We start from the raw sequence: 57671 nt of genomic DNA, 5'->3' as shown, positions 1-57671 counted from the left end.
CAAAGAGTGGGTATCAAGGTAACGTCGATACCGGTAAAAAGGTCAAAGACGGCGAGAACGTTTATACGACGATCGACAGCAAGCTTCAGACCATTTTGGAGACAAAAATGTCCGCGGTCGCGGATCAGGTTAATCCGAAGTCGATGACGGCAACCCTGATGAATGCTAAAACGGGTGCAATTCTAGCAACGACCCAACGCCCAACGTTTAACTCGCAAACCAAGAGTGGGTTGAGTAAGATGTGGCGTAACTTGCTCGTCGAGGATACCTATGAACCCGGTTCAACGATGAAAGTCTTTACGATGTCAGCAGCCATTGACAGTGGTAATTACAACCCTAACGTGACGGTTCCCACTGGGACTTATCGAATTGATAACAAGATTGTTCCCGATTGGAATACGAGTGGTTGGGGCAACATCACATATGCCAAGGGATTTGCTTTATCTAGTAACGTTGCGATGGCGCACTTGGAACAAACGATGGGTGCCAAAACTTGGCTAAAGTACATTAAGCGCTTCGGCCTGCGTTCGAGCACGAATAGTGGTTTAGCGAATGAGCAAACGGGCTCAATTCAGTTTACTTATCCGATTGAACAAGCGGATACTTCGTTTGGGCAGGGGGTTCAGGTCACGGCGATGCAAATGCTGCGCGGATTTACGGCCGTTGCAAATGGTGGTAAAATGCTACAGCCATACTTTGTTTCCAAAGTGACGAATCCGAACACCAACAAGACGGTCTTTAAAGCAAAACCCAAAGTTGTCGGGCAACCGATTTCTGCCAAAACGGCTTCTCAAGTATTGGGACACATGCAAGACGTTGTGTATAAGTCTTACGGGCTTGGGGGCGCATATAAAATCAAGGGTTATCGGATCGCAGCGAAGACCGGGACGGCCCAAGTCAGCAACGGGAGTACCTACGCAACGGGCGATGATTCTTACCTGTATTCCGTTGTTGGGATGGCACCGGCTAAAAATCCCAAATACATTATGTATATCACCATGAAGCAGCCAACACTCGGGAGTACGACGGCAACTGATGAAATGGCAAGTATTTTCAAGACCGTTATGCAACGGGCACTTGAGGAACAAAAAGCCAGTGAGTCAAAGACGGCAACAATCAAGATGGCTGATTTGACGGGTAAAAGTACGACGACCGCTGCCAAAGATGCAAAGCAAAGCGGCATTAAACCGGTTGTCGTAGGTAAGGGTAAGCGGATTGTGAAACAGTCCATTTCGTCTGGTACCGTCCTTTCTAGCGGTCAGCGAGTCGTCCTTGTGACTAACGGACAGATGTATATGCCTGATTTGACGAGTTGGTCGACCAGTGAAGTCGCTGACTTTGCCAGTCTAACGGGGCTGAAGTTGACGACTAGCGGTACGGGCTACGTGAAGGCCCAGAGTATTTCGGCTGGTAATCCGATCGACGCTAAGGAAAGTTTGAGCGTGACGTTAAAGTAATTAATTAAGTTTTAGAATGGAGAATTGTTGTGAGTTTATTATCATGGGTAGCGGCCCTAATTAGTGGGTTTATCATCGTGTTTGCGTTAATGCCGTCTTTAATTCGTTATTTCCGCGCGCGTAAAGAGGGCCAAATGATTCGCGAAGAGGGCCCTAAATGGCACGAAAAGAAATCTGGGACCCCAACGATGGGCGGGTTGTTATTTATTATCGCCATCTTGGTCACGACCTTGTGGGTTGGTTTTTGGCAAGGCTTGTTACAACCAACGACCTGGATTCTAATGTTCATCTTAGTGCTTTACGGGGCGCTAGGATTCTGGGATGACAGTATTAAGTTATGGCGGAAGCAAAATGAAGGGCTAAAAGCATGGCAAAAGTTGCTTGGGCAAATCGTTGGTGCGGTCGTCTTTACACTTGTTTACCAGAATGAACATTTGACGATGGGCCTAAGAATTCCCGGTGTCGGTGATTGGTCGCTAGGTATTTGGTACATGATTTTCGTCATTATTTGGCTCGTTGGGTTTTCCAACGCCGTCAACTTGACGGATGGCTTAGATGGGCTAGTTGCTGGTCAAGCAACGATTGCTTTTGGTGCGTACGCGATTATCGCGTGGGCCCAACAACAATATAACGTCGCGTTATTCTGTATTGCAGTGGTTGGTTCCTTGCTAGGTTTCTTTGTCTACAACCACAAACCCGCAAAGATCTTCATGGGTGATATGGGTTCGTTAGCCTTAGGTGGTGCGCTAGCTGCCGTTTCCATCTTGGTCCATCACGAATTGTCACTACTTATTATCGGGATTATTTTCGTTATCGAAACGGCTTCGGTTATGTTACAAGTTGCTTCATTCAAGTTAACGGGAAAACGGATCTTCTTAATGAGTCCAATTCACCATCATTTTGAAATGAAGGGTTGGAGTGAGTGGAAAATCGACATCGTATTCTGGTCGATTGGTTTAGTGGCTGCCATTATCAGTGTGGCAACAATCATTTAATGACTAACTTTGGGCGTATCAATGGCGGATTTACAAACCGATGATACGCCTATTGGCATTTAGTCCACTGAATATTAAAATAAATATATTGTGTCTATCAATAAATTAGGGAGATCTTGGTATATGAAGTCGGTTGAACAGTATCGCAACCAAAAAGTTTTGGTTTTAGGACTTGCAAAGAGTGGGGTCAACGCTGCTCGCTTGTTGCACAAGCTAGGGGCATTTGTCACGGTCAATGACAAGAAGGATTTTGATAATAATCCAGACGCACAGGAGCTGTTAAGCGAAGGCATCAAGGTCATTACGGGGGGACACCCGCTATCTTTATTGGATGAAGATTTTAAGGTGGTCGTCAAAAATCCAGGCATTCCGTATTCAAATCCGATTGTGAGCGGGGCGCTTGAAAAGCACATTCCCGTTATCACTGAAGTTGAATTAGCAGCCCAAATTTTGGAAGGCGAACTGATCGGGGTTACCGGGACGAACGGTAAGACCACGACAACGACGTTAATTACCATGATGTTGAACCAACGAAACAATGCCGGCAAGGCTTACGTCGCTGGTAATATCGGGGTTCCGGCCTCAACCGTCGCTCAAAAAGCGCAAGCCGCCGATACGATGGTAACGGAACTCTCAAGTTTCATGCTTTGTGGGATTGATACGTTACGTCCCCACATTGCCGTTATTACGAATATTTATTCAACCCACTTGGACTGGCATGGAAATCGCGACAATTATGTTAAGGCGAAGATGCGCATTACAATGAATCAAACGGCTGATGATTATTTAGTCATCAACTGGGACAGTCAAGAATGGCGTGACCTCAGTAAGCAGTCTAAGGCACAAGTTGTACCATTTTCACGTCAGGGCAATAGTAAGGCTGGCGCCTATGAAGAAAACGGCAAGTTGTACTTTAAAGATGAATACATTATGGATGCAAAGGCCATCAAGATTCCGGGAGACCATAACGTTGAAAACGCCTTAGCAGCCATTACGGTTGCTAAGTTGCAAGGGGTCGCAACGAGTGGCATTGTCCAAGTCTTGAAGACGTTTTCTGGCGTTCGTCACCGGACTCAGTACGTTGAAACTTATGAAGGTCGCCAGTTCTACAATGACTCTAAGGCGACGAACATCGTTTCAACGGAAATGGCGTTGAAAGGCTTTGACCAACCCGTTGTCTTATTGGCTGGTGGTTTGGACCGGGGCAATACGTTTGAAAAGCTTGCACCCGCGTTAAAGGACCATGTTAAGACCCTCATCGTGTTTGGTGAGACGGCGCAAAAGATGGCGGATGCCGGAAAACTTGCCGGCATCGACGACATTGAATTTACTGAAAACTGTGAAACGGCGGTTCCAGTAGCTTGGAAGCGGAGTAATTCAGGCGACATTATTATGTTGTCACCCGCTTGTGCCAGCTGGGATCAGTACCCGAACTTTGAAGTGCGGGGCGACCGGTTTATTAAAGCAATTGAGAAGTTAACTGGAAAGGCGGAAGAAAACTAATGCGACTAATGATTTCTGGCGGCGGTACCGGGGGCCACATTTACCCGGCATTAGCCTTGATCGAAGCGCTAAAGGCACACGATAAACACGCCGAAGTTCTCTACGTGGGGACTCATCGGGGCCTTGAAAGTCGAATTGTCCCAGAACGCGGCATCGCGTTTAAGACTATTAAGATTCAAGGCTTCAAGCGGTCGTTATCCCCACAAAACTTCAAGACGGTTTACCTGTTCTTAAAGAGTGTGGTCACGGCTCGCAAGTACATCAAGGCATTCAAGCCGGACGTCGTGGTTGGGACCGGTGGCTACGTGAGTGGTGCGGTCGTTTTCGCGGCCAGCCAGATGCACATCCCCACGGTGATTCACGAACAGAACTCCGTTGTGGGTGTGACCAACAAGTTTTTGAGCCACTTCGTGAATAAGATTGCCATTTCGTTTGAGAGTGCGCGGTCACAGTTCCCAGAAAAGAAGGTCGTCATGACCGGGAACCCCCGTGCGCAACAAGTGGCTAACATTCAAAAAACTGCGGCTTTGCAAGCATACGGACTAAAAGACGACGTTCCCACGGTCTTGATCTTTGGGGGAAGTCGGGGGGCAGCTCGAATCAACGCTGCCACTGCGTCCGCGGTACCAGAGCTTAATAAACGGGACTATCAGACGCTCTTTGTGACTGGTCAAGTGCACTATGACAAAATCATGGATAGTCTCTCAAAGACAACGTTAGCACCCAATGTTAAGATTGAACCGTACATCAAAAATATGCCAGCAATCCTGCCGGAAATCGCCGTGATTTTAGGCCGGGCGGGCGCAACGAGTATTGCTGAAATTACGGCGCTAGGAATTCCATCAATCTTGGTGCCTAGTCCTTACGTGACGAATGATCATCAAACGAAGAACGCACAGAGTTTAGTTAACGCTGGGGCGGCTGAACTAGTTAAAGAAGCCGATTTAACGGCAACGAGCCTGCTCAAAGCGGTCGATGGTTTAATGCTTAATGCCGACCATCGTGAAGATATGGCTAATAATGCGAAGAAGCTCGGAATGCCCGATGCAGCTGATCAGTTATTGAAAGTCCTCGAATCCGTGGTCAAGTAAAAAACGTAACCTTATGAAGATGAAAGGGTGGGTGTGATGGCCATTTTTAAGCGAGCACCTAAGGACAAAAGGCCGGAACAACTAACCCCTTGGGAACGCTATCAGCGACGCGCTGAACAAAATGAGGCCCAGTCAAAGAAAAGCCATTTTAGTAGGTGGGGTAAACAACTGCGGATCGGTGATAAGTTACCAAAGTTAAAAACCCAGCGCCGCCGCTTAGTGGTTAAACGTGCGGCGCTACTCATTAGTTTGTTTTTAATGGGCATCGTGATTGCAGGGTATTTTATTTCACCACTTAGTCACGTCCAACAAGTCAAGGTGTCAGGAACGGATGGGTTGACGGTAAAGCAGGTGACGCGGGCCACGAAAATTCAGCCAGGGGTTTCAATTTGGGCTGTGATTGGTCATGACCAGCGTACGAGTCACCAAGCGAAACAACAAAATCCGCAGATTGGCAAAGTCACGACTAAGTTGGTTGGCTTAAACCAGATTCACATCAAAGTTAATGAAATTCGGGTTGCCGGTTACTTGGTAGACGGCAATCATTATCAACGGGTCTTGGAAAATGGGTTGATTTTAAAGACGAGTTATTTGCAACCTGGCGGTGGTTCACCCATTTACGCGAACTTTAAGAGTGGGGCCCGGCTTGAAAAAATGATTGCCCAGTACGCAAAGTTACCTTCGGCAGTTAAACATGCAATCTCAGAAATTAAGTTTGCACCGACAACGTCCAATCCGCAGCGCATCCATTTATACATGAATGATGGGAACGAAGTCTATGCGACAATCTCAACGTTTGCAAGCAAGATGACGTATTATCCGGGTATCGTCGCAAAGATGAAAACTAAGGGAATTATTAACTTAGAAGTCGGCGCGTATTCGTATTCATTCAAGAAGTAGAATATTCTTCGAGAATGGTGGATGTGCTCTTTTTAAAAGCGCTTAGGATATGGTAAACTAGGGGTTAACTAGGTATGTAACTAAAATCTATAAAAATTTATATTTATGTAAAAGTACTAGGAGGTTCCTCTATTATGGATAATTCAGGAATTTATGTCGGACTTGATATAGGAACCACCTCAATAAAAGTCATTGTTGCTGAACGTGTAAAGGGACAAATGAACGTTATTGGTGTGGGTAGCGAACGTTCTAATGGTTTAAGTCGCGGTGTCATTGTTGATATTGACAAGGCCGCCAGTGCGATTCAATCGGCAGTACGCCAAGCTGAAGAAAAAGCAAGTATCGAAATAAAAAAGGTGATTGCGGGCGTTCCCGCTAACCTGGTAAAGATTGAACGTTGTCGCGGCATGATTGCCGTGGCTGATGAATCAAAAGAAATCAATAATGAGGATGTCCAAAACGTGGCTGCAGCGGCGCTAGTACAGAGCTTGCCACCGGAGCGCGAAGTGTTGGACGTGATTCCAGATGAGTTTGTCGTGGACGGCTTTGACGGAATTAAGGACCCCCGGGGAATGGTCGGTGTGCGTTTAGAGATGCACGGGACCCTCTTTACCGGACCTAAGACCATTATTCACAACACGCGCAAAGCCATCGAAAAAGCGGGACTGCAGATTGAACAAATCGTGATTGCACCGTTGGCGTTGAGCTCACTCGTGTTAAATGATGGTGAACAGGACTTCGGGTCGATTATTATTGATATGGGTGGCGGCCAGACTACGGCGGCGGTCATTCATGATCATCAGTTAAAGTATACTTATGTTGATCAAGAAGGCGGCCAGTATATCACTAAAGATATTTCGGTCGTTTTGAATACTTCGATTGAAAATGCAGAGAAGCTTAAACGGGACTACGGCTATGCCGATGCTCAGCAAGCCGCTGATGATGAGGAGTTCCCAGTTGACGTTGTCGGTCAAAGTACCCCAACGCAGATTAGCGAGCAATACTTAGCAGAAATCATTGAAGCCCGACTTGACCAAGTCTTTGGAAAAGTCAAACAACACTTGGATGAAATCCGAGCGTTAGAATTGCCGGGCGGCATTGTTTTAACTGGTGGCGTTGCAGCGATTCCTGGTGTGACAGAATTGGCTAGTCAACTCTTTGGTACCCGGGTTCGGGTCTTTACACCGAACCAGATGGGCTTAAGACATCCGTCGTTTGATGAGGCGTTAGCCGTCATCAAATACCAAGCGGCCTTAAGCGAAGTCGCGTTACTCGTAAAGAGTGCGTTAACGGGTGATACACGGGCAAGCGTTGCGCATGACTTCTCAGAAGTCGTCGATCCAATTGCTAGTGCACCCCGGACGAGTACTGAAAAAACGACCCAAACAACCAAACAACAACCTGAACAAAAACAGGACAATCCAGATCGGAAGGGTGCTCTTGACCACATTAAGGGCTTTTTCAACCACTTCTTTGATTAATTAGGATAGGAATGACGGAGGAAAAATAATGGAATTTTCTTTAGATTCAACCCAGAATTCAGGGGCAAATATTAAAGTCATCGGTGTCGGTGGCGGTGGTGGCAACGCTGTTAATCGGATGATTGCTGAAGACGTCAAGGGTGTCGAATTTATCGTCGCCAATACCGATGTACAAGCATTACAAACTTCTAATGCGGAAACCAAGATTCAATTAGGACCGAAACTGACCCGTGGGTTGGGTGCCGGTTCTAACCCGGACGTTGGTTCAAAAGCCGCGCAAGAAAGCGAAGAAGCTTTAACGGAAGCCTTACAGGGCGCTGACATGGTCTTTGTCACCGCTGGTATGGGTGGCGGTACCGGTAACGGGGCTGCACCCGTGGTTGCTAAAATTGCGAAGGATTCAGGCGCTTTGACGGTGGGGGTCGTAACCCGGCCATTCACGTTTGAAGGACCTCGACGGGCGCGGAATGCAGCTGAGGGGATTGCGCAGATGAAGGACAACGTTGATACGTTGATCGTCATTGCGAACAACCGTTTATTGGAAATCGTTGATAAGAAGACACCAATGATGGAAGCCTTCCAAGAAGCCGATAACGTTTTACGTCAAGGGGTTCAAGGAATTTCTGACCTGATCACATCACCAGGTTACGTTAACTTGGACTTTGCTGACGTGAAGACCGTGATGCAAAACCAAGGTTCTGCTTTAATGGGAATTGGTTCTGCCAGCGGCGAAAACCGGACCGCCGATGCAACCAAGCAAGCCATTTCGTCACCATTGTTGGAAGTTTCCATCGATGGGGCCGAACAAGTCTTGCTCAACATCACTGGTGGCCCAGACATGTCACTTTATGAAGCCCAAGCTGCTTCAGACATTGTGTCACAAGCGGCAACGACTGATGTTAACATCATCTTCGGGACTTCAATCGACGAAAGCTTAGGCGACGAAGTTCGGGTCACCGTTATTGCGACCGGGATTGATCAAAAACAAAAAGAAATTCAAATGGGAACCACTTCCAGCCGGACTGAAACGAGTCAACAACGGGGTGGCATGTTCTCTAGCACTAGTGAACAAAAGCCAGCCAGTGAAGCTGTTAACATGGCACAAAGCCAAGCACCAGCGAATAGTAACGATCCGTTCGGCAACTGGGACATTCGTCGCGAACCAAGCAGTTCACGACCAGTAAATAACAACAACAATGGTTCCGAATTTAAAAACGTTGAGAAGGCTGACTTTGACGTCTTTAACGACAATGGTCAGACTGATGATAACAACAATGATGATAATGGGGACTCATTAGATACACCGCCATTCTTCAAACGGCGGCGTAAGTAAGACACTGAAGGGAGCGATCATAGATGGCCGGACGATTTAGTTTTAGTAACTTTTTTGGCGTCGGTGATGATCAATTAGATGACCAGCCGGTACAGCCTAGTCAGGCTGCGCCGCAAGCGTCAACCAATCAAGCAGCCAATACCCGGACCGCGCCAAAAGTCGTACCCATGCAAGGTGGTAAGTCGGTGAATAGTAAGATTGCGTTATTTGAACCGAAAATTTATTCAGACGTTAAAGAAATTGCGAGTCAACTACTCAAAAATCAAGCGGTAATCGTAAATTTTGATCACGTTGATGATCAAATGGCCCGCCGCATTGTTGATTTTTTGACCGGAACGGTTTACGCCATTAACGGTGAAATTGAACGCATCGGGGATGAAATTTTTCTTTGTATTCCAGAAAATTATGAAGTTTCTGGCAGTACGACGAGTCAATTCAATCCCAACAGTTTGTAAGGAGTGAGCGTACTGGTACTAAACATCATTAGCAGGTTATTTCAGCTCTACCAGGTAGCCATCGCCGTTTTTATTTTAATGTCCTGGTTTCCTGGCGCTTATAACACAAAAATTGGACAATTTTTAGGGCGGATCTGTGATCCATTTCTGAGCATCTTCCGGCGGTTTATTCCTGCCATTGCGGGAATCGACTTCTCCCCAATCATTGCCTTGGTCGTCTTACAGTTTGCTGAAAACGGCTTGCTTTACCTGTTACAAATGTTCGGAATCTATTAATTAAAAGTATAACGAGGATAGTATCGTGAATGAAAATTTAAAACAACATTTTCGCGATAGTGAAGCCCCATTTATTGAACAGGTCACTGGGTGGCTGCGCCAAGCAGCCGACCAGTACCGACCAATTTTAACTGCGTTTTTAAACCCGCGCCAAGTGTACATTGCTCAGACAATGGTTAACCAGTTAGACGACGTTCGAATGCGGGCCTTTGGCGGCTATCCGGGTGCGGAGTTGCAACGGATTTTATTTTATCCAAGCTACTACCAACCCGAAGAAGCCGACTTTCAAATTACCCTGTATAACATCGTCTATCCGGTAAAATTTGCGACGTTAAAGCACGGTCAAGTTCTAGGGACCCTGGCAAATTCCGGGGTCGAACGCGACGTGTTTGGCGACATTGTTTCGGACGGTGACGATTGGCAATTCTTCTGCGAAAATGAAATGGCACAGTATTTTGATGATCAGATCGATCATTTTGGAAAAACGAAGGTGCACTTAACGGCGATACCGTTAGCGAATGCCTTAGTTCCTGAAAATGACTGGGAGAGTGTCACAACAACGGTCAGTTCACTGCGGGCGGATAGTGTGGTCAAGGCGGCCTTTAACCTTTCACGGCACCATGCCAAGGAGCTGATCGAGGGGAAGCAGGTTCGCTTGAACTGGGCGGATTTACCAAAAGCCGACTACGAGTTAGCGTTGCTAGATATGCTGAGCGTGACCCACTACGGGCGGGTCCGGTTAGCGGAAATTGGCGGCGAAACAAAAAAGGATCGGTTACGGATAACGTTAAATATTATTCATAGCAAATAGATATTGGAGGAAATTTAGCATGGTGTTAAGTCCTGATGACATTCATAACAAAGAGTTTTCCACGAAGCTTCGTGGTTACAATATTGACGAGGTAAACGATTTTCTTGAACGGATTATCAAGGATTATCAAATTACCTTAAAACAAAATAAGGACCTCCAGGAACGTTTAGACGCTAGTGAAGGTAAACTTAAGTATTTCAATGAATTGAAGGATTCTTTGAACCAGTCGATCTTGGTTGCGCAGGAAGCTGCTGACAAAGTCAAGACGAATTCGAAGAAGGAAGCTGACATCATTACCCGTGAAGCACAGAAGCAAGCTTCAGATATTGTTAGTGAAGCCACGGACAAGTCTAACCAGATGATCGATGAGGCTTCACAGAAGGCTAAGCGCCTTTCTGTTGAAACTGATGACCTGAAGAAACAGACCCGGGTCTTCCGTCAACGCCTCCAAGTTATGCTAGAATCGCAGTTAGAAGTAGTTAAGAGCAAGGATTGGGATCAATTACTTAGCGAAACGAATACCGCTGATTACGCTGAAATTCAACACGTTTTAAAAGAAGATAGTCTTGACAATCAGAGTAATGCGAGTGTAAACTCAGAAGCAACCGTTGAAATTACGGAAGCAACTAGTGGTGAAACGCCAGTTGCTGACGGAGGCGACCAAGCCCAACAACAAACGGTGGTTGTTTTCCCAGATGACGATAACGACGGCCAAGCCTAGTTAAGTCATATCAGTTAAATTTTTGAAGAGAACAGTAAACAACTTAGTGAAACGCCCAGAGAGTTGCCGATAATGGAAAGGCAATCGTCCCTCACTAGGTTGCAGATCATCTCTGAATGTCACGTTGAACCAAGTAAGCGTGGCCGGTTCATGACCGTTAATCCATGCTAAGAGAGAATCTAAACAATTCTAAAATTGGGTGGTACCACGATAACTTCGTCCCTTGCAGGGCGGAGTTTTTTTGTGCCGTTAATTTTAAAATTGATTTGGTAAAAATTATTTAAGGAGTGATCAAATGCGCGTTAAAGATACGTTAAACCTCGGTAAAACCAAGTTTAAAATGCGTGGTAATTTACCAGTTAAAGAAGTCGAGCGCCAAGACGTTTGGACTGAAAACAAAGTTTATGAACAACGTCAAAAATTGAATGAAGGTAAGCCGAGCTTTATTTTACACGATGGCCCTCCTTACGCTAACGGTGATATTCACATGGGTCATGCCCTAAATAAGATCACCAAGGACTTTATCGTTCGTTACAAGTCAATGAACGGTTTCCGCGCACCGTACGTTCCTGGTTGGGATACACACGGTTTGCCAATTGAACAGAAATTAAAACAGGCCGGTTATGACCGTAAAAAGATGACCACCAACGAATTCCGCGAACTTTGTCGCGAATACGCGTTGAAACAAGTGGATCGCCAACGTGAAGAATTTAAACGCTTAGGTGTTGCTGGCGAATGGGACAACCCATATTTGACTTTGAAGCCAGAATTCGAAGCCGCTCAAATTCGTGTCTTCGGTGCATTTGCTAAACAAAACCTGATCTACCGCGGTAAGAAGCCAGTGTACTGGTCATGGTCATCCGAATCTGCTTTGGCTGAAGCCGAAGTTGAATACCACGACATTACGTCACCATCCGCATTTTTCGCTGAAAAGGTTACTGACGGCAAGGGTGTCTTAGATGACGATACTTACATGGTTGTCTGGACCACGACACCATGGACGATTCCTGCTTCTGAAGGGATTACGATTGATGCTAAGTTCGACTACGCGGTTGTTCAACCCGCTGGTGAAAGCCGCAAGTTTGTTTTGGCGGCTGAATTAGTTGACGAAAACGCTGAACGCTTCGGTTGGGAAGACGTTAAAGTCTTGAAGACCGTTAAAGGGGCCGATTTAGACCGGGTCATTTGTGAACATCCATTTGATGCCAGTCGGAAATTAGTCACGATGTTAGGCGATTTCGTTACCCTCGACTCTGGGACTGGGCTAGTGCATACGGCGCCTGGTTATGGGGAAGATGACTACCGGATCGGTATGAAGTACGATTTGCCAGTCTTTGCACCAGTTGACAATAAGGGTTACTTAACGGCTGAAGCCGGTGCTGACTTTGCTGGTGTCTTCTACGATGACGCCAACCAAATTGCGTTGGATAAGTTAAAGGATGCCGGGTTACTCTTAAAGTACATGCCTTACGAACATAGCTACCCATTTGACTGGCGGACTAAGAAGCCAATCATCTTCCGGGCAACGCCACAATGGTTTGCTTCCGTTGGGGACGTGCGCGATAAGATTTTGAAATCGATGGATGACGTCGAATTCTTCCCAGAATGGGGTAAGAAGCGCCTTTACAATATGATTCGTGACCGTGGTGACTGGGTCATTTCACGGCAACGGGTCTGGGGCGTGCCGCTACCAATCTTTTACGCTGAAGATGGCACTGCCATTATGGAACAAGAAACGATCAACCACGTTGCTGACTTGATTAAGCAATACGGTTCGAATGTTTGGTTTGAACGTGATGCCAAGGACTTATTACCAGAAGGCTATACTAATGAACATTCTCCTCATGGTGAATTTACCAAGGAAGATGACATTATGGACGTTTGGTTTGATTCCGGTTCATCACACCAAGGTGTCTTGGCTGAACGGCCATACCTTGATTACCCAGCGGATTTATACTTGGAAGGTTCAGACCAATACCGTGGCTGGTTCAACTCTAGTTTGATTACCAGTGTCGTTGTTTCTGGACACGCACCATACAAGCAAGTCTTATCACAAGGTTTCACCTTGGATAACCAAGGCCGTAAGATGAGTAAGTCATTAGGCAACACGATTGCGCCAATCGACGTTATCAAACAAATGGGTGCTGAAATCGTCCGTCTATGGGTTGCTTCCGTTGATACCAGCTCCGACGTACGGGTTTCTATGGAAAGCTTCAAACAAGTGGCTGATTCTTACAAGAAGTTCCGGAATACGGTTCGCTTCATGTTAGGAAACGTTGCCGACTTTGACCCAGAAACTGACCGGGTCGCTTACGACGACTTAGCTTCAGTTGACCAATACATGGCCGTTCGTTTGGACCAATTCGTTGCGAAGACGAAGGCCCACTATGATCACTACGACTTCCTCGACATCTACAAGGAACTCATCAACTTCTTAACGGTTGATTTATCTAACTTCTACTTAGACGTTGCAAAGGATATCATGTATATCGATGCTGAAGACAGCCATTCACGGCGTTCAATGCAAACGGTCTTCTATGACACCTTGGTTGCGTTAACGAAGTTATTCACGCCAATGTTGCCACATACGACCGAAGAAATCTGGCCATTCTTGAAGGAACCAGAAGAATTTGCACAATTGACGGACATGCCAGTCGTTCAAAATTACGCCAATGCTGATGATTTAATGGCAGAATGGACGCAATTCATGGACTTACGTAGCAACGTCTTAAAGGCTTTAGAAGAAGCCCGGGACGCTAAGTTGATTGGGAAGTCCTTGGAAGCACATCTTGACTTATACGTCGATGATGCAACGCAAACCTTCTTAGACAGCTTGAACACTAACGTACGGCAAATGTTAATGGTTTCTGCTTTGGACGTTCACACTTTGAGTGATGCACCTAGTGATGCTGAAACCTTTGGCGATCACGTTGCCATCAAGGTTAGTCATGCGGACGGCGAAGTTTGTTCCCGTTGCCGGATGATCAAGACTGACGTTGGCAGTGACAACGCCTACCCACAACTCTGTGCGCGTTGTGCTCAGATTGTACGTGAAAACTACCCAGAATCAGTTGAAACTGGATTAGAAGCTTAATCGCTGATCTTTGATTACTAACGGCACAATATTGATGATTGTGCTTGAATGATGGAGTCCCGCGTCAAACGGTGTTTGATGGCGGGGCTTTTTTGATTTGAAAGACTGAAAGGTAAAAATAAGACTTGGGTGTTGTTATAGTAACATTCGAATTTTTAGACCCGGTCGTCACTGATAACATGCGGTCGTGGGACCGGAGCTAGCCTGAGAGACGGTCCGGGGCACTTGCATAAGGCGCAATTGTCCCGGACCGTCCGTGGCCTAAGACCGGAAAGTCACCGGTCAAAAGCCACCTTCACGACCGATGTCATCAGTGCCGGCCTCTGATTAGCCAATCATAATAGCAATAGTAAATTCATTTTTAGCGGAGTCGAACAGAGTTGGTGTGCTGTGTCGGCAAGATTGGCGAATGATTCTTGCGCCAATCTTGCGGGACAATACAAAGACGTGGGTTATCGGCTTTGTATTGAGGGAGCAGACCGTACTTTGGCTGCGACCGTCCCCCGTAGCACGCAATTCTGTTCGGCGGAGCGGATGGGGCGAGGTTTGAAATTTAAGGCTGAAAGCGGTCAATAAGGGCTAATGACAAACTATTTCTATGTTATAGCGTTGTTTTAGTCCTTGGTAATTGAATTTTCATGAAAAAATAAGTATGATAATGAAGTAGTAAATTAGTGAATTTATATAAAGATAGGATGCTGATGGCAGTGAAAATGATCAAGGTTCACGGTTCCGGTAATGATTTCTACTTATTGGATCAAACACAATTTCCAGAACCGTTATCTGATGCGGATTTAAAACAGCTTGCAATTAACATTTGTAAGCGGGATGGTGCTGGCCTTTATGATGGTGCCGATGGGGTTTTAGTCGTTGATAAATCCGAACATTCCCAAGTACTTGGTCGGATGCGTGTCATCAACGCCGACGGAACCGAAGCTAGCATGTGTGGTAACGGCTTACGGACCGTTGCGCGTTATTTAGGCACCCAAAACAGTCAAGAAGCGTTCAAAGTACAGACGATGTATGCTGACTTAAAGGTTCAAGCAGTTGCCGATTTGGCTGAGAACGTGCCAGCCTTTAGTGCTGAAATTTCGCCGGTGTCATTCGATGCTAAGACGATTGGGATGCATGCTAATAATGAAGCAGCAACCATCATTAACGAAAAAATTCCAGCGTTATCTGCTGATTTGAAGTTCTCCGCCGTTGCAGTGCCTAATCCACATTTGATTGCTTTTGTGGATCATGACACTTTGGTTGGTCCTGAATTGGGACGAATCGGTCAATGGATGAATGACGGCAAGAACGCCATTTTCCCAGACGGTGTCAACGTTAGCTTTGTCGAAGTGTTAGGCAAAAATGCGATCTTTGTCCGGACGTTTGAACGGGGCGTCGGGTTCACGAATGCCTGTGGAACGGCCATGTCCGCTTCTTCATTGATGTACGTTTTATTACATCAAGAAAGCACCGATTTCAACCAAGAAATTAAGGTAACCAATCCTGGTGGGATGGTTAAAACCGTTGTACACCAAGGTGCTGACGAAGAGTACTGGATGGAATTGATTGGTAACGCGACCTTCGTCCGGATCGTCACGCTACCCGTAGAATCAGCGTTAGCTGCGGATTACAGTGAAGCCAGTGCGACTGAAACCGGCGAACAAGCCGCTTATGAAGACTTCGTTGCATCGTTAACTACTGCTAAGTAATAAGCAGTACTGCGGCGAACGTAATCGTTAGTGAGGGATGGGGCTCTAGGCACCATCCCTTTTTGATGGTCGGGTTCGTTAAAAATATTGTAATTTATGTTTAGAATCGGACTGAAAATTGCATTCGTTGCTAAAAATCGGTATCCTTATTGAGAAAGCAATCCACAGGAAGAGGGTTCTGGGCATGAATTTTGAAGAACGAGTCCAAAGTCGCCAGACAGTTTTTCAGGGTGGCTTAGTGCAGGTCGAAAAGCAAGAAGTCACGTTACCGAATCAGACGACGGCGACACGTGAAATTGTGCGCCATCAACCAGCCATTGCCGTTTTGATGGTCACCAGTGCACGGCAGCTGATTCTTGAAAAACAGTGGCGAACGGCGACTAACGGCGTAACCTTAGAGATTCCGGCAGGAAAAGTTGAAGCCGGTGAGTCGATGGACGCGGCCGCAGTTCGTGAATTAAATGAAGAGACGCGCCTCAAAGCGGCTTCAATTCAACCGGTGGCGCAGTTTTACACGTCTCCCGGTTTTACGGATGAATTCATGAAACTCTACGTGGCAACGGGCTTAACGGCGGTTAAGACAGCTTTGCCACAGGATGCCGATGAACAGATTCAGTTAGTCTACTTGGATTTACCAACGGCGTTGCAACAAGTTGCAGCGGGTACGATCCAAGATGCAAAGACGGTTATGGCAATCTGGTATTGGCAGAGCCACCCTGAGTTAGGAGTTGAAGGCTAGTGGCAGATGAAGATCGAATGACGCGGCGGCAATACCGGCGGCGCCAAACTGAAACCAAGCCGGACGACGATGATTCGGATTATGCCGATCAATCGGGGCGTACGTCGGCTTCGCGGCAAGCGTACGCTGCAGAAAATAACCGGGCGCTTGAAGAAGCTAAGACCAAACGGCTTGCGCGAAAACTAAACTGGGTCATTTTGGGCCTAGTATTAGGAATTATCGCGGTCTTTTTAATATTATTTTTAACCCCATAGGAAAGTAGGATGTAGACATGAAATTTGGTATTATTTGTGCGATGGAAGAAGAACTAAAAACGTTGCGAGAGGCGTTACAAGGTGAAAAGGTCGTTGCCATTAAGGACATCACCTTTTACGATGGCACAATCGATCAACAAGAAGTTGTGTTAGTTCAATCCGGAATTGGTAAAGTTCAGGCAGGGATGACGACGGCCCTCATGATTACGAACTTTGACGTTGACGTTGTGATCAACTCGGGTTCTGCTGGCGGAATTGGTGCCGGCTTGTCCGTTGGTGACGTGGTCGTTGCCACTAAGACGGCGTACCATGACGTGGACGCAACGGCGTTTGACTATGAATACGGTCAGTTACCACAACAACCCCTGTATTACGAAACCGATGAACACTGGGTTAAAGCAATCATGGCCGCTGCTAAGGCGACCGGCTTAAATGCAAAGACTGGTTTAATTGTGTCCGGGGACCAATTCGTTGCTGGTAAAGCAGCCACGGATAAGATCTTGGCACACTTCCCAGACGCATTATCGAGTGAAATGGAAGGGGCAGCCATTGGTCAAGCAGCCCACCAATTTAACACACCGTACGTTGTCATTCGTGCCATGTCTGACGTGGGTGACGAAGATGCTGGTGTTACGTTTGACGAGTTTATCCTTGAAGCGGGAAAGCAATCAGCCGCAATGTTACTAGCATTGTTTAAAGCACAAAATAAATAGGCTTAGACGATTCGTTGTTTGAACTTGAAATAAGTTTTTTTAGAAGGAAGTATTGTAATGAAGCAAGTGTACCTAGATAATGCCGCGACAACGCCCATGGCAGCGTCCGTCATTCAGACAATGACCGATCAAATGACCAATAACTTTGGGAACGCGTCCAGTACCCATGCATTTGGGCGGGCGGCCCGTGAAGTTTTGGACGATAGTCGGCACATCATTGCCCAAAGTATTAACGCCCCAGATGATGATATTATTTTTACCAGTGGGGGCACTGAAGGTGACAATACGGCCGTGATGCAGACTGCGCTAGCGCGTCAAAGTCTCGGTAAGCACATTATCACAACGGCTGTTGAGCACCAAGCCATCTTAAAGTCAGCAGCCTTTTTGGAAAAGCAGGGTTTTGAAGTCACCTACTTACCAGTTGATCAAAATGGTGATATCAGTATGGCAGACTTAAAGGCCGCACTGCGGCCAGATACCATCCTAGTCTCCATTATGATGGGCAATAACGAAGTTGGCTCACACATGCCAATTCATGAAATTGGTGAGCTGTTAAAGGATCATCAGGCTTGGTTCCATACGGATGCTGTTCAAGCATATGGTTTGTTGGACATCGACGTTCAACGGGACCATATCGACATGCTGTCAACTTCAGCGCATAAGATCAACGGGCCGAAGTTCCTCGGTTTTCTTTACAAACGCAATGGGATTAACTTCCCTAGCTTTGTTAAGGGTGGCGAGCAGGAAGATAAGCGCCGGGCTGGTACCGAAAATGTCCCAGCCATCGCTGGTTTTGCTAAGGCGGTATCGGAATTGACGTCGGCTGAAAAGGCCCATCGTCAGGCGAAGTACCACGAATTTAAGCAATACGTTGTTGACCAGTTGCACCAAAACGGTGTTGATTTTGAGGTGAACGGCTCACTCAGTGAAAACAACCTTCAACACGTTTTGAATTTGTGGATCAAGGGAATTTCAACGTACACGCTCCAAACTAACTTAGATTTGGGCGGTGTTGCGGTTTCTGGTGGTTCAGCATGTACCGCTGGGAGTTTGGAACCTTCACACGTTTTGATCGCGATGTTTGGTGAAGATTCACCACGGATCAGCGAGTCAATTCGGCTAAGCTTTGGTCGGTACACGACTAAGGAAGACCTTGATCAATTTATCACGGTTTTAACGAAGACCGTTAACCGGTTGTTGAAAAAATAATTAAAGGGAGGTGCGGGGGTATGGCATACACCGCAACAGTGAAACTTGATGGCGATACGCAGACCTACGCATTGAGCGCCAACGTTAAAAAATATACATTAATGGATTTGGGATTTGTTAAGGGGCGTTCCGGCGCGTTTAGCTTTGAACGTTCTTTGGACCCCAACACGCCGTATCAAGCAGCGTTTAAAGTTAAGCTGGCCGTTAACGCGGACTTAACTGGCTTTAAGATGTCGACGGTAACGGGGAACGGGATGCAACGCGCTAACATTTTCAAAAATGACGCGCATCCGGAAGCCGTTGAGCAATTACGGTTTATTTTGCAGAGCTTTATTGACCGTGATGTCTTAATTGAAAAGTAATTGATGAAACGCCTGGCTTGCAGCCGGCGTTTTCTTTGTTATAATGGTAAATACTGGACTTGTACGACCTTCAAATCGTGGATTCTCCAGAATCTTTTGGAAATGATGGTGAAAAGTATGACTGATCACAGTAACACGCGTGTCGTTGTCGGCATGAGTGGTGGTGTTGATTCATCCGTTGTGGCGTTGCTTCTTAAGCAGCAAGGCTATGACGTGGTGGGTGTCTTTATGAAGAACTGGGACGATACGGATGAAAATGGTGTCTGTACCGCAACCGAGGATTATAAAGACGTGGCTAAAGTAGCAGATAAGATTGGGATTCCGTACTACTCAATTAACTTTGAGAAGGAGTATTGGGATCGGGTCTTCACGTATTTCTTAGATGAATACAAGAAGGGCCGCACACCTAACCCTGATGTCATCTGCAACAAGGAAATTAAGTTTAAGGCGTTTTTAGATTACGCTATGGACCTCGGGGCAGACTACATTGCAACTGGGCATTACGCCCGTCTCTCACATGATGAGGACGGCACGATGCACCTTCTTCGCGGTGTGGACAGCAACAAGGACCAGACTTATTTCTTGAGCCAGTTGGATTCCGCAACGTTACAAAAAGTAATGTTCCCACTTGGTGAGATGGTTAAGCCTGATGTTCGGAAGTTAGCCTTGAATGCTGGCTTAGCAACGGCCAAGAAGAAGGATTCCGTTGGGATTTGCTTCATTGGCGAGAAGAACTTCAAGGAATTCTTAGGCCACTACTTACCAGCTACGCCTGGTAAGATGATGACCTTTGATGGTGAAGTTAAGGGTGAGCATGCCGGCTTGATGTACTATACCATTGGTCAGCGTCGTGGCCTTGGTATTGGTGGTGACGGTGAAGATAACGAGCCGTGGTTCGTTATTGGTAAGGACTTAAAGAAGAACATCTTGTACGTTGGCAAGGGTTATCATAATCCGCACCTGTACGCGACACATTTGGATGCTTCTGACTTACACTTTGTCACGAACGAAGACCTTGGAAATGACTTCCACGTAACGGCTAAGTTCCGTTACCGTCAGAAGGACTCCGGGGTAACGGTTCACTTTAACGACGATCATACGGCCGTTACGGTGACCTTCGACGATCCGGTCCGGGCCATTACACCTGGCCAAGCGGTTGTCTTTTACCGTGGCGAGGAATGCCTTGGTTCTGGGATGATCGATGCCGCTTACAATGACGAGCGCGTCTTGCAATACATCTAAAGAATTAGATCTTTGGTAAGGTTAAACAAAAGTGGTTCCTGGGCAACGACTGTTGCTGAGAGACTCTAAAAGGAAATCAATTCAATTTTGAATTGGTTTCCTTTTTTATTTTGAATTGAGAATTCAAGCCGAGTTCAGTATAAAAAACATGACCATTGCTTATAATTATCCGCTGCTTGATTGATTTTATTTCTTCGATGAATCTAAAAAAGCATTACTAAGTAGACTGACCCAACTACTTGGTAATGCTCAATAAATTTAAAACTCAAGGTTTAAAGTATTAAATTAGACACAATCGTTGTCATATCAAAGGTTAACGATAAAAAATAGGATTCTTCATCGCTCCGCCGGACAGAATCAGTGGGCTGTGGGGTCGGCTGCAGCCAAGGTACGGGCTTCCGCCTCGCTTGTAAGCCTAAAGCCCAAGTCTTCCAAGACGCCCCGCCATGTCACCTGGCAGGATATGCAAGGCGACATGACCGACACTGCCCACTGGTTCTGCCGGCTTCGCTAGGGTTGATTAAAAGTAAGCTAAATCAATTTTCATCGAAAAATCACCTTAACTAGAGGTCGACCATGATAAATCTGTCGTGGCAGGTGAAATCAGTGGCGACCGGAATAGCTTACAAACAGCCAATTTTGTTAGTCCAGTCATTGATACAACAGTAACTAACCCCTAAATTTAAGTTTCAACCTTTAATTTGAAAGTAATCTAATGTTTGATTCCACATACCTTTTGTATCAAGGCGTGTGGTCGATTTTAGTTAGTGGACCGTGCTTTCCTTAATGACTAATTGTACTGGTACTTTGATGATAGCCGGGGAAACGTCTTTATCTTGAGTAGTCATTTGTTGTAATAGCAGTCGACAGGATTCTTGTGCCAGCTTAGTTGTGTTTTGGACGATAGTCGTAATTTTTGGTGCTGATATCTCAGAGAAGGAGTTTCCATCAAAACCAATGACACTAATGGTTTTGGGGACGTTAATGTTTAGTCGCTGGGCAGCTCTGATAATCATGTAAGCAACGTTATCATTTATACCGAAAATTCCAGCAGGCTTTTTGAGTGAAACAATTTTTTGAAGATAGCTGTCTAAAGATGGAACCGTTTCCAAAAACTTATCTGACGTTAAATCTAGTGAGAGAATTCTTGACTCGATGTCTGTAATTTGATGCTCTTTTAGGACATCCTTAAAAGCACGTACCCGTTCCATGGTAGAGGAAGTTTTCGTTTTAGTCATAATTAAGAAAGGATTTAATTGATGATTCAAAATAAATTTTGTCGCAATTTCACCACCAGTATAATGGTCCGAGGAAACAATTAATTCATTGTGAGAGTGGGGGTCACGGTCTATATAAACTGTCGGAATTGTCGTTGTTTTAATGACTTTTGAATCATCAATTGCACTTGAAATAATAATCAAGCCGTCAACACGATGCTCCATTAAGACTTGTGAATAAGCTGCTTCACGTTCACTACTCCGTTCGGTGTTGCAGATGATACTGGAGTAACCATTTGAAAAGAGTAACTGTTCACATTTTTTAACAATTGCAGAGTAGAATTCGTTGGTAATGTCTGGGACCATAATACCAACAGTGTTAGACTTATTAGATCTTAAGCTGACTGCCAGTTTGTTTTGCTCGTAGCCTAAGTCATTGATTGTTTGGATAACTTTCTTTTGCGTAACTTTTGAAAAGCGCCCAGTGTTATTGATGATTCTAGATACAGTGGTGATTGAGACGCCGCTTGCCTTTGCGACATCTTTGATTGAAACATTATTTTTTTTATTCATACGTGTTTTCCGCCCTTGCTAAAAATAATCTTGACAGTATTGATTATACGTTGTTTAATAGGATTATAAAGTTGTGGAAACGTTTTCGCAAGTTAGCTTAATTATTAACAAAGTAAATAGCAATTCTTATTTTGATAATGTCCTCGCGACATTATCAAAAAATAGGCAATTTGCGTTAACGTTACCGCAAAATTAAAACTTGGAGGTTTTCAATATGTCAAAGTTTAATATCGATATTTATGCTGATGGTGCTTCGGTTGATGGAATGGTTGAAGCTAAGGATAAATGGCCAGTTTCAGGGTTTACAACGAACCCATCTCTGATGAAAAAGGCTGGTGTAAAAGATTATGTTAATTTTGCACAAGATGCTTTAAAGGCAGTTGGTGGGATGCCAGTATCATTTGAAGTTTTCGGTGATGATTTTGATACGATGGAAAAAGAAGCTGTTAAGATTTCGTCTTTGGGTAAAAATGTTTTTGTGAAAATTCCAATTACTAACACTAAAGGTGAATCCTCAGTACCGTTAATTAAAAAATTATCAGCACAAGGTATTCAAGTTAATGTAACCGCTATTTTAACATTGGACCAAGTTAAGGAAGTTTTACCAGTTCTAAAGGCGGGCTCACATAATATTGTTTCTGTATTTGCTGGTCGGGTTGCTGATACTGGTGTTGATCCAATGCCATTGATGAAGGCCGCCGTGGAGTTAACTAATCAGTATGACCAAGCTTGGTTATTATGGGCTAGTTGCCGTGAAGTATTAAATATTTTCCAAGCCGAATCAATTGGTGTTGATATTATCACAGTTACGAATGCAGTCCTTAACAAATTATCAATGGTAGGTAAAGACACTAAAGAATTGTCACTAGAAACAGTTCAAGGATTTCATTCTGATGTTGAAGCTTTAGGTTTTTCAATTCTTTAGTTACTAAATAATTAACATTGAGCTAAGGAGGGCAAAACATGTTATTATCAGCGCTTTTAGTTGCGTTTTTAGCAATAATTTCTCAATGGTGGTTCTTTGCACCGATTACACGTTGTATGACGTATCCTTTAACAACCGGGATTATCGTTGGGGTCTTTATGGGACACCCGATGTTAGGGATGTTAGCTGGTGCTAATATCCAGTTGGTTTATCTTGGCTGGATCAATGCCGGTGGGGTAATGCCAAGTAACACTATGGTTGCAGGTATCTATGGGACTGCTTTAACAATTCTTTCAGGTGCTAATCCTAAACTAGCCGTTACTTTCGCTATTCCATTTAGTCTGTTAGGTTTATTGATGGTACAAATTTACCAAACAATTAACTCTTTCTGGGTACACCGTGCCGATCAAGAGTTGGATAAAGGTAACGTTGGTGCAATTCGTTGGTTGAATTATGTTCCATCATTTATCGTATCATTTGTCGTTTATGGGATTCCAGCATTCTGTTTAGTTTTATTTGGTAAAACTTGGGCAACTGCACTTATTAACGCGATTCCAAAAGATTTAACGACTGCACTTGAAGTTGTTGGTGGCCTAATGCCAGCACTTGGGATTGCGATGTTATTAAACTATCTTGGCAAACGTAGCTTAAATGCATTTTTCATTATTGGATTTTTCTTAGCAGTTTATCTGAAATTAGACATTATGGCGATTGCAATCTTCTCTGCAGCGATTGCGTTCTTAATCTTTGTTAGCCAGACTAGTGGCAAGAAAAATGCGCATCAAACTGCTAAGAAACAAGTTCGTCGTTTGAGCTTAAACAATCGGACTGGTCAAACTGAAGCAGTTGCAACTGATGTTGCTACTGCGAGTGCAGAACCAGAAACAATCAGTGCGGATGATTACAAACGGAAATTAACTCACCGTGATTTAGTTAAGACTTGGCTTTGGGAACAATCAGATGAAGCGGCTTATAATTATGAACGATTACAAGCTCTGGGCTTAACGAACATGATGATTCATCCAATTAGAAAATTGTATGATGACCCTAAACGCCAAGCAGAAGAATTAAAGAAGTATATGGTGTTCTTTAACACTGAACCACACATGGTTGGACCAATCATCCATGGTGTTGCTTTATCAATGGAAGAGGCTCGTGCCAATGGCCAAGCAGTTTCTGAAGATGATATCAATGGTGTTCGGACCGGTTTAATGGGTCCTGCAGCTGGTATCGGTGATACGGTTCAACAAGGAATTCTTTTCCCAATTTTAGCTAGTGTTGGGGCATCTATGGCATTGGCTGGGAATTATCTTGGCCCTATCTTGTTCACGGTTGTCTTTGAACTGATTATCTATTCACTAGGTTATTTCCTATTCATGTTTGGGTATCGTCAAGGTAAGAGTTCTGTTATCCAGATCTTGAAAAATGGTGTGATTGACAAAGTTACTAACGCCTTTAGTATTGTTGGATTGATGGTTGTTGGTGCTATGGCTGCAACTCGAGTTACGGTGAAGACGCCGTTGGTTTGGGAAGTCGGCAAGAGTACGATGAAGTTACAAGCAATCTTGAATACGTTGGCACCAGGATTAATTCCACTAGGGATTACCGTTTTAATTTGGTGGTTAGTTGCTAAAAAAGTAAACCCTACTTGGATTATCATTGGTATCTTTGTCGTTGGGATTGCACTATCTTACCTAAACGTTTTAGGTATTGTAAAATAGGGGGATTAATTAATGGTTGATATTTTACTAATTAGTCACGGCCCGTTCTGTGAAGGGTTACTAGCCAGTTTGCAAATGATTGCGGGTCCACAGGAACATGTAGAAGCGCTATCATTAAAAGAAGGACAGTCACCAGATGATTATCGAGATCAGATTGAGGCGAAACTGAAGACTTTTAAGAAGAAGAGTCTTGTCTTCTGTGACATAAAGGGTGGTACTCCGTATAACTCTGCTGGATTTTTGAAGAGCAAATTTGATTTTGATTTAATTACTGGAATGAACTTACCAATGTTAATTAGTGTTGTGACGACTAGAACTGAAAGCTCAACCGTTGATGAGCTCACAAATACTGCATTGATGAATGAAAACAAAGGCATTGAATTAATTAATCTGTCTAATCAGGGAGGACATAAACATGCAAAACTTAGTCTTAACAAGGATTGATGATCGTTTAATTCATGGTCAAGTCATGACAGCTTGGAGTAAAGTTACAAATGCTGAACAGGTCTTGGTAGTTGATGATGGTGTTGCTAAAGATGATTTTATGATTAACGTTCTCGAGAATGCCATTCCAGAAACAATGGCGATTGGTGTGTTCAATAAAGAGGATGCGGTTACTTTCTTATCCAGTCCTTTGGAAGCGCCAACCATCGTACTGGTAAAAGTACCACAAACCTTGGAATATTTAGTTGACCATGGCATCGATATTTCTCAAATTGATCTTGGTGGTATGGGAGCTAAAAAAGGTCGTGAACGTCTGTATCATACTATTTCAGTTAGTGAGGATGAAAAGGCTTCATTCCAACGTCTAATGGATAAACAGGTTCATGTGTTTATTCAGATTATGCCGCAAAATGAAAAAGTTGAAATGAAAGATTTGTTGAAATAATGACAGTCTATTAAAGATTGAAAGTTAACCGAAAGGAGTCGTTATTAGCGTTAAGTCGCTGATAACGGCTCTTTTTTGAGTAGCCACATTGGTAACTAGATTTCAACCTTGCTTTTCAGCGCCGGGTTGCTTAAGCTAAGGGAAGTATAGCAATTAGGATGGATAAAAATGAAACGATTTGCACGGATTAAACTTTTTGATACATTATCTAAAAAAATGGTTGCGGGCTTTATTGTCTTGATCACGATTGGGAGTATTTTACTGAGCTTACCATGGGCAACGCAAAGCGGGCACACGACTAGTTTTATCAACTTGTTATTTACGGCGACCTCGGCGACTTGCATTACCGGACTGACCGTTGTTAGCACCGCTGATCACTGGACAGCGTTTGGCCAACTGGTAATTTTGGGCTTATCCGAAGTTGGTGCCTTGGGCTACATGACGTTTGCCGTGTTACTATTTAACATTATGCGCCGACAAATTGGGCTTTCGACCCAACTGATGGTCAAGGCGTCGTTGAATTTGGAAAATTTAAGTGACACTAAGAGTGTGATGCGCTACGTGGTTGGCTTATCGCTACTGTTTCAAGTGGGTGGCATGGGCTTGCTGGCAGTCGACTTTATTCCCCGTTACGGTTGGGGCCGCGGGTTATACGTTTCTTTATACCACGCGGTGATGTCATTTTGTAACGCCGGTTTTGACGTATTTGGCGATAGTCTGCTTGGCTTTCGTGGTGACAATTACGTTTTGATCGTAACAATGATCTTAATTGTCGCTGGGGGACTTGGCTTCTTAGTTTGGCGGGACTTACTGCTTTATCACGAACGTAAACGGTTGACGTTAAACTCGAAACTGACCTTACTGACGACGCTAAGCCTGTTTGTCATTGGCTTTTTACTGTTACTCGTGACCGAACGTGATTTAAAGTTACTCCCGACGGGTACGCCGTGGTTTACGCGGACGATTAACACGCTATTCTTAAGTGTGACGCCCCGGACGGCTGGGTTGATTACGATGCCAACTGGACAACTACAAGCCGGGAGTTTATTCGTGCTCATGATTTTGATGTTTATTGGTGGGACGCCTGGATCAACCGCCGGGGGGATCAAAACGACGACCTTTGGGATTTTGATGTTTCAAAGTATTGCGCAGATTCGGGGGCGGCAAGACGTCGAATTTAGTCACCGGCGCTTCAATCAAGAGAATATCAGCCGCGCTTTGTTACTGATCTTTTTAGCCAGCATCGTGATTACGATTGCAACGTTGATCTTGACGCAGACTGAAAAAATACCTAATGGTTTTGGCTTGGAGTACGTCTTATTTGAAGTTTTATCAGCGTTTGGGACGGTGGGGTTAAGTTTAGGGCTCACCCCACACTTAACGGTTATTGGTAAACTGGTAATTATGTTGTTGATGTTTATTGGACGGGTCGGCATTTTTACCTCACTGTACGCGTTGTCTAAACGCCAGGCCAAAGTTAACATGATTCGTTATCCGGCAGAAAATATTTTGATAGGTTAGGAGTGTCCCATAATGAAAAAAAGTTTTGCGGTCTTTGGACTGGGCCGATTCGGTGAGAGCGTTGTTCGCACCCTGGTTGAGGAACATCAAGACGTTTTGGCGGTCGATATTAATGAAGGGCCGGTTAACGAATTGATGGATATCGCAACGCAAACGATGATTGCTGACACCCGCGACGAGGAAGTTTTACGTGATTTAAACGTGGATTCCTTTGACTACGTGATTATTGGAATTGGTAATAATATGGAAGCCAGTATCTTAACGACGATGCTTAGCAAGGAGCTGGGCGCTAAAAAGGTGATTGCGAAGGCTGAAACGAGTGATCAGGGCCGGGTATTACAGCGTGTCGGTGCGGATCAGGTCGTTTTCCCTGAACGTGACATGGGACACGGCATCGTGCGAAAACTGTTGTCTAATCATATCTTGAATTTTATCGACCTCAGCGATGAATACACACTTGCGGCCATTGAAATTACGGACCCTAACTTTGTTGATCAAAATCTAATTGATTTAAACTTACGGGAACGGTTTGGCTTAACGGTTATTGCCATTAAACATGGTAAAAGTATCAACGTGGCACCGCAGCCAACGGATATGATGGCCACGGATGACGTCTTAACGGTGGTCGGCCCGATTAAAGGGGTCAACGCACTGGATGAAGCGTTGAAAAAATAAGACTTAGTAACGATCTTCTTATCAAAGTAGCTTTTCAGGAAACGTTCATTTTCTCGAAAGCTACTTTTTTGATGCAATGAATTTGGTTAAGGAAGCTTTCCTAACTAGGTAAGCGAATGTAAATTAATAAAACAAGACGTGTACAAGCCTGATAATTGTGATGCTTATTTAGTGATGGTATACCTATTGGTAAAGTAAGGGCTAGGCTAATTTCGACTAAATAAAGCGGTATTGGTATACTTTAATTTTTTCGATGAACTGGCTGAGCTTTTAGAAAGGTCGTTTGAACCATGCGTTTAACAAAATTACAAAAGATTCAAAAAATAGCGCAACAAAATCAGCATCAGCAGTTTAAACGCAATTGGAGAACAACGTTGATTTTATTGGGTAGCAGTGCCGGCTTAGGGGCGGGACTATGGACGTTATCCGTTGCAGCTGCCACTACAACGACGACTTCAGTAACCACGCCACCGACAACTGTTAGTTCAGTGACCACTAATTCGACGACCAGTGCAACGGCCGTCACCTTATCAACGGGCAGTACTACTAGTGCAACAACCAGTGCGGCTGCCCCCACGGCGACGACTAGTTCGGGGACCGCGACGCCAGCCAGTGCAGCGACTACGACTACAACTACGACAACTACCACGACTGCAACGACGTCTGCTGGAGCGGGTTTTGTGTTACCGAGTTTAGCAGTTAGTGCGCCTAGCAGCGCCTTTGGCAGTACGGCAAGTGCCGGGACGGTCTCAGCTGCTTCCGGGGCAACCTCAACCACTAGCCAAACTACTAGTCAGGCGACCGCGAGTGCTGGTAGCCAGGCGATGATGAGTGCGGCTAGTCAAGCCGCCAGCTTAGCCGCGTTACCTGACACGACCGTTGTCACGTTTGCTGACCCTGGTCTTGAAGCTAACGTCTTAAGTGATTTGAAGCTGACCGGATCCGTGACGTTGGGAAGCATTCGTCATTTTACCGGTAGTAGCTTCAATATTGGGACGACTAACGTGCCGCTAATGGTGACGTCGTTTAATGGGATGCAGTACTTACAAAGTTTACCGGCCGCAACGACGATTAGCCTCTTCACCAAAACTCAGAATCCGGGCATCGACTTATCGCCATTGGAAAATGATCGTTTTAATCAAATTACTGTTGAGACTCACGATATGTCATTGATGAACTTGAAACCGCTGATATTTATTGACCCGACCACAATTTCAATGGTTCAATTATGTGGGTCAATTAATTCTGATCTGACGGATTATCAAAATAATCCCCAAGGCATGACTAACGCGCAGCTTGCTCAGATTGGGCCGTGGTTGACTGCGATTGGCAATACGTCTTCAGCTAATGGTGGTGCTGATATTAATTTGTCGGATAACTCATTGACTGATTTTTCACCGTTGGGGGGGATCACTAAGCCCACAATGGTAGTAGCAATAGGCGAGCGGGTCAATTACGCAACGACACCGGTAAACTTGGTCATTGGTCAACCGGCGACCTTTACAGCGTTGCCGTTAACTGGGATGGCTGGGGAGTCTTTAACGGGGCACTACCAAGCGACTTTGAGTGGTAGTCCGACGTTAGCTGCAACTGATACGACGCACCCACAGGAACCCGATTTGACGAGTTTAGGAAACGGGCAGTATCAAATTGCAACCGCTTACCCGACGTATCCGAACGTGAACTGGTTTGCTTACGGGTTGCGAGGTTATTACGATTTCACCACGGCACAAGAGTTTTATACGAATTTTGTTGATTTGAATTATCCTAACAGCGTGACCTTTGAGTATGACATTATGGTTTACCAACCGGCCAATTGGCTGACGAATCCAGAGCTAAACGTTAAGTATGATGATGAAACGACGGGAATGCCCCTTCAACCCGCTGAGCTTATCAAGGGGACGACCATTGGTTCAACGTATGATTTGACCCCCGAGACGACGATCGCGGGTTATCGATTTGATCCGGAACGCAGTAGTTCACCTACTGGAAAGTATACGCAGGATCCGCAAGCACTGACATTTTCATTTGAGCGGCAAGCTGCTGGCGGACTGACAATTAACTATGTCGATGCGGCGGGACAAACGATTGCACCAAGTACGACCATTGGAGGGTATGTCGGGGCAACTTATCAGAGTACACCGCTAACGATTCCGGGATATACGTATCAAAAATTAGCTGCGACGAGTCTGCCAGTTAGTGGAACGTTACCACTTGCAGCCGGAACGATTGACTATCAATACACGGCCAATAAATTAACCCGAACGGTTCAGTACCGGGACGTGACGACGGATCAAGTATTGGCAAGTGATCCGGTGACGGGGGCTTACAAGAGTGTGGCTAGTTATGATCCGGCTGCGACAATTGCGGCTTACGAGGCAAAGGGCTACCAGTTGATGACCAATAATTGTCCGACTGGTGGGGCGTTGTTTGAAGACCCAACGCCAACTGCGACCTATGAAGTTGAACTGGCACACAAAACGGCAGTACTGACACCGGCGACACCAAGCCTTCCCGCTGACGTGACGCTGGAACAGCAAGTCAATCGAACGGTTAATTATGTCAGTCCAACTGGAACTTTAGTTGCGGCGCCAATGCAACAGACACTTAATTTTACGCGCAGTGCACTACGCGACTTGGTCACCGGTGATACAACGTACGGTCCGTGGACGCCAACTGCGTCAACCGGGTTTGACGCAGTCACGCCACCGACGATTCATAACATGGTGCCAGATGTTAGTGTCATTCCCGCGGAGGATACGGTTACGGCGTCAACTCCAGATAAAGTGGTTACGGTGGTCTACACACCGGCTGGCCCGTCAGACGTTGTTAACGACGAACCGACTAGTGGCGCGGAATCAAGTGCTAGTTCCAGTTCAACGACCAATTCAGGGGCAAGTTCTAGCTCTAGTGAAAGCACTAGCTCGAGCGCAGGCGCGGGTTCCAGCGAGAGTACTGGATCAAGTTCAAGCGCTGGCTCGGCCACAGGCAGTGCGCCGGAATCGGCGGCTCAGTCTGAAGCAGCACCAGCAATTGAGATTGACCAATCAGGAACACCAATCCAGCTAAGTGCGACTAATCAGCCGACGGTGTCCGTGGCAACCCCAGTACCAGCTACTAGGCCTGCAGTTTCAACGCCGATCTTATCCAAAAAGCCAACAGTAGCGCCGGTTGTTAATGGTCAGCCAGCCGCTCATTCAAAGGTTGCGTCGGCCCAGTCCGCAGCGACCCCAACAGGAATTGACTCGAGCTGGTTGAGGGGAATCAAACCGAGTCAACCGGTAGCAGGTGCAAGTCAGTTACCGCAAACTAATGAGCAGAAACCTGCGACAACGGTGTTCGGATTGATCCTAATTGTTTTAGGTAGTTTGATGGTAGGGATGAAGCGTTTGTTTAAACGTGAACGTTAAACGATTTCATTGAAGCGCTCGGAATTTTGTTGATTCCGGGCGTTTTTAGTTTGTCATGGAAGATTAAGTTTGAGTATTAAGGGGAATCTAGAAACTAGCTGGTTGATATGAAAGACATCAATTCTAGTTTACATAATTTTAGTTTAAAGTAGTAACCCGACTTTTGAAAACTGACTTGAAAACTGGCATAATAGAAGTTATATAGTAGGGTCGATTGTGGCCTAGATGAGGAAGTAATGATTTGACAAAACTATTATTTATTCGTCATGGTAAAACGGAATGGAACTTAGAGGGACGTTACCAAGGGTCTCAAGGAGATTCACCGTTGTTACCAGCGAGTTACCAAGAAATTCATCAGTTAGCTTCGGCGCTACAAGATCTGAAATTTAGTCACATTTACGTCAGTCCGCTAAAGCGTGCTCGTGATACTGCGATGACGCTCAAACATGACTTGACCCAGCCAGATTTACCAGTGACGGTTTTAAGTCGGTTACGCGAGTTCAATTTAGGCAAAATGGAAGGCATGGCGTTTACCGATGTCCAGGCCCAATACCCCACTGAATTTGAAGCTTTTCGTAACCATCCAGACCAGTACGATCCGACGGCGATTCAGGGTGAGAGTTTTCAACAGTTATTGAAGCGAATGCAACCAGCAATTCGGCAAATTGTCGCTGCTAATCCAAAGCGCGAGGACAACGTGTTGATCGTTAGCCACGGTGCGGCGTTGAACGCACTTGTTAATACGTTACTTGGTGCGTCACTAGCGACCTTACGGGATCGGGGCGGTTTATCCAATACCTCTACGACGATTTTGGAAACACGTGATCGTGGCAAGAGTTATAAACTACTAGATTGGAACGATACGTCGTACTTATCACGGCGACCTGATCCGACTGATACCATTTAAGGGGGATGCCCGATGACAAAAAACAATTCAACGTCACGGCCAAGTAAAGCTGAGCAGCAAGCATTAGTGCATCAGCTCATTCAAAAAATTGACGCCCAACCGGAAGCCTATCAAGCTTATTATGAGTTAACGGTATTGTTGACGGCTGGTCAAGATTTTGAACAAGCGGAAGCACTGGCAATGAAGGCCTTAGGAAAGTTTGCAGCTGATGGACAAGTGGCGGACTTGTTTCGTTACGCACTGGGTAATGTCTATTATCAGGCCCAAGCGTATGACAAAGCCCTGCCATTTTATCAGCAAATTAAAGATCCAAAACTAAAAACTGATGCGTACTTAATGATTGGACAGTCGTTGATGGCTAAAAAGGATTATCAGCATGCGTTAGTTTGGGCGCTCACCGCACAAGAAGCACAGCCACATAGCTTAGACACCAATTTGCTAGTAGCAGATATATTACTTGCATTAGGCAATAATAATCAAGCATACGATTACTATCAACAAGCTTATCAAGCTGACACGCATTCTGGACGGGCCGCTTTCAACGTCGGCTTAACGGCGATGGTGATTGGTCAACCGTACGCGGATTGGTTTGCCAAGGCCCAACGATTGGATTCAGCTTACTTTAAAGAACACCAACAACAGTTGTCAGATATTGAAAAGACGTTGGCCGCCCAGCAAAATGGCGATGACCAATCAACGGAAGTGTAAGGAGGTTCCTTAGTGACGAGTGATCAAGTAAATTTGTTTTCAAATAATCCGACTAACGAGTCGGTCACCCACTTTATTGTTGGTAAAGTGGCGGCCGTCTTTTTTAGTAGCGCTGACAGTTTTTATAAAGTTTTACTAGTTAAGGTCAGCGAGCAAAATATTGATTGGCACGAAGATGAAATTGTCGTTACGGGGAACTTTGCTGATATTCAGGAAGAAACCACTTATCGTTTTACGGGGCGGAGTGTCCGTCACCCGAAGTACGGGGTTCAATTTCAAGCGGATAATTATCAAAACCAAACGCCGACGTCACGCAGTGGTTTGATTGCGTATTTGTCGGGTAGCGACTTTCAGGGACTAGGTCGGCGAACCGCCGAGCGGATCGTGGATACGCTGGGTGAGGATGCAATTGATAAAATTTTAGAAGACCCGACCCTTTTGAAACCAATCGGGTTGCGGGCCAGTGTCGAAAAGACGTTGTTAGAAACCTTACGGGTCAATAACGGACTAGAACAGACGATTATTGGGTTAAATGCGTATGGATTTGGGAGCCGGTTAGCGGCCGCAATCTATGCACGCTATCAGGGAGACACGCTGAACGTGATCCAAGAAAACCCGTATCGCTTAGTTGAAGACATTAAAGGGGTCGGTTTTAAAAAGGCTGATCAGATTGCGACCCAGTTGAAGATCGACCCCCAGGCGGATAGTCGGTTGAAGGCGGCACTGTTAACGGAAATCAATGAGGTTTGCGTACAGAATGGTGATACTTATACGACGGCCAAACCGTTACTGAATGCAACGATGCAGTTATTAGAGTCAGCTCGACACGTCCAGATTGATCCGCAGAAGTTAGCCGATCAGTTGGTGACGCTGGCAAAGGAAAATAAAATCGTTGGCGATGAAAATCGGATTTACTTGAGTGACCTATACGAGTCTGAATGGAAAATTGCTGAACACTTAAAACGCTTAGTTGAAGCGGACAATGATGGTAATGTGACCGAGAAAGCGGTAGAACGTGCAATCGGACACGTTGCTAAAGCGAGCCACTTAACCTATGACAACTCGCAAACGCAGGCGTTGAAGTCGGCAATCACGTCACACGTCTTTCTACTGACGGGTGGTCCTGGGACTGGTAAGACCACGATTATTCGTGGCTTAGTGGCCTTGTTTGCGGAGCTGCACGACGTCTCGCTAGACATTAATCAGTATAAGGACAAACCGTTTCCAATTCTCTTGGCTGCGCCAACCGGACGGGCTGCGAAACGCATGGCCGAAACGACCGGGCTACCCGCTAGCACGATTCACCGGTTATTAGGATTGACTGGTCGTGAAGACGGTCCCGAGGAACCAACCAAAGATTTGGACGGTGGCCTACTGATTATTGATGAAATGTCGATGGTTGATACGACGCTATTCCAGATATTGTTGCAGGCGGTTCCGAGCCATATGCAGGTCATTTTGGTTGGTGATAAGGATCAGTTACCTTCAGTGGGCGCTGGACAAGTTTTTCATGATTTACTGGAGAGTCCGAGCCTACCGCAAATTGAATTGAATACGATCTACCGGCAGGATGACAGTTCTAGTATTATTCCGTTGGCCCACGCCATTAAGAATGGTCGGTTACCGGAGGACTTTACGGTCAATCAAAAGGACCGTTCCTTTATTGCTTGTAACGCGTATCAGGTCAATCACATCGTAGAGCAGGTAGTCGCCAAGGCTAAGTCAAAAGGCTTTACGTCTGAACAGGTTCAAATTTTGGCACCGATGTATCGGGGCGCAGCTGGGATTGATCAGTTGAATATAACCGTTCAAAATATTTTCAATCCGTTGAAATCGGCCCGCCAAAAACACTTAGAATACAACGGGCAAGATTTTCGGGTGGGTGACAAAGTATTACACTTAGTCAATTCACCCGAAGACAACGTTTTTAATGGTGATATTGGTAAAATTGTTGGCATCGACCTGGCAAGCGATAAGCATAATGAGTCGAAGAAAGACCAAATAACTATTGCCTTTGACCAGAATGAAGTGACTTATGGCCGCGCGGATTGGAACCGGCTAACGTTGGCATACAGTATGTCGATCCATAAGTCGCAGGGGAGCCAGTTTAAGATGGTGATTTTGCCCTTAGTTCCCCAGTTCGCACGGATGTTACAACGCAACTTACTGTATACGGCAATTACACGGGCGGAAGAAACGTTGATCTTGCTCGGTGATATGCAGTCATTTGAACGTAGTGTGACGAATGAGTCGGTCAACCGGCAGACAACGCTGACTAAAAGGCTACAGCAGGTCTTTGACGGTGATCAAGCGACACCTGCAGTTCCTGATGCAACACCGACTAGTGCGGTGGCTTCGACGGAACCAGCGCCTGAATCAGAATCAGCACCTGCTGAACCGGAAGCTCAACCAGCCGATAGTGGGCCGCACGAGCTTACGCCGGCGTTAGTGGTTGCGGGTAAAATCGACCCGATGATTGGGATGCAAGGGATCAAACCGGAAGATTTCATGCCCCAAGCTTAGCTTTGAAAAACAGATGCCATTAACAATCATTTGGGTGAAGGCTAATTATTATAAAAAAATGGTGACTAACAGTTTTTTAGTCATCGATACTGTTATAATCATGGTATATGTCATGAAAATATTTTTATGGAGGTCGTTATGTCAACAGACGAATCTTATGCCAAACTAAAATTGTTTGCGTTAAATTCTAACCTGCCGTTAGCGAAGAAAATTTCTGAGCGTGTTGGAATTCCACTCGGAAAAAGTTCCGTTAAGCGTTTTAGTGATGGGGAAATTCAGATTAATATTGAGGAAAGTATTCGGGGTGCCGAGGTTTTCGTTATTCAATCGATTTCGGACCCAGTTAACGATACGATTCTGGAACTATTAATTATGATTGACGCGTTGCGCCGGGCTAGTGCTAGTGAAATCAACGTGGTGATTCCATACTATGGTTATTCACGTCAAGACCGCAAAGCACGCTCGCGGGAACCAATCACCGCAAAACTAATTGCGACGTTACTTGAAAAGGATCGGGCAACGCGAATTTTAACGATTGATTTGCACGCTGCTCAGATTCAAGGATTTTTCGATATTCCAGTCGATCACTTGCAAGCTGCGCCAATCTTGGCCAGCTACTTCAAGGATCGGGGCATCACTGAAAACTTAGTTGTGGTCTCACCAGATCACGCTGGGGTGTCACGTGCACGGAAGATGGCTGAATTATTAGGCGCGCCGATTGCAATTATCGACAATCGACACCCTGACGATGATGACATTGTGCCAGACAACATCATTGGTGATGTTAAGGATCGCATTGCAATCGTGATTGATGACATGATCGATACGGGAACCCGGTTTGACGTTTCCGCAAAGACCTTAAAAAAGGCAGGGGCCGCCAAAATTTATGGCTGTGCAACCCATGCCATTTTCTCACAGGATGCACCAACCAAGTTGGAAGCTTCGCCATTGGAAAAGGTAATTGTTACTGATACGATTCAAATTCCAGAGAGCAAACAGTTCAACAAGTTAGTACAACTATCCGTGGGACCATTGTTGGGTGATGCAATTAAATTGATTCATGAACAACAACCAGTTGATGGTTTATTTGATCCTAAACTTTAAGAAAATCTAACGGGGGACTCAGTGATAAAAAGCTGAGTTCTTTTTTAGTTTGTTTGGAAAAGTTAGTAACCGGTTGCTTGTATACTGATAGTGAACGTTTTCATAGACCGTTTAAATGATAGATTATCGTATTGTTAGCTATTCGTTTAACGTAATAAACGCCGATTTGACGGTCATTTGTATAGAACGCCGATTATTAATTAATTTTCGAAATAAACTCGCTGTTTCGTAAAAAAATAAGTAATTCTAGTTTGTATTTTTCTAAATTGTGCTACAATAAAATTATGATTTGTAAAAGACGTTAAGCTTTTCTTAAGATTACAACTAGATTACAACTTGATCGCCTCGATTTGATGTTTCTAAAAGGAGTGAATTTAATGTCACAAGCACATACAACGGGCAAGGTTCTAGCCGGTACGGTTGGTGCCGTTGGATTATTGCTTGCTACAGGACAAGCTGCCAATGCTGCCTCGGTCACCGTTAAGTCTAACGATACCGTTTGGAGTCTCGCTCAAGAACATGGTGTTTCCGTCAAAAGCATTGAAAAGTTAAATAAGATTCAAGCGCTTGACGAAAAGACTGATTTAATTTTTGTTGGTCAAAAAATTCAGGTTAGCGGTTCAAAAAAGGACGCTAAAGCAACTACCAGTACGACTAAAACCAAGTCAGTTTCAACAGCTAAAGGTACATATACCGTTAAAGCTGGGGATACGCTTTGGGCACTTGCTGATCAATATCACACATCCGTACACGCCTTACAGACGTTAAACGGGTTATCCGGTGATGTGATTCTTGTTGGACAGTCCATTCAAGTTCCAGGGGCCACAACAAAGAGTGCTGCAACACCAGCTGTTGCTAAGGATGCCACTAAGGCTACTAGCGAATCTGCTAAAACGGATTCGACTAGCGCAGTTTCTGCAACGAGTTCTAGTTCAGAAGCTTCCGCAACTAGTAGCACTGAAAGTACCAGTGCAGCTTCGGTAAGTAGTCAGTCAACCAGTACGAGCTCGGCAAGTCAGGATGCCACTAGTGCAAGTACGACCTCAGTCGCTAAGGATGATTCTACTAGTACAACGAGTGCTAGTTCAGTCGCCACGACTAATTCGACGAGCGCCAGCTCACAAGCGCCTAAGAAGACGGTTTACAAGACTGCCGTTGCTGAGACTAGCAGTAGTAGTACTGCCAGTGCAGCCAGTCAAGCACCTGCTTCAGCAGCAAGCTCATCGACAACTCAGACGCAGAGTCAGAGTTCAGCAACGAGTGCCAGCTCACAAGCACCCGTATCAGCTGCTCAGAGTAGCAGTACAACTTCGACGGCCAGCCAGGCATCCAGTTCAGCTGCAACTTCATCGTCAACTGCAACGAGTCAAGCTAGTCAACAGAGTTCAAGTGCTGCGTCAACGACTAACACGGCCAACACTAGTACTAACAACAATGCAGCCGCTAATAACAATGCCGACTTAGCAACTGGTTCAGTTACGGGCTTAGCATTGAAGTTAGCCGGCGCCAACATTCCATACGTATGGGGTGGTGCTAGCCTTTCTGGGATGGACTGTTCTGGATTGGTATCGTATGTTTACCAACACGCTGCGGGCATCTCATTGCCACACAGCACCATTGCACAAGAAGGCTACGTTACGACGCACTCAGTTGCTGATGCCAAACCAGGAGATATCTTATTCTGGGGTTCTCGTGGTTCAACGTATCACGATGCCATCTATATTGGTAACAACCAGTATGTGGCCGCACCACAAACTGGTCAAAACGTGAAGGTTTCAACAATTAGTTCATACTTCATGCCAAGTTTTGCCGGTACGCTTAAATAACGTCAATTAGTGAAACAGCCAGTTCTCGTCGATAGGCGGGAGCATGGCTGTTTTTATGTTTAAGAAAATCAAATTTTATGATTTAAACTTCACTAAGAATGTGGTATATTAAATTTGCTGTTTTTCTAATGGAAAACTAGGACATTGTTTTAAGGGAGTGTTTAAAGTGAGTAACAGATTTGAGATCCTGGAAGAGTACCAAGAAGCTAATACCGAATTAGACCGGCTAAAAGGGCTGGTTGTGCGCCAGCAGGATCGCTCACGGGTCATAACGATTTACCCGCACTTAAAGGAGCGGGTGAGTCACTTGTCCCAAAAATGTGAACAACTTGATATGCTTCTGGAAGCAATTAACGCTTCAGAGGACTAGTATAATAAAAAAGGATCCCGTCACTTTAAAAAGTGCGGGATCTTTTTAATTGGATTAATGATGATTGTGAATACTAGTATCAATCCAAAATGGATACGGTTTGGATGAAAAGTAGAGATCGTAGTTCCGATTACCGATAATCTGACCGTCCATTTGACCAACTTCTACCGAATTGACGAGTAGGTGCAACTGGTTGCTGCGGTAGTGGTGCACAAAACGTGAATTAAGGTGCCGGCCACCCATAAGCAATAGGAAAAACAGCCACATAATGGTCCACCAATGCGGTTCTTCAACAACGATTAGTTCTAATTGATCATCGTGTAAGTCCGCTTGTGGAAGAATTTTGACGCCACCGCCAAAATAAGGATGATTTGACGTGGTACATAAAAAGGCGTGCTTGTAGTAGTCGCGTTTCCGACCGACGTGCACGGTCAGCGGAAAGCCTTCTTGTTGTGAGTAAGCTTTTAGGGCGTTACTCAAGTAGGCCCATTTGCCTAGTCGGCCCTTTTGTTTACTCCGATTAGTGTCATCAACGATTTGGGCATCAAAACCTAACCCAACGTTGTTAACGAAGTAACGGTGTTCGTTTTTTAGCGTTTCGTGATAATAGCCGATGTTGAGATCACGTGGCCGCATGTTATTTAAAACTTGGGCGAGGGCAATCTCAGGATCGGTGGCCATACCTAGCGCCCGGGCAAAATCGTTCCCGGAACCACCTGGAATATAGCCTAATGGGATTCGATGCGTGCGAGGGACTTGCATAAGGCCGTTTAAGGCTTCATTTAAAGTTCCGTCGCCGCCGATAACTAGTAGGACTGGGGTAATCTCCTGACGTTCAGGGACGCTTTCAGCGAACTTGGCCGCAAGTCGGGTGGTGTGACCGGCATATTCGGAGACGTGATAGTCAAATTTTATCTGACGTTGTTCAAGAATTGGTTTAACCGTTTCCCAAACATTTTTTCCCCGGCCAGAGCCAGCTAGTTCATTAATTATAATGTCGTATACAGCAATCAAATTTACACCTCGCAAAGATCGAGTCGGCCGTAACCGACCCTTACACCACAAAAAACCGGAACAGGATCGTTCCGGCAAGTGTTTAGTTCATAATTAACATCGGTAAAATCATTGGGTGCCGTTCAGTCTTATCAAATAAGAAACTCTGTAAGTCATCAATGATTGCATTGCGAATCGTTGCTTCGCTAGCTTTATCAGATTTCATCTTTCGACGAATTGTCCGGAATACGTGCCGACGGGCTTCGTTGATCAAGTCACCGGATTCACGCATATAAACAAAACCACGGGATAAGATATCAGGTCCAGCTTGAATTTCTTTCTTCTTAAGGTTGATAGTTGCAACGACAACGACCAAACCTTCTTCAGAAAGAATCTGACGATCACGTAACACAACGTTACCAATATCGCCAACGCCAGAACCATCCACGTAAACGTCGCCAGCACCAAAGTGGCCAGCCACCCGGGCTGAATCTTTGGTTAAGGCAAGGACGTCACCGTTTTCAAGAATAAAGCTGTGGTCAAGTGGAACTCCACACTGTTCAGCAAGCTCAGTATGAATCTTCAACATCCGGTATTCACCGTGAATTGGCATAAAGAACTTCGGCTTCATTAAACGTAACATGAGCTTTTGTTCTTCCTGACCACCGTGACCAGAAGTATGAATGTTATTTACTTTTCCATGAATAACGTGTGCGCCGGCTTCTTCCAATTCGTTGATAACGTGGTTAACACTTAAAGTGTTCCCAGGAATCGGTGAACTAGAGAAGATAACCGTGTCGCCAGGCTCAACCGAAATTTGTCGGTGGGTTCCGTTAGCAATCCGCGAAAGGGCAGCCATGGGTTCGCCTTGTGAGCCAGTACATAGAATCATGACCTTGTTAGCAGGTAACGAACGAATATCGTTGGCATCAACGATGGCTTCGTCTGGAATATCTAAGTAGCCAAGTTCACGACCATTGACGATAGCAGCTTCCATACTACGACCGAAAACCGCAATCTTACGATGATGCTCTAACGCAACTTGGGCGGCTTCTTGAATCCGTGAAATGTTAGAAGCGAAGGTGGCAAAGATGATTCGGCCATCAACGCCTTCAAAAATATGACGAATTGAATGGGCGACCCAACGTTCTGATTTGGTCCAAATTGGCCGTTCAGCGTTAGTACTATCTGAAAGTAACGCGAGGACACCGTGTTCACCTAAGTGTGCCATTCGTTGCAAGTTCGGCGGCTGGTTCGTAATTGGTGTCAGATCGAACTTATAATCCCCAGTTTCCACAATGGTGCCAGGTGGTGTTTGGACGGCAATTCCCAACGTATCTGGAATTGAGTGGGTCGTTCTGAAGAACGAAACCCGGGTCTTGCGGAACTTTAAGACGGTGTCTTCATTAATTTCGTGTAACTCGGTGGTTTTTAACAACCCGTGTTCCTCAAGCTTACCCTTGATTAAGGCTAAGGCAAGGGGACCAGCGTAAATTGGGACGTTGATCTGTTTAAGTAGGAAGGGAATCCCACCAATGTGATCTTCGTGACCGTGCGTAATCACCAATGCTTTTATTTTTTGCTGATTTGCAACTAGATAAGAGTAATCAGGGATGACGTAATCAATTCCGAGAAGTTCATCTTCGGGGAATTTGATACCGGCATCAATCAGGATAATCTCATCTTGAAATTGGATACCGTAAGTATTTTTCCCAATTTCTCCCAAACCGCCGACTGCAAAAACGGCGGTTTCGTTATTTTTAACGTTTAACCGTTTCATTTATTAAACTCCGTTAGTTGATACTCTGGATTTTTTTGTTCATAATCCAAGAAGTTACCTTCTAACGGTTCGATAAACTCAATATTGAATTCGGTATTATCTTCCACTAATACGCGAGCTGCAACTTCAGTATCTGCTTCTAAGTAGAGGGACTGAGTCGTTTCCCGTTGTGGGTTCCGTTTTTTGGTTTCTTGGTAATATACTTTGTAAATCATTAACAAAACTCCCTATAAAAAAGATTTATTTAGAAGCTAACGTTCTAAATAGTAGCAAAAATAAAAGTTTGATCCGTACACCAGGTTGTGTAAACACAACAATTATCTTACATTTTAGCATAATTTGAGATGGGTGTATACAATGTTAACTTTCTACAAAATCAGGTCAGTTGAATGCGAACTTTTATATAAAACATGCTATGCTAAATCTAGATAAAAAGGCACTTAAAATTGGTAAATTGTGAACGAGTGTACAATTGAATTGTGAGGAACCAATTATGTGGACAGTCATAACGATGATTATTGGACTGGGATTAGCCATCCTAATCTATGAAATTTTACGGCGACAAGTTTTGAAACGAGCGGCGTTAAAAATTCGCCGGGCTGGTCAGCGAACGACCGATGCGGGCATGCAGGCAGCGTTAAACCACTTAGCCAGTGCCGTGGAAGTACAAGAAGTTCATGGCACTATTCATTCTGTCCCGGTTGCGGATGTTTGGGGCAGAGGCGTCATGGCGTTTGAATACGTCCTTGAAACGCCAGGAATGGCGAAGGCTGATTTAGCGGAGGTCCGCCGATTATTCAATAATCAGTTACAGGTGTACGCAACGGCACAGCAGATAACGGCGTTTCAAGATGCTGGTCCGGCGTTACGGGTCACCGATGCTTGGCTACGTGACGGGCAGTTGCACGTTGACGTTGCGTACTTAATGAATGAAGCAACGTTAGAATACTTAGAAGACTTACGGCGATTGAATCCGAGTCGTTAAAAAAACGGTTGACCAAATTCAGGTCAACCGTTTTTTGATGGAACTAAAATTTACGAAATCAAAACTAAGTCATCATCGGCCGCAAATGGGTTGCTGGCGTTGATGTGATCGTAGAAGAGAATGCCATGGAGATGATCGATCTCGTGTTGACAAACGATGGCGGGGTAGTTCTTCAGACGAATTTTCTTTTGTTCACCGGCCATGTTGTAGTAACGCAACGTGATCCGATCATGACGAATGACGTACCCGTCGATGTCGCGGTCAACTGAAAGGCAACCTTCGCCTTCCGTTAGGGCACCTGGTTGGACCGAGTGGCTAACGATGACCGGGTTAATAATGACGTCCTTAAAAATGGGGTCATCACCGTCTTTGTCGCCAGGAACTAAAACCGCGGCCATTTGCTTTGAAACGTCTACTTGCGGAGCGGCTAAACCGACTCCGGCACGTAGCCCGTACTTCTTAGCCAATTCGGGATCTTGGCTATTTTCTAAGTATCCCATCATATCATTAGCTAACTTTTGGTCAGTCTCACTGAGTGGAAACTTAACTGGTTTAGCTTCCGCGCGTAACGTATCGTTACCCTCGCGGATGATATCTCGCATTTTAATCAATCCAAATTACCTCCAAAACTTTGCTGTGATCTGAACAGACCGAGCTGTTTACACTTACAAACTAGTTTAGCATAAGCACGCTATAAATTGTAGGAAGACTCCCGAAAATTAATGAAAGCGATATTGACTAACAAATTAAGTAGTTCACAATCTAACTCAACTAAAAGGCCGAATCCATGCCGTTTGAAAGGGCTTGCAAAAGATGAAAAGCAATGGTAAATTAGACTTGTAATTATGAAAACGATTACGGACAACGCGTTTAATACCGTTATCCGTACGTTCATGAAAGGGATGTGTCATTTATGGACAACGAAAAACCAATTGTTGATTTTAGCGCGCTCCGTGATGAGCTGGGGAAAAATTATGAACCCGTGCAAGTAATGGATGGTCAAGCTAAAGTAATCAAACCTGAAATTGTCTCTAAATATTCAAATGATCAGTTAGTCGATTTCTTGAAACTAATGATTTGGGAACGGACTTTGCACCAACGCTCAAACGCGTTAACTCGGCAGGGGCGCCTTGGTTTCTACGCACCAACCGAAGGACAAGAAGCTAGTGAAATGGGGAGTAACAGTGCGATGAAGAAGACCGACGTCTTAATGCCGGCCTATCGTGATATCCCACAGTTAATCCAACACGGCTTGCCCGTTTACAAAGCATTCCTGTGGTCGCGTGGACACGTGTTAGGAAACGAATATCCTGAAGATTTACACGCAATGCCACCACAAATTATTATCGGTGCACAGTATGTCCAAGCTGCCGGGGTCGCGCTTGGAATTAAGAAGAACGGGACTGAGGATAAGGTCGCTTACAGTTACACTGGTGATGGTGGGACGTCGCAAGGGGACTTCTATGAAGGAATGAACTTTGCCGGCGCGTTCCAAGCACCCGCCGTATTCATTGTTCAAAACAACGGCTATGCGATTTCAGTGCCACGGCGGAAACAAACCGCAGCACGGACATTAGCACAAAAAGCCGTCGCAGCTGGAATTCCAAGCGTTCAAGTTGATGGGATGGACTTCTTAGCCGTATACGAAGTGACGAAGGCTGCTCGTGAATTTGCCGCTGCTGGCAATGGTCCGGTACTAATTGAAACGTTGACTTATCGTTTCGGACCACATACTAACGCGGGTGATGATCCTAAGCGTTACCGGACTAAGGATGAAGAACAACCTTGGTTCGATAACGATCCACTGATCCGTTACCGTAAGTACTTAACGGATCAGGGCGCTTGGTCAGAAGATCAAGAAAATGACTACGTTGAACAAGTTAAAGCAGACATTAAAGATGCCGTTAAACAAGCGGACGATGCACCAAAGCAAAAAATGACCGAATTTTTGAAGAATGTTTTTGAAGAACAACCACAAAACATTCAACAACAAATTACGGAATTCCAAGCAAAGGAGTCGAAGTAACATGTCAAAGAAAACGTATATTCAAGCGATTACCGATGCACTTCGATTAGAACTAGGGTCTGACGAAAAGACTTTGGTTTTTGGTGAAGACGTTGGTAAAAACGGTGGGGTCTTCCGGGCGACCGATGGCCTACAAGCTGAATTTGGCGAAGACCGTGTTTTCGATACTCCTTTAGCTGAATCTGGAATTGGCGGTTTATCCATTGGGTTAGCGCTCGAAGGCTTCCGCCCGATTCCTGAAATTCAATTCTTAGGTTTCATTTTTGAAACCTTAGACTCAATTGCGGGTCAGATGTCGCGGGAACGTTTCCGGACTGGTGGGACACGCCACATGCCAATCACCATTCGTTCACCATACGGTGGTGGGACGCATACCCCGGAAATGCATGCGGATTCGTTAGAAGGGTACCTCGCACAGATTCCTGGATTGCGCGTGGTAACACCATCTAACCCGTACGATGCCAAGGGACTTTTAATTTCCTCAATTCGTAATAATGACCCCGTTTTCTTCCTTGAAAACTTAAAATTGTACCGTTCCATGAAAGCAGATATTCCTGACGAAGCTTACACAGTACCGTTAGATAAAGCGAATGTCGTTCGTGAAGGAACTGACATTTCCTTGATCGCATACAGTGCGCAAGTTAACCAATCCTTAAAGGTTGCGGAAAAGCTTGAAAAGGAAGGCATTTCTGTTGAAGTGGTCGATTTGCGGACCTTGTCCCCATTAGATGAAGAGACCATTTTGAAGTCCGTTCAAAAGACGGGCCGGGCCGTTGCCATCCAAGAGGCACAGCGTCAAGCAGGGATTGCGGCAAACGTCGCTTCCTTGATTGCTGAAAAGGGCGCCCTTTACTTAAGTGCCCCAGTTGGGCGGGTTTACGCACCAGATACGGTTTATCCGTTTGGGCTAGCTGAAGACGACTGGCTACCAGCAGAAGACGAAATCGAAGCAAAGACACGCGAAATCTTGAACTACTAGTTTAAAGTCACGTGGTACTGATAAACAGTCGCTAACGGCTGTCATGAAAGGAAGTTATCCAATGGCTTACGAGTTTAAACTACCAGAGCTTGGTGAAGGCCTCGAAGAAGGCGAAATTGCATCATGGCTCGTAAAACCTGGCGATGAAATCAAGGAAGACGATTCTCTTGTTGAAATTCAAAACGATAAATCAGTTGAAGAATTACCATCACCAGTAAGTGGTAAAATTATTGATATTTTAATTCCTGAAGGTGAAACGGCTAAAATCGGTGACGTGCTCGTGACAATCGATGATGGCTCCGGAGAAAACGCCGCGCCAGCTGCAGCTCCGGCCGCCGCTGAACCAACTGCGCAATCGGCTGCGCCAACTCCAGCGACGCCCGCACCGGCACCTGCTACGGGTGCACCGGTGACGCCAAGTAATCCTAACAAGCGAATCTTAGCAATGCCGTCCGTACGGCAGTATGCACGTGATAAAGATATTGATATCAGTTTAGTGCCCCCAACTGGGGCTCATGGTCAAATTACGAAGCATGATATTGATAGCTACACGGGTTCACCAGTGGCAACTGGCACGCCAGCGCCTGAGGCTGCCACGGCAGCAACGCCTGCGAAGACTGAAGCCGCACCGGCACCAACGCCAGTTAAACCATACGTTTCGGATACACCAGAACTAGAAACTCGCGAAAAGATGACCCCTATTCGGAAGGCCATTTCTAAAGCGATGGTTAACAGCAAGCACACGGCGCCACACGTCACGTTATTCGATGAAGTCGAAGTCAGCGCACTAATGGCACACCGTAAGAAGTACAAACAAGTGGCTGCTGAACGTGATATTCATTTGACGTTCTTGCCATACATTGTTAAAGCGTTAGTTGCGGTCTTACAACAATTCCCAGAATTTAACGCTTCCATTGATGGCTCAACCAATGAAATCGTCTACAAACACTACTTTAACGTTGGGGTCGCAACGGACACTGACCGTGGTTTGTTAGTGCCAGTCATTAAGCACGCTGAAGGTAAGGGACTATTTGCCATTGCCAAGGAAATTACTGACAATACGCAAAAAGCTTACGATGGCAAGTTAAAGGCCAACGAAATGAGTGGCGCTTCGATGACCATCAGTAATATTGGGTCGATCGGTGGTGGCTGGTTCACACCAGTAATCAACCAACCAGAAGTTGCGATTCTCGGGGTTGGTCGGATTGGCAAAGAACCATACGTCAACGAAAATGATGAAATTGTCGTTGGTAAGATGCAGAAATTATCCTTGAGCTTTGACCACCGCTTAATTGATGGTGCAACGGCTCAAAAGGCAATGAACTCGCTGAAACAATTACTACACGATCCAGAATTACTTTTGATGGAAGGATGATGTCAGAATGGTTGTAGGAGATTTTGCGGAAGAACGCGACACGATGATTATCGGTGCGGGCCCTGGGGGTTACGTAGCAGCCATTCGTGCGGCGGAACTCGGCCAAAAGGTGACCATCGTTGAAAAAGAATACATCGGCGGGGTATGTTTAAACGTCGGCTGTATCCCATCAAAAGCATTGATTAGTGCGGGTCACCGGTTACAAGAAACAAAAGATAGTAAAATTTTTGGGATTAAAAACATCCAAGACCCCGTCCTTGATTTCAAAGTCACTCAGGACTGGAAAGATCATCAAGTCGTTGACCGCTTAACTGGCGGCGTTGAAATGTTGCTTAAAAAGCACAAGGTTGAAATTGTTCGTGGTGAAGCGTACATGCATGATAACCATACGTTGCGAGTAATGAACGGCGATCATACGGGTCAAACTTATAAGTTTAAACATCTGATTATTGCGACCGGTTCACGGCCAGTAGAAATTCCTGGTTTTAAATTCAAGGGACGGGTGGTTGATTCCACTGGTGGCTTGAACTTACCAGAAGTTCCTAAAGAATTAGTTGTTATCGGTGGGGGCTACATTGGCTCTGAATTAGCTGGTGCCTACGCTAACTTAGGGGCACACGTCACCATCTTAGAAGGAACACCACAAATTTTGCCAAACTTTGAAAAAGATATGGTCAAGCTTGTTTTGAACAGCTTTAAAAAGAAGGGCGTTACGGTTATCACCAACGCCATGGCAAAGAACTCTGAACAAGATGATAGCGGGGTTACTGTGACCTATGCTGTGGACGGCAAAGAAAGTTCAATCCATGCCGATTACGTGATGGTGACGGTTGGACGGCGGCCAAACACGGATGACATGGGGATGGAATACACTGACGTGAAGTTAACGGACCGTGGCTTGATCGAAGTTGATCAGCAGGGGCGGACGGCGGCGGAAGACATCTTTGCCATCGGTGACATTGTGGCCGGTCCTGCATTGGCTCATAAGGCCTTTGCAGAAGGTAAAGTTGCAGCCGGCGCGATTAGCGGCAAGAAGACGGCTAATGATTACGTGTCAGTTCCAGCCGTATGTTTCACGGATCCAGAATTGGCAACGGTCGGTATGACCAAAGCCGAAGCGGAAAAAGCGGGCTTGAAAGTTATCGCTTCGAAGTTCCCATTTGCTGGGAATGGTCGGGCGATCTCCTTGAACTCGATGGACGGTTTCTTCCGTTTGGTCACAACTAAGGATGAAGGCACGGTTGTTGGGGCCCAAATTGCTGGTCCTGGCGCAAGTGACTTGATTTCTGAATTAAGTGTTGCGGTCAATGGTGGCATGAACGTGGAAGACTTAGCATTGACGATTCATCCACACCCAACATTGGGTGAAGTTATCCAAGAAGCAGCTGATGTTGCCATGGGATACCCAACTCACATTTAAAGATACCAATATCTGTAATAAAAGTTTGAGACGCAGTTGGTCTCAAGCTTTTATTTTACATAGCACTAATATGACCTAGTCAGATTGGCACTGATAGTAATACCAGTAGTCAAGCTGTTTAACGGCGTGATAAGTTTGGCTTCAGTTATCGTTGATGTCCTGACATGCTTTAGTCAGTAAATTAACAAAGAATATCAAGGCTAGACTTAGGATGAAGATGGTTAAAATGGAAAGCGGGACTAGTAAAGAATTTGACGCTGAATGTTACAAAAGAGTAAACTTTTTATTAACGTTTACTTGTATTCGTTGACATATTAGGTACAATTATTAGCGAAAGTTGGGAGGATTAACATGAACAATACTGTTATTATTCGTGGCTTATTCGAATTCGTACAACAATTAATATTGATCGCAATGGCGAAAGATTTGCCTTTAAAATTAGTCGTCGCTACTGATAGTGATGAATTTTCTCGTTACCAAGGACTGGTGACCGCTAGTCTGACGTGCCGGCAATTTACGTTGGCCGCTGAAGTCAAGCCAGACTATTCACAAGCTGATTGCCTCATAATCGGCAACTTAGTCCCGTTAGCAACTGATCGGGATGCAGAGGGTGATCTGCGGGCGACCTTGCCACTATTTCGGACGTTTGTGAACGCCGCAATGGGTGCTGGATTTAATGGAAAATTGATTTTAACTGGTTCAAATGATGCCGTTTTAAGTGTTTTGGCGGCCCGTTTCAGCGGTGTCGATCATCAGAAAGTCCTAGGATTAGGGACGCTAGCTCAAAGCCGGTTGTTAGAACAAGGGTTGCGTCGGCAGTTAAACGTTGGCGCAAACGATGTCCACGCGTTTGTCGTGGGGACGGCTCAGGCACACTTGATTTCGTGGAGCCGGTCGTACATTGGCCCGGCGCCAGTGATGACTTATTTGGCTAATCAGGATACGAGTTTTGGGATGGAAGAAATGACGGCCGCTGCGGAACAAATTGATGCGCCAGCGATTGTTACCAATCCAACGTTGAGTGTGTTAGCATTAGTACAGGTTTTAAATGCTTTTTACAATCAGGTACCGTTTATCGGTACCGTTACTAACGTCCAGGAAAGTGCCACGCATCAACTAGTGGGACTGTCTTCACCAGTGTTGATCAGTGCTAACGGCATCAAGCGGTTAGCGAACTTGGTGTTATCGGACGAGGAACAAAAAGAATATGCTGAGATTGCGGCTCAGGTTCGTGATGAACTTGATCGGGTCGAAGCCGGGGAGTTTGAACAGGATGACGATCAGAAATGATAATTACCAATACCCGCTCAATGAAACGTGGACAACTGATGAAATCGTTACGGTAACAACGCTGTATCAATGTGTTGAAACGGCTAACGAGGAAAGTCTGCCGACCGCGGAGTTATTAGCAGCTTACCGCGGATTTAAAACGGTCGTGCCAGCCAAGTCGGAAGAAAAACAGTTAGGGCGTGCGTTTGAAGCGGCGTCCGGATACAGTATCTACCGAACGATTCAGGCGGCACAAGCAACTAATAAACAGCGGTTCTCGTACCGAAGTTAGGTGATCAACGTGGAAAAAGCGCAATTGGAAAAATTAAATCAATCGATGCAGCACGTGATGCGCGTGGCGCGCACCCACGTTTTAAGTAAGATGGGTGTCCAGCTAACGGTGGCGGAAAAAACGAGTCGTCGGGACTTAGTCACTAACGTGGATCACAGCAACGAAGACTTTCTTGTGCAACAAATTCGGCAATTAGATGCCGATGCACATATTTTGGCTGAAGAGGGTCGGGGCGACCAGGTTAAAACGATGCGTGGTCACGTCTGGATCGTGGATCCAATCGACGGGACGATGAATTTTGTGCACCAGCGGAACCACTTTGCCATGATGGTGGGGTACTACGTCGATGGACAACCAACGCTAGGTTATATTTACGACGTGATGGCCGATAAATTGTACGCTGGTGGTCCAGAAGTCGGGGTAACGTTAAATGGGCAACCATTGGCGGCACCGGCAGACTTGGACTTAGCTGACGGGTTATTTGGTGCGAGCGCGCCACTACTGATCAATGATCGATTTAACATGCAAACGGTGATTGCCACTAGTTTGGGTGCGCGGATTCTCGGTAGCGCCGGGGTTCAAATCGGCCAGGTGCTTGCTGGTGAGCTGGTTGGTTACCTGTCTTACTTGCGTCCGTGGGATTTTGCGGCCGGCCGCGTATTGGCTGAAAGTTTAGGACTCGTTATGACGCAAGTTGACGGCACGCCCGTAAATATGTTATCATCTGGTGCTGTACTAGTAGCGACTAAGCGCGCACAACGCGCCGTCTTGGCAATCGTCAAGTAAAATGATGGGACTGTGACCCATACGTCACAGTTTTTTTATGCCACCGGATGAAAACCAGTGAAAACGTCGTTACGAGCTTATTAAGCTGACCCTTGTAACTTGATAGTAACGACGGTTTGTATTAATATATGTAAGATTTCTGCTGTCTGAAGATAGTAAGAATTTTGAAGGATGAAAGGAAGATCAATTTTGAAATTTAGAGATGATATCCGCAACATTGCCATTATTGCCCACGTTGACCACGGTAAAACAACGTTGGTTAACGAAATGCTTAAACAATCGGATACCCTTGACGAACACACGACGATTGGTGATCGGGCCATGGACACTAATGCCATTGAAAAGGAACGCGGTATCACGATCCTTTCAAAGAACACGGCTGTTCGCTACGGCGACAAGCAAATTAACATTTTGGATACCCCAGGACATGCCGACTTCGGTGGTGAAGTTGAACGGATCATGCGCATGGTTGATGGTGTTTTGTTAGTTGTTGATGCTTTTGAAGGAACGATGCCCCAAACACGGTTCGTTTTAAAGAAAGCCTTGGAACAACATTTAACCCCAATCGTCGTTATCAACAAAATCGACCGTCCGGGTGCCCGTCCTGAAGAAGTTGTGGACGAAGTCTTAGACCTCTTCATCGAATTAGGTGCCGACGAATCACAATTGGACTTCCCAGTGGTTTACGTTTCAGCCTTAAACGGGACTTCAAGCTACGAATCAGACCCTGCTAAGCAGGAACACACGATGAAGCCAATCTTTGACACCATCGTTAAGACGATTCCATCACCAATTGATAACTCTGATGAACCTTTACAATTCCAAGTGGCCTTATTAGACTACAACGACTATGTTGGTCGTGTTGGGATTGGCCGGGTTTTCCGGGGAACTATCAAAGTTGGGGACAGCGTTTCTGTTATGAAACTTGACGGTAGCGTTAAGAACTTCCGGGTTACTAAGTTATTCGGGTTCTTCGGGTTACAACGTCTTGAAATTGACGAAGCACGCGCTGGTGACTTGGTTGCCGTTTCTGGGATGGAAGACATCAACGTTGGTGAAACCGTTGCGGACTCTGCTCACAAAGAAGCTTTGCCAATCTTACGGATTGACGAACCAACTTTACAAATGACTTTCGGTACGAACTCCTCACCATTTGCTGGTAAGGAAGGGAAGTTTGTGACGGCCCGTCAATTGGAATTACGTTTGAAGTCTGAACTTGAAACCGACGTTTCACTCCGTGTTGATGACACCGACGAACCTGGTTCATGGGTCGTTTCTGGTCGTGGGGAATTGCATTTGTCAATCTTAATCGAAACGTTACGGCGTGAAGGTTATGAATTACAAGCATCTCGTCCAGAAGTTATCTACCGTGACGTGGATGGCCAACGCTGCGAACCATTTGAATCTGTTCAAATCGATACGCCAGACGAATACACCGGTTCAATCATTGATACCTTAGCTAAGCGTAAGGCTGAAATGAAGAACATGGAAAGCACTGGTAACAACCAGACGCGTTTGACGTTCTTAGCACCTTCACGTGGTTTGATCGGTTACTCAACCGAATTCTTATCATTAACACGTGGATATGGGATCATGAACCATACCTTCTCTAAGTATTTACCAGTTATCAAGAACTGGAACCCTGGTCGTCGTAACGGTGCCTTAGTTTCAATTAACCAAGGTAAGACCACTACTTACGCAACGATGGGTATCGAAGAACGTGGGACGATCTTTGTCGACCCAGGTACTGACGTATACGAAGGGATGATTGTCGGCCAAAACAGTCGTGAAAACGATATTTCGGTTAACATCACCAAGGGTAAGAACATGACCAACGTTCGTTCTTCTAACAAGGACTTGACTGCAACAATCAAGACTCCTACGCATTTGACGTTGGAAGAATCCTTAGAGTTCTTGAACAGTGACGAATTCTGTGAAATTACGCCAGATCATGTTCGTTTACGGAAACGTATCTTGAACACGAGCTCACGTGAAAAAGAATCTAAGAAACGTAAGATGAACAAGTAAGACTAATTAATTATCTTAACAATGAGTGCATCATTGCACTTGAAAAAAGGGTTTCAGAAAGTAAAATTTCTGAAGTCCTTTTTTTGTGGCCGATTTAGGGCCGAAACGAATGCAAAGGGATGGTTGGCTGAACCTTGCAGTTAGTAAAAGCCCCAATAATGGTTCTAGTCGGGACCGGTAATGGGGTGGTTACAGCGTCTAAGTGAACCAAAAAAAGCGTCAAATTCCCGGTTTCACATGCTGTGTTAAAAGGGACTATGCTATAATTACTCCAAGTGAACTGTAGGCGCTGTCTTGACGAAACAGCGTTGAATTTAACAACTTAATAGGGTGGGATTTTAGCTCATGATGAAAAAGTTACACTATTTGGACTATGGCTTATTTATCCCGTATCTAATTTTATGTGGAATTGGGATTGTGATGGTCTACTCGTCGAGTTCTTTTGTTGCCGCCCAGAACGGGATAACCCCAACCGGGTATCTGTTTAAGCAACTGATGTGGGTGGTTGCCGGGTTGTTCGTCACCTTTACCTGCATGAACCTAAAGATTGAGTTTTTCAAACAGACGAAACTTTTAGGAACGTTAGGGTTCGCAATGTTAGCCGTTCTAGTCGTATTGCGATTAATTGGGAAATCAATCAACGGGGCTGCTGGCTGGATTATTTTAGGACCAGTATCGATTCAGCCGGCCGAGTTCTGTAAGTTTTACCTGATTATTTACCTGGCTGCTATTATTGCGCAACGGGAAGCACATTTTGGCGTCGCACGGTTCAGTGAATTGGGTTCGCAATTTATGATGTTGTTTGCGATGATTTTTTTAATTTTCATCCAACCTGATTTAGGTGGCGCAACGATCAACTTAGCCATTGCGGCGGTGATCCTATTTGCTAGCGGAATTTCATTTTACGTGGGTGTTGGGGTCTTTGCCGGGGTGGTTGCGGTGTTTGAGTGGATATTAGTCCCGCTTGTTAGCAAGTTGCCACAGAGTGCGTTTGCGAACTCGTACCAGTTACGGCGGTTTGTCGGGTTTCTCAATCCCTTTGAAACGGCTTCTGGTGCCGGGACGCAATTGGTCAATTCCTATTACGCAATCTCTAACGGTGGGTTGCTAGGTGTCGGCATTGGGAATAGCTTGCAAAAACGCGGCTATTTACCCGAACCGAATACCGATTTCATTATGTCGATCACGGCAGAGGAACTCGGATTGCTAGGTGTCGTTTTTGTGATGATATTACTAGCAGTAATGATTGGTCGGATGATTTTTATTGGCGTCCGTTCCGATAATACGTTTAATTCTTTAGTATGTTACGGGGTGGCCGCTTATATGACCATCCAAGCATTTATCAATATCGGTGGCATTGTCGGACTGATTCCAATCACCGGGGTCACGTTCCCGTTTATTAGTTACGGTGGTTCCAGTATGGTGGTATTGACCCTCTCCCTTGGGCTAGTGTTAAACATTAGTGCGCTTGAGAAGATGAAGCGGGCCAACACTGTCCGGCAAGCTGGTTAAGACGATATAATTTGGAAATGAGGGGATTTTGGTGAAGAAAGTATTAATTGCTAACCGTGGTGAAATTGCGACCCGGGTTATCCGGGCTTGTCATGAACTTGGCTTGCAGACTGTTGCAATTTACGCCAAAGAAGATGAGTTTTCAGTTCACCGTTTTAAAGCCGATGAAGCCTACCTAGTAGGTGAAGGCGACGCGCCAATTGCGGCTTACTTGGATATTGAAGATATCATTCGGATTGCCAAGGAAAATCACGTTGACGCGATTCATCCAGGCTACGGTTTTCTATCTGAAAACGCAACGTTTGCACGGCGGGTTGCGGAAGAAGGAATGACCTTTATCGGCCCTACACCTGAACAACTAGAAATGTTTGGGGATAAAATCACTGCGAAGAAAGTTGCGCAGGACGCGGGTGTTCAAACCATTCCAAGTACCTTACATCCCGTTACTAGTCTGAACGAAGCCTTACAATTCACTCAAAAATACGGTTTTCCAATTATGATTAAAGCCGCCATGGGTGGTGGTGGTCGCGGGATGCGGATCGTCCGTGAAGCCTCCGAATTACAGGAAGCTTTCGACCGTGCGCGTTCTGAGGCTAAGCAATCCTTTGGCGATGATGAAATTTACTTAGAAAAATTTGTTGCGCATCCTAAGCACATTGAAGTACAAATTTTAGGAGATTCTCACGGTAACGTCATGCACTTATTTGAACGGGATTGTTCAGTTCAACGGCGGAATCAAAAAGTGATTGAATTTGCCCCAGCGGTTTCATTACCGATTGAACTGCGGCAAAAGATTTGTAACGCTGCGGTTGATTTGATGAAGAGCGTGCATTACTTAAATGCGGCCACGGTCGAATTTTTGGTTGAAGGCGACCAGTTCTATTTCATGGAAGTTAACCCGCGGATTCAAGTTGAGCATACCGTTACTGAAATGATTACTGAAATTGATATTGTGCATGCGCAAATTAAGATTGCCCAGGGTGGTGACTTATTTGAAGACTTACACTTACCACACCAAGATGCCTTGACTTACAAGGGTGCGGCCATTCAATGCCGGGTCACGACGGAAGATCCTGCCAACAACTTTATGCCTGATACGGGTCGAATCGAAACTTACCGGTCACCAGGTGGTAACGGGGTTCGATTGGATGCAGGTAATACTTATTCAGGTGCAGTGGTCACACCATACTTTGATTCGCTGTTAGTTAAAGCCTGTGTTGCAGCCCGTAACTTTAAGGCGGCTGCGCACAAGATGCGGCGGGTCCTCGTTGAATTTGACATTCGTGGCGTTAAAACAAACATTCCGTTCATGTTGAACGTGATCGATAACCCAATTTTTCAAGCGGGTGAAGCGAATACCCGCTTTATCGACAGTACGCCGTCACTGTTCAAGTTCCCAGACGGTACGCAACAAGAAGATAAAATGTTGAAGTACATCGGGAACGTCACGGTGAATGGCTTTGCTGACGTTGCTCAGCATGCTAAGAAATACTATCCAGACGTGGCGTTTGAAGATAACTTCAAGCCGATTAGCAAGGATATCGTTACGGCTAAGGACGTTTTGGACAGCAAGGGTGTCAAGGGCTTGCAAAGTTGGTTATTAGCGCAGAAACAAGTGCTATTGACGGATACGACGATGCGGGATGCCCACCAGAGTTTATTTGCGACCCGGATGCGGACTAAGGACATGCTAGCCGTGGCTCAAGCGTCACAAAAAGCTTTGCCACAGTTATTCTCGTATGAGATGTGGGGTGGCGCGACCTTTGACGTTGCTTACCGCTTCCTGAACGAAAACCCGTGGAACCGGCTAAAGAAACTACGGACCGCTATGCCACGGACACTCTTCCAGATGTTGTTCCGTGGAAGTAACGCGGTGGGGTATCAAAACTATCCCGATAACGTGATTCGCGAGTTTATTTTAGAAGCTGCTAAGAGCGGCATCGATGTTTTCCGGATTTTTGATAGTTTGAACTGGATTCCTCAGATGGAAAAGAGTATTCAAGCCGTTAAGGAAACGGGGAAAGTGGCCGAAGCGACGATTTGTTATACCGGGGACATTATGGACCCTAACCGTGAAAAGTATGACTTAGCTTACTACCGGCAACTCGCGCTTGATTTACAATCAACGGGTGCTGATATGATTGCGATTAAGGATATGGCCGGTGTCTTGAAGCCAGAAGGGGCGTACGAGCTGGTCTCAACGTTGAAGGATGCCTTGGACGTGCCGGTTCACCTGCATACCCATGACACCACTGGTAACGGAATCTTCACGTATGCCCGGGCCGTTGAAGCCGGGGTCGACGTTGTCGATGTTGCCACGAGTGCGTTATCTGGGACGACGAGTCAGCCGTCAATGAGTTCGCTATACTACGCTTTGGCGCATAACGACCGGCAACCAAACGTCGATATTAACAACGTTGAAGAAATTAACCGCTATTGGCAAGGCATTCGGCCTTACTACCAAGACTTCTCTAACGGGATGACGGGTCCTCAGACTGATATTTACCAGACGCAGATGCCTGGTGGTCAATACTCGAATTTGCAGCAACAGGCAAAAGCTATGGGGCTAGGCGAGCGTTGGGAAGAAGTTAAGGCAATGTATGCCACCGTTAACGACATGTTTGGCGATATTATCAAGGTAACGCCAAGTTCTAAAGTCGTGGGTGATATGGCGTTGTTTATGATGGAAAACCATTTGACCCCTGAAGACGTTTATGATCATGGTGATAAGTTGGACTTCCCAGATTCAGTGATCAACTTCTTTGCTGGTAACATTGGTCAACCCGTTGGCGGGTTCCCAAAGAAGCTACAAAAGATCATTTTGAAGGACCGGAAACCATTGACGGTCCGTCCAGGAAGTTTAGCAAAGCCGGCTGATTTTGAGGCGGTCAAGCAAGAATTAGCGGCTAAGATTGGCCACGAACCTGAACACCAAGAAGTGTTAAGCTACATTTTGTATCCGAAGGTCTTCTTGGACTACATCAAGCAGCATAAACAGTATGGTCACGTTTCCTTATTGGATACGCCAACCTTTTTCCAAGGGATGCGCCTAGGTGAGACTGTCAACGTTGAATTGGCACGAGGTAAAGTGATGATTTTGAAGCTTAACCAGATCAGTGATCCTGATGTGGATGGCATTCGGACGTTATACTTCAGTATTAACGGTCAAAATCAAGAAATCACGATCAAGGACAATTCAATTCACCAGACAGCTTCTAGCACGCGGAAAGCTGAACCAACTAACGAAAATGAAGTTGGGGCAACGATGAGCGGATCCGTATTGAAATTGCTAGTTAAGAAGGGCGACGTTGTCAAGAAGGGACAACCGTTACTTGTAACTGAGGCAATGAAGATGGAAACGACGATCCAGGCACCAGAAAATGGTGTGATCGAACACACTTACGTCAATGCGGGTGATGTCATTCAAACGGATGATTTATTACTTGAAATTACACCAAACTAATGGCTCTTTGTCAACGGCTGTTGATGAGGAACTTTATGAGGAAACCAGTTCATTT

48 protein-coding genes and 1 other annotated feature (1 of these 49 running past the window's edge) are annotated in these 57671 nt (G+C 45.4%); of the genes, 43 read left to right on the top strand and 5 right to left on the bottom strand.

The annotated features are described in order from the left end of the window. The 19 genes from IV64_RS07700 to mnmA all read left to right on the top strand — a co-directional run. Window positions 1-1457, top strand: the 3' portion of a protein-coding gene (locus tag IV64_RS07700) for a penicillin-binding transpeptidase domain-containing protein (protein ID WP_057706691.1). It extends 685 nt beyond the left edge of the window; only the last 1457 of its 2142 coding nucleotides appear in the window; the start codon falls outside the window, past its left edge; it ends in the stop codon at window positions 1455-1457. A 29-nt stretch (window positions 1458-1486) separates the two neighbouring features. Further along, entirely contained in the window at window positions 1487-2452 is a 966-nt protein-coding gene (mraY, locus tag IV64_RS07695; protein ID WP_057706690.1) for a phospho-N-acetylmuramoyl-pentapeptide-transferase, read from the top strand. A gap of 123 nt (window positions 2453-2575) precedes the next feature. Next, a complete protein-coding gene (gene murD, locus IV64_RS07690) occupies window positions 2576-3955 on the top strand; it encodes a UDP-N-acetylmuramoyl-L-alanine--D-glutamate ligase (protein WP_057706689.1) in 1380 nt (459 codons plus the stop codon). Beyond that, window positions 3955-5046: an undecaprenyldiphospho-muramoylpentapeptide beta-N-acetylglucosaminyltransferase gene (murG, locus tag IV64_RS07685; RefSeq protein WP_057706688.1), complete on the top strand. Its 1092-nt coding sequence runs from the start codon at window positions 3955-3957 to the stop codon at window positions 5044-5046. Before murD ends, murG begins: the two co-directional genes overlap by 1 nt. A gap of 36 nt (window positions 5047-5082) precedes the next feature. Then, window positions 5083-5946: a cell division protein FtsQ/DivIB gene (locus IV64_RS07680; RefSeq protein ID WP_057706687.1), complete on the top strand. Its 864-nt coding sequence runs from the start codon at window positions 5083-5085 to the stop codon at window positions 5944-5946. 134 nt (window positions 5947-6080) lie between these two features. After that, window positions 6081-7427: a cell division protein FtsA gene (gene ftsA / locus IV64_RS07675; RefSeq protein WP_057706686.1), complete on the top strand. Its 1347-nt coding sequence runs from the start codon at window positions 6081-6083 to the stop codon at window positions 7425-7427. Window positions 7428-7455: 28 nt separating this feature from the next. Next, window positions 7456-8760 carry a cell division protein FtsZ gene (gene ftsZ / locus IV64_RS07670; protein WP_057706685.1) on the top strand — a complete coding sequence of 435 codons (1305 nt, stop codon included), beginning with the start codon at window positions 7456-7458 and terminating at the stop codon, window positions 8758-8760. Window positions 8761-8783: 23 nt separating this feature from the next. Beyond that, window positions 8784-9215 carry a cell division protein SepF gene (locus IV64_RS07665; protein WP_057706684.1) on the top strand — a complete coding sequence of 144 codons (432 nt, stop codon included), beginning with the start codon at window positions 8784-8786 and terminating at the stop codon, window positions 9213-9215. Window positions 9216-9227: 12 nt separating this feature from the next. Next, on the top strand, window positions 9228-9491 hold the full coding sequence (locus IV64_RS07660; RefSeq protein ID WP_083491606.1) for a YggT family protein: 264 nt from the start codon (window positions 9228-9230) through the stop codon (window positions 9489-9491). A 25-nt stretch (window positions 9492-9516) separates the two neighbouring features. Continuing rightward, on the top strand, window positions 9517-10302 hold the full coding sequence (locus IV64_RS07655; RefSeq protein ID WP_057706682.1) for a YlmH family RNA-binding protein: 786 nt from the start codon (window positions 9517-9519) through the stop codon (window positions 10300-10302). Window positions 10303-10321: 19 nt separating this feature from the next. Continuing rightward, entirely contained in the window at window positions 10322-11023 is a 702-nt protein-coding gene (locus tag IV64_RS07650; RefSeq protein WP_057706681.1) for a DivIVA domain-containing protein, read from the top strand. Window positions 11024-11036: 13 nt separating this feature from the next. After that, window positions 11037-11250 (top strand) — a binding site (T-box leader). A 68-nt stretch (window positions 11251-11318) separates the two neighbouring features. After that, window positions 11319-14117: an isoleucine--tRNA ligase gene (ileS, locus tag IV64_RS07645; RefSeq protein ID WP_057706680.1), complete on the top strand. Its 2799-nt coding sequence runs from the start codon at window positions 11319-11321 to the stop codon at window positions 14115-14117. A gap of 701 nt (window positions 14118-14818) precedes the next feature. Further along, the gene (gene dapF, locus IV64_RS07640) at window positions 14819-15820 is read left to right on the top strand and encodes a diaminopimelate epimerase (RefSeq protein ID WP_083491605.1); all 1002 of its coding nucleotides are present in this window, start codon (window positions 14819-14821) and stop codon (window positions 15818-15820) included. Between the two features lie 184 nt (window positions 15821-16004). After that, window positions 16005-16559 (top strand): NUDIX hydrolase, encoded by a 555-nt coding sequence (locus IV64_RS07635; RefSeq protein ID WP_057706678.1) that lies wholly within the window; start codon window positions 16005-16007, stop codon window positions 16557-16559. Beyond that, on the top strand, window positions 16559-16813 hold the full coding sequence (locus IV64_RS07630) for a hypothetical protein (RefSeq protein ID WP_057706677.1): 255 nt from the start codon (window positions 16559-16561) through the stop codon (window positions 16811-16813). The genes IV64_RS07635 and IV64_RS07630 overlap by 1 nt, the downstream gene beginning before the upstream one ends. 17 nt (window positions 16814-16830) lie before the next feature. Then, entirely contained in the window at window positions 16831-17526 is a 696-nt protein-coding gene (locus IV64_RS07625) for a 5'-methylthioadenosine/adenosylhomocysteine nucleosidase (RefSeq protein WP_057706676.1), read from the top strand. Between the two features lie 57 nt (window positions 17527-17583). Then, window positions 17584-18735, top strand: a complete 1152-nt coding sequence (locus IV64_RS07620) for a cysteine desulfurase family protein (RefSeq protein ID WP_057706675.1) — start codon at window positions 17584-17586, stop codon at window positions 18733-18735. Between the two features lie 20 nt (window positions 18736-18755). After that, window positions 18756-19097 carry a DUF1831 domain-containing protein gene (locus IV64_RS07615; RefSeq protein ID WP_057706674.1) on the top strand — a complete coding sequence of 114 codons (342 nt, stop codon included), beginning with the start codon at window positions 18756-18758 and terminating at the stop codon, window positions 19095-19097. 3 nt (window positions 19098-19100) lie between these two features. Further along, the gene (gene mnmA / locus IV64_RS07610) at window positions 19101-20339 is read left to right on the top strand and encodes a tRNA 2-thiouridine(34) synthase MnmA (protein ID WP_338033755.1); all 1239 of its coding nucleotides are present in this window, start codon (window positions 19101-19103) and stop codon (window positions 20337-20339) included. A 764-nt stretch (window positions 20340-21103) separates the two neighbouring features. Here mnmA and IV64_RS07605 read toward each other — a convergent pair. Then, on the bottom strand, window positions 21104-22129 hold the full coding sequence (locus tag IV64_RS07605) for a LacI family DNA-binding transcriptional regulator (RefSeq protein WP_057706672.1): 1026 nt from the start codon (window positions 22127-22129) through the stop codon (window positions 21104-21106). Window positions 22130-22343: 214 nt separating this feature from the next. Between IV64_RS07605 and IV64_RS07600 the strand changes: the two genes are divergently transcribed. The 13 genes from IV64_RS07600 (at window position 22344) to IV64_RS07540 (ending at window position 38708) form a co-directional block, all read left to right on the top strand. Further along, the gene (locus tag IV64_RS07600) at window positions 22344-23054 is read left to right on the top strand and encodes a transaldolase (RefSeq protein ID WP_057706671.1); all 711 of its coding nucleotides are present in this window, start codon (window positions 22344-22346) and stop codon (window positions 23052-23054) included. Between the two features lie 38 nt (window positions 23055-23092). Further along, the gene (locus IV64_RS07595) at window positions 23093-24775 is read left to right on the top strand and encodes a PTS system mannose/fructose/sorbose family transporter subunit IID (protein ID WP_057706670.1); all 1683 of its coding nucleotides are present in this window, start codon (window positions 23093-23095) and stop codon (window positions 24773-24775) included. A gap of 12 nt (window positions 24776-24787) precedes the next feature. Then, the gene (locus IV64_RS07590) at window positions 24788-25219 is read left to right on the top strand and encodes a PTS sugar transporter subunit IIA (protein ID WP_057706669.1); all 432 of its coding nucleotides are present in this window, start codon (window positions 24788-24790) and stop codon (window positions 25217-25219) included. After that, window positions 25191-25664, top strand: a complete 474-nt coding sequence (locus tag IV64_RS07585; protein WP_057706668.1) for a PTS sugar transporter subunit IIB — start codon at window positions 25191-25193, stop codon at window positions 25662-25664. The genes IV64_RS07590 and IV64_RS07585 overlap by 29 nt, the downstream gene beginning before the upstream one ends. A 168-nt stretch (window positions 25665-25832) precedes the next feature. Continuing rightward, window positions 25833-27185 (top strand): TrkH family potassium uptake protein, encoded by a 1353-nt coding sequence (locus IV64_RS07580; RefSeq protein WP_057706667.1) that lies wholly within the window; start codon window positions 25833-25835, stop codon window positions 27183-27185. Window positions 27186-27197: 12 nt separating this feature from the next. Next, window positions 27198-27860 carry a potassium channel family protein gene (locus IV64_RS07575; protein WP_057706666.1) on the top strand — a complete coding sequence of 221 codons (663 nt, stop codon included), beginning with the start codon at window positions 27198-27200 and terminating at the stop codon, window positions 27858-27860. A gap of 290 nt (window positions 27861-28150) precedes the next feature. Beyond that, window positions 28151-31270 (top strand): mucin-binding protein, encoded by a 3120-nt coding sequence (locus tag IV64_RS07570; protein ID WP_057706665.1) that lies wholly within the window; start codon window positions 28151-28153, stop codon window positions 31268-31270. A 241-nt stretch (window positions 31271-31511) separates the two neighbouring features. Beyond that, on the top strand, window positions 31512-32177 hold the full coding sequence (locus tag IV64_RS07565; protein ID WP_057706664.1) for a histidine phosphatase family protein: 666 nt from the start codon (window positions 31512-31514) through the stop codon (window positions 32175-32177). Between the two features lie 12 nt (window positions 32178-32189). Then, window positions 32190-32885 carry a tetratricopeptide repeat protein gene (locus tag IV64_RS07560; RefSeq protein WP_057706663.1) on the top strand — a complete coding sequence of 232 codons (696 nt, stop codon included), beginning with the start codon at window positions 32190-32192 and terminating at the stop codon, window positions 32883-32885. Between the two features lie 12 nt (window positions 32886-32897). Beyond that, entirely contained in the window at window positions 32898-35408 is a 2511-nt protein-coding gene (recD2, locus tag IV64_RS07555) for an SF1B family DNA helicase RecD2 (RefSeq protein WP_057706662.1), read from the top strand. Between the two features lie 138 nt (window positions 35409-35546). After that, window positions 35547-36512 (top strand): ribose-phosphate diphosphokinase, encoded by a 966-nt coding sequence (locus IV64_RS07550; protein ID WP_057706661.1) that lies wholly within the window; start codon window positions 35547-35549, stop codon window positions 36510-36512. A gap of 377 nt (window positions 36513-36889) precedes the next feature. After that, window positions 36890-38338 carry a C40 family peptidase gene (locus tag IV64_RS07545; RefSeq protein ID WP_057706660.1) on the top strand — a complete coding sequence of 483 codons (1449 nt, stop codon included), beginning with the start codon at window positions 36890-36892 and terminating at the stop codon, window positions 38336-38338. Between the two features lie 166 nt (window positions 38339-38504). After that, entirely contained in the window at window positions 38505-38708 is a 204-nt protein-coding gene (locus IV64_RS07540) for a hypothetical protein (RefSeq protein ID WP_057706659.1), read from the top strand. A gap of 54 nt (window positions 38709-38762) precedes the next feature. On the opposite strand, the gene IV64_RS07535 is transcribed toward IV64_RS07540, so the two are convergent. The 3 genes from IV64_RS07535 to IV64_RS07525 all read right to left on the bottom strand — a co-directional run bounded on the left by IV64_RS07535 (window position 38763) and on the right by IV64_RS07525 (window position 41696). Then, the gene (locus IV64_RS07535) at window positions 38763-39722 is read right to left on the bottom strand and encodes a diacylglycerol/lipid kinase family protein (protein WP_057706658.1); all 960 of its coding nucleotides are present in this window, start codon (window positions 39720-39722) and stop codon (window positions 38763-38765) included. Window positions 39723-39804: 82 nt separating this feature from the next. Next, window positions 39805-41481: a ribonuclease J1 gene (gene rnjA, locus IV64_RS07530; RefSeq protein WP_057706657.1), complete on the bottom strand. Its 1677-nt coding sequence runs from the start codon at window positions 41479-41481 to the stop codon at window positions 39805-39807. Next, window positions 41478-41696: a DNA-directed RNA polymerase subunit epsilon gene (locus IV64_RS07525; RefSeq protein ID WP_057706656.1), complete on the bottom strand. Its 219-nt coding sequence runs from the start codon at window positions 41694-41696 to the stop codon at window positions 41478-41480. Before IV64_RS07525 ends, rnjA begins: the two co-directional genes overlap by 4 nt. A 278-nt stretch (window positions 41697-41974) precedes the next feature. Here IV64_RS07525 and IV64_RS07520 point away from each other — a divergent pair, with 278 nt between their 5' ends. Next, window positions 41975-42466: a hypothetical protein gene (locus tag IV64_RS07520; protein ID WP_057706655.1), complete on the top strand. Its 492-nt coding sequence runs from the start codon at window positions 41975-41977 to the stop codon at window positions 42464-42466. 50 nt (window positions 42467-42516) lie between these two features. Here the strand turns inward: IV64_RS07520 and def are convergent, their stop codons facing one another. After that, window positions 42517-43077, bottom strand: a complete 561-nt coding sequence (gene def / locus IV64_RS07515; protein WP_057706654.1) for a peptide deformylase — start codon at window positions 43075-43077, stop codon at window positions 42517-42519. A gap of 302 nt (window positions 43078-43379) precedes the next feature. Between def and pdhA the strand changes: the two genes are divergently transcribed. From pdhA to IV64_RS07465, 10 genes are all read left to right on the top strand, one after another. Further along, window positions 43380-44492, top strand: a complete 1113-nt coding sequence (gene pdhA, locus IV64_RS07510) for a pyruvate dehydrogenase (acetyl-transferring) E1 component subunit alpha (RefSeq protein WP_057706653.1) — start codon at window positions 43380-43382, stop codon at window positions 44490-44492. A 1-nt stretch (window position 44493) separates the two neighbouring features. After that, window positions 44494-45471 carry an alpha-ketoacid dehydrogenase subunit beta gene (locus IV64_RS07505; protein ID WP_003639044.1) on the top strand — a complete coding sequence of 326 codons (978 nt, stop codon included), beginning with the start codon at window positions 44494-44496 and terminating at the stop codon, window positions 45469-45471. Window positions 45472-45532: 61 nt separating this feature from the next. After that, window positions 45533-46846 carry a 2-oxo acid dehydrogenase subunit E2 gene (locus IV64_RS07500; protein ID WP_057706652.1) on the top strand — a complete coding sequence of 438 codons (1314 nt, stop codon included), beginning with the start codon at window positions 45533-45535 and terminating at the stop codon, window positions 46844-46846. Window positions 46847-46853: 7 nt separating this feature from the next. Then, a complete protein-coding gene (gene lpdA / locus IV64_RS07495; protein WP_057706651.1) occupies window positions 46854-48266 on the top strand; it encodes a dihydrolipoyl dehydrogenase in 1413 nt (470 codons plus the stop codon). Between the two features lie 351 nt (window positions 48267-48617). Further along, window positions 48618-49556, top strand: a complete 939-nt coding sequence (locus IV64_RS07490) for a Rossmann-fold NAD(P)-binding domain-containing protein (protein ID WP_057706650.1) — start codon at window positions 48618-48620, stop codon at window positions 49554-49556. Beyond that, complete coding sequence (locus IV64_RS07485; RefSeq protein ID WP_083491603.1) at window positions 49540-49827, top strand: UPF0223 family protein; 288 nt, start codon at window positions 49540-49542, stop codon at window positions 49825-49827. The genes IV64_RS07490 and IV64_RS07485 overlap by 17 nt, the downstream gene beginning before the upstream one ends. 45 nt (window positions 49828-49872) lie before the next feature. Further along, a complete protein-coding gene (locus tag IV64_RS07480) occupies window positions 49873-50613 on the top strand; it encodes an inositol monophosphatase family protein (protein ID WP_404411833.1) in 741 nt (246 codons plus the stop codon). Window positions 50614-50802: 189 nt separating this feature from the next. After that, entirely contained in the window at window positions 50803-52641 is a 1839-nt protein-coding gene (gene typA / locus IV64_RS07475; protein ID WP_157061098.1) for a translational GTPase TypA, read from the top strand. Window positions 52642-52986: 345 nt separating this feature from the next. Continuing rightward, window positions 52987-54153, top strand: a complete 1167-nt coding sequence (locus tag IV64_RS07470; protein ID WP_057706648.1) for an FtsW/RodA/SpoVE family cell cycle protein — start codon at window positions 52987-52989, stop codon at window positions 54151-54153. Between the two features lie 31 nt (window positions 54154-54184). After that, window positions 54185-57616, top strand: coding sequence for a pyruvate carboxylase (locus IV64_RS07465; protein WP_057706647.1), 3432 nt, complete (start codon window positions 54185-54187; stop codon window positions 57614-57616). Window positions 57617-57671: the final 55 nt, after the last annotated feature.

Origin of the sequence: Lactiplantibacillus xiangfangensis (assembly GCF_001438845.1) — a bacterium.
In the GTDB taxonomy this organism is placed as follows: Bacteria; Bacillota; Bacilli; order Lactobacillales; family Lactobacillaceae; genus Lactiplantibacillus; species Lactiplantibacillus xiangfangensis.
The sequence above is the reverse complement of the archived record's forward strand: the minus strand, read 5'-3'. Positions and strand labels throughout refer to the sequence as shown.

Bases quoted from the DNA above. Each gene is read 5' to 3' on its own strand.
- ftsZ (WP_057706685.1), top strand. From the start codon at position 7,456: ATGGAATTTTCTTTAGATTCAACCCAGAATTCAGGGGCAAATATTAAA.
- murG (WP_057706688.1), top strand. From the start codon at position 3,955: ATGCGACTAATGATTTCTGGCGGCGGTACCGGGGGCCACATTTACCCG.
- ileS (WP_057706680.1), top strand. From the start codon at position 11,319: ATGCGCGTTAAAGATACGTTAAACCTCGGTAAAACCAAGTTTAAAATG.
- rnjA (WP_057706657.1), bottom strand. From the start codon at position 41,481: ATGAAACGGTTAAACGTTAAAAATAACGAAACCGCCGTTTTTGCAGTC.
- IV64_RS07525 (WP_057706656.1), bottom strand. From the start codon at position 41,696: ATGATTTACAAAGTATATTACCAAGAAACCAAAAAACGGAACCCACAA.
- IV64_RS07650 (WP_057706681.1), top strand. From the start codon at position 10,322: ATGGTGTTAAGTCCTGATGACATTCATAACAAAGAGTTTTCCACGAAG.
- IV64_RS07635 (WP_057706678.1), top strand. From the start codon at position 16,005: ATGAATTTTGAAGAACGAGTCCAAAGTCGCCAGACAGTTTTTCAGGGT.
- IV64_RS07680 (WP_057706687.1), top strand. From the start codon at position 5,083: ATGGCCATTTTTAAGCGAGCACCTAAGGACAAAAGGCCGGAACAACTA.
- murD (WP_057706689.1), top strand. From the start codon at position 2,576: ATGAAGTCGGTTGAACAGTATCGCAACCAAAAAGTTTTGGTTTTAGGA.
- IV64_RS07545 (WP_057706660.1), top strand. From the start codon at position 36,890: ATGTCACAAGCACATACAACGGGCAAGGTTCTAGCCGGTACGGTTGGT.
- IV64_RS07615 (WP_057706674.1), top strand. From the start codon at position 18,756: ATGGCATACACCGCAACAGTGAAACTTGATGGCGATACGCAGACCTAC.
- IV64_RS07585 (WP_057706668.1), top strand. From the start codon at position 25,191: ATGCAAAACTTAGTCTTAACAAGGATTGATGATCGTTTAATTCATGGT.
- IV64_RS07470 (WP_057706648.1), top strand. From the start codon at position 52,987: ATGATGAAAAAGTTACACTATTTGGACTATGGCTTATTTATCCCGTAT.
- IV64_RS07550 (WP_057706661.1), top strand. From the start codon at position 35,547: ATGTCAACAGACGAATCTTATGCCAAACTAAAATTGTTTGCGTTAAAT.
- IV64_RS07560 (WP_057706663.1), top strand. From the start codon at position 32,190: ATGACAAAAAACAATTCAACGTCACGGCCAAGTAAAGCTGAGCAGCAA.
- IV64_RS07595 (WP_057706670.1), top strand. From the start codon at position 23,093: ATGTTATTATCAGCGCTTTTAGTTGCGTTTTTAGCAATAATTTCTCAA.
- mnmA (WP_338033755.1), top strand. From the start codon at position 19,101: ATGAAACGCCTGGCTTGCAGCCGGCGTTTTCTTTGTTATAATGGTAAA.
- IV64_RS07480 (WP_404411833.1), top strand. From the start codon at position 49,873: ATGCAGCACGTGATGCGCGTGGCGCGCACCCACGTTTTAAGTAAGATG.
- IV64_RS07575 (WP_057706666.1), top strand. From the start codon at position 27,198: ATGAAAAAAAGTTTTGCGGTCTTTGGACTGGGCCGATTCGGTGAGAGC.
- lpdA (WP_057706651.1), top strand. From the start codon at position 46,854: ATGGTTGTAGGAGATTTTGCGGAAGAACGCGACACGATGATTATCGGT.
- IV64_RS07590 (WP_057706669.1), top strand. From the start codon at position 24,788: ATGGTTGATATTTTACTAATTAGTCACGGCCCGTTCTGTGAAGGGTTA.
- ftsA (WP_057706686.1), top strand. From the start codon at position 6,081: ATGGATAATTCAGGAATTTATGTCGGACTTGATATAGGAACCACCTCA.
- IV64_RS07485 (WP_083491603.1), top strand. From the start codon at position 49,540: ATGACGATCAGAAATGATAATTACCAATACCCGCTCAATGAAACGTGG.
- IV64_RS07520 (WP_057706655.1), top strand. From the start codon at position 41,975: ATGTGGACAGTCATAACGATGATTATTGGACTGGGATTAGCCATCCTA.
- IV64_RS07505 (WP_003639044.1), top strand. From the start codon at position 44,494: ATGTCAAAGAAAACGTATATTCAAGCGATTACCGATGCACTTCGATTA.
- IV64_RS07580 (WP_057706667.1), top strand. From the start codon at position 25,833: ATGAAACGATTTGCACGGATTAAACTTTTTGATACATTATCTAAAAAA.
- IV64_RS07605 (WP_057706672.1), bottom strand. From the start codon at position 22,129: ATGAATAAAAAAAATAATGTTTCAATCAAAGATGTCGCAAAGGCAAGC.
- IV64_RS07570 (WP_057706665.1), top strand. From the start codon at position 28,151: ATGCGTTTAACAAAATTACAAAAGATTCAAAAAATAGCGCAACAAAAT.
- dapF (WP_083491605.1), top strand. From the start codon at position 14,819: ATGGCAGTGAAAATGATCAAGGTTCACGGTTCCGGTAATGATTTCTAC.
- pdhA (WP_057706653.1), top strand. From the start codon at position 43,380: ATGGACAACGAAAAACCAATTGTTGATTTTAGCGCGCTCCGTGATGAG.
- IV64_RS07500 (WP_057706652.1), top strand. From the start codon at position 45,533: ATGGCTTACGAGTTTAAACTACCAGAGCTTGGTGAAGGCCTCGAAGAA.
- IV64_RS07600 (WP_057706671.1), top strand. From the start codon at position 22,344: ATGTCAAAGTTTAATATCGATATTTATGCTGATGGTGCTTCGGTTGAT.
- IV64_RS07625 (WP_057706676.1), top strand. From the start codon at position 16,831: ATGAAATTTGGTATTATTTGTGCGATGGAAGAAGAACTAAAAACGTTG.
- IV64_RS07665 (WP_057706684.1), top strand. From the start codon at position 8,784: ATGGCCGGACGATTTAGTTTTAGTAACTTTTTTGGCGTCGGTGATGAT.
- IV64_RS07490 (WP_057706650.1), top strand. From the start codon at position 48,618: ATGAACAATACTGTTATTATTCGTGGCTTATTCGAATTCGTACAACAA.
- IV64_RS07620 (WP_057706675.1), top strand. From the start codon at position 17,584: ATGAAGCAAGTGTACCTAGATAATGCCGCGACAACGCCCATGGCAGCG.